This is a genomic window from Shewanella sp. SP2S2-4 (assembly GCF_031932025.1).
In the GTDB taxonomy this organism is placed as follows: domain Bacteria; phylum Pseudomonadota; class Gammaproteobacteria; order Enterobacterales; family Shewanellaceae; genus Shewanella; species Shewanella baltica.
On the sequence record NZ_JAUOER010000016.1, the window covers coordinates 1 to 57,671 of the forward strand.

Consider the following 57,671-nt stretch of genomic DNA (forward strand, 5'->3'; position numbering starts at 1 on the left):
TCACTCGAGATGTATTGCTGGATGTCGGCCCCAGTGAGTCTGCCGCCCTCATCTGATTGTGCTTTGAACTCAATGTATCTGGCGAGTCTCCTTTTTTGCTCATTTGACAATGACGGCTTCTTCCCTAGGCGTGGTTTATCTTCAAGTCCTGCCAGTCCTTGCCCAAGATAGCTGGAGACCCATAAGTTGACGCTAGATCTGGCCACCTTCAACTGGCTTGCCACCTGAGTGCGGTTATGGCATTGCAAAAATAGCGATACAGCGAGCAATCGCATGCGCTTATGCGGATTTTTTTCTCTTTTGGAGAGGCTAAGCAGACTTTCAGCAGTTTCAGGTTTCATAATCCAATTTTAAGCTGTTGGGTTGCTTGCTATTAGATCAGACTTCAATGCGGAATGGTATAAGCTGGCTTTTTTGCGTCTGAAATTTGTGAAATCAGCATTAATACAGAACATTGTTCTATTCGTTTTTGCGCTGGGCATTTAGCTAGTTCTTTACGTTTTTTCCTTCCTTCATTTCAGACTTTTATACTCTAAGTTGATTATTTACATCAAGATCTCGCTTAGTTTGATAAGTCCTTTTGCTTAGTGGTTAGTTTCCCGTTAGCATACAAAACTATTCACATTTTTGTTAAAGGCTGTCTGTTGCCTATGCTTCGTAAGCTTTCGCTCGCGGTACTGCTCCCTCTGTGTATGCTGACACTATATTTAGTGTTGGTCATAGGCGAGTACCTGTTTGAAAGCGATCAAGTGCGCGCTGAATTGGCGCAGCGACAATCAACACTGATAAAGCAGCAGTTGTTCCGGATGCAGAATGTGGTTCAATCGGCGCAGGCTTTACAGGATGTGGAGCGGATCGAGCAGGAGGTTTCCTTAGCTGCGCTGGATATGGGCACTATGGTTTATATCTTAGTTGATGCTGATAGCCGTATTCGTTTTGCAAACCATACTGTTTGGCGTGATAGCAATGCCATGCAAGTCATTGATGGTTATGATGCTACTCGTCATCGTGCTGTGGTTCAGGCTTTCCTGCCACAAATTCTCGTTAATCTCGAACGTTTAACCATTCAAGCATATTATCCCGTCTTGCCTCAGTATGGTGGTGCGGTTGATTTGATTTATCTTGAAGCCGATTTAGCGCCTTTAGTTGCCGAAGCTTCCGCTAAGTTACAACAACGTTTTATGCGGGTTTGGGGACTGGGTGGATTATTACTGATTGGTTTTACCTTCATTCTCTATTTCCTGTTGATCCGTCCATTCCAAATATTAAGTGAGGCCGCTAAACAGGTAGGGACTTCTTCCTTTTCGACATCGATCCCATGGAGCTCATCAGAAGTCTTATCATTGCAAGCCAGTTTGCAGCAGGTACATGAACGTTTGAGTCGTGCCGTGAAACAGTTGAATGACAGCGAACTGCGCTGGCTGTTTGCGGTGGAAGGTTCGCGGAACGGTATTTGGGATTGGGATATCAGCACGGGTGAGGTTTTTCTTTCTGATCGCTGGAAAGAGATGATCGGTTATGCGCCGGATGAATTAGCGGGCGTATTCCAGACTTGGGAAACGCGGTTACATCCCGATGATAGGGATATCGTACTTGATGCTTTGCAGGAGTACGTTAGCGGTAAAAGTAAGGAATTTGAAAGTGTCCATCGCCTGCGACATAGAGAGGGGCATTATGTGTGGGTGCTGGATCGCGGCATGCTGGTTGATTGGGACCCTCAAGGACGTCCTACTCGGATGATCGGCATTCATATGGATGTGTCAGAAAGTGCCAAGAACCATGCTGCGATTAATGAACTTGTGGATCAATCTGTTACGGGTCGTAAAATGTTGCCCGATGTCTTTATGGCGCGACTGTCGCAATTTTTAACCCAAGGTAATAGCTCGGGTCAATGGGGAGCATTGCTGCTTGTTGAGGTAGATAGATTAGGCTTGGTCGTGACTCTAAACTCCCACGAATTAGAGCGCTTACTCACGCAAGTGGCTGCACGTCTATCGAGTTATTTCACTGAGAATATTACCGTTGGTCGATTGGAGTCCGGTGATTTTGTTTTGCTGGCGAAAGACTTAGCGATTGATGCTTCAGTGGCTGCGCGTCGTGCTTTAGCGCTTGCGAGTGAGTTAAGGCAAGTGATTGCTCGACCATTCCATTACGGTCATCATCACTTTGAGCTCAGCGCGAATGTGGGGATTTGTTTGCTCGACAGCATAGAGACCTTAGATCCAGCTTTAGTCATGCGCCGCGCCGAGTTAGCAGCCTTGAGTGCTAAGCAACCTGGGCAAGCGGGATGCGCTTTCTATCATGCTGAGATGGATTTACGTCAGAGCCGTGATGAACAGTTACAACAGGAATTACAGACGGCATTACAGCAAGATAGCATGACGTTAATGTTCCAACCTGTGATGAATGTGCACAGTGAATTGGTCTCGGCTGAAGTGCTCACGCGTTGGTATCGTGCCGATGGCGAGTTTATCCCGCCTGCAGAGTTTGTAGCGTTAGCCGAACAGGGAGGAATGATTGCTGAACTCGATTTCTGGGTCGCTAAACGTGTGTGTCAGTTTATTGAGACATCCCATACCCAAGGCCGGAGTTTGCCGACTTTAACTCTTAATATCAGTGCATTCTCATTTGGTCAGGCAGATTTTGTTGATGCATTGATTGCGTTAGTCAAAGAGCATGGCATTACGGCTCATCAATTGGGTATTGAGCTCAATGAGGCTGCATTGTTAATGCAACCACAGTTTGTGGCTGAGCGCGTGTCTAAGTTAGTTGATGCTGGGATAGGCATCGTCCTCGATCATTTCGGTTCTGGCTCGAGTGCTTTGAGTTGTTTAGCCAACCAGCCATTAGTTGCGGTAAAATTGGATATGAGTTGTATTGATTCATTAGCCGTAATGCCACAAAGAGTGAAGGCGTTAATTGTCTCTGCGCAGCAGTTTAATTTGCACGTGGTGGCTAAAGGCGTTGAATCACTCCAACACTATCAAGCCTTTGTTGAATTTGGCTGTGATGGTTATCAGGGCTATTTATTCAGCCGAGCGCTAAACCAAGCGGACTTTATCCAGCTTGTTTGTCCTCGTCCTTTATTGCGAAGCGTTTAAAGAAGTCGAGGGCATAATTTAAGGCTTGGTTTCGATAGGCGTCTTTTTCCATAAAAATCTCATGGGCAGCCCCTGCTATCACCTTCAATTGACAATGAGTGCTCACCGCAAGATTCTGGGCCGCATTATCAACAATCTTATCTTCACTCGCTTGCAGTATCAGGATAGGCGTGCGAATTTGCGTCGTTGCCAGTACGCAAGTGTCTGCTGCATCTAAAGATTCTGTCAACCAACGGTTAGTTGGGGAACCGAGTTGTAACTTAGGGGCCGCGTCATACAAGTCTCGATAGGCTTGGTATCTACTTTGGCAATGGGTTAGCTCATTTCCTTTGAAGGGAACTGGTTTATAGTTCTGTCCTCCAAGCACATAGTTAGGTTCGCCGCCATTGAGAGTGGTATCGAGCTTACTAGCTAACCAGCGCACGAATGCTTTTGGCATAGGTAATTTGATGCCATACATGGGCGCTGAAAATGCCGCGGCGGTAAAAATATCGGGATGCTGTTTGAGATACAAAGTGCCAATCGCGCCACCCATTGAATGGCCAAGTAGCATGAGCTGTTTGTCGTTTTGTGGTAACACTTTCTTTTGCATAAACAGTGTAAAATCATCGATATAATCATTGAATCTTCGCACGTGCCCCATGTGCGGGTTGATTGTCATACGATCCGACAATCCTTGGCCACGGTGATCGATGGCATAAACTGAGTAACCCTGTTGGTACAAGTCGAAGACCAATTCTTGGTACTTTAAATAGGATTCAACTCGGCCACTACTGAGAACGATTGCGGTATGTGCTTGGGGATGTTTGACCATCATATAGGCCAGCGTGATGCCATCAGCTGTGATCAGCGTGTCTTGAACAACACTTTGCCAGAAGGCTTGCTGCTCTGAGGTATTTAAATCGTGTTCAGTCGAAAATGTCGCTTTGGCTTGGCTCATACTCAGTCGCAAATCATTTGGCTTGAATGGTTTGCTAGAGTGTAACAGACAACCATGGGAGTCTGAAAATACCGACTCCCATGGTTGTGATTAACTTAGCGTGTCGCCTTTTTAGCTTCAATAAAATCATTGATTTGCTGTTCGAGGATCGACATAGGTACTGAGCCATTTTCTAGCACAGCGTCGTGGAAGGCGCGAATATCAAACTTGTCGCCGAGTTCTTGTTCTGCTCTTGCACGTAACCGCTTGATCGTTAACTCGCCAATCTTGTAGGACAAGGCTTGTCCTGGCCACGAAATATAACGGTCAATTTCGGTCGTGACATTGTGCAGTGATAGCGCGGTATTGCTGGCCATAAAATCGATGGCTTGTTGACGACTCCATCCTTGGGCATGCATGCCTGTGTCTACGACTAAACGCGCCGCCCGCCACATTTCATAGGTTAAGCGGCCAAAGTTACTGTAGGGATCTTGGTAGAAGCCAGCCTCCAAACCTAAGTATTCGCAATACAGACCCCAGCCTTCACCGAAGGCAGAGATATAGCCATAACGACGGAAGTCAGGGAGTGACGTTAGCTCAGAGTTGAGTGAAATTTGCAGATGATGACCGGGTACGGCTTCGTGCAAAGTTAAAGCTTCTAACTCGTAGAGTGGGCGCTTGTCCAATGCATAAGTGTTGACCCAGTAGTAACCGGGTTCGTCATCGCTGTTCGATCCTGAATATCGTCCTGTGGTGTATTTCGGCGCAATTTCGGCGGGCACTGGCGCTATGCCGTAGGGTTTACGGGGAAGTTTGCCGAAGTACTTAGGCAGCATGGCATCGGCTTTTTTGGCAATAAATGCCGCTTCTTTGAGTAACTGATCGGCACTTGTGGTGTAGAACTGGGGATCGGTCCGCAGGAAATGTAAGAAGTCGGCAAAGCTGCCTTTAAAGCCAACGGACTTGATGATTTGCTCCATCTCTTGGCGGATACGCTTTACTTCTTTTAAGCCCAGTTCATGCACTTCTGCCGACGTCATATTCAAGGTCGTATAGTAACGTACCCGATTCTCATAAAACTCAGCACCGTTAGGTAAGCTGCTGGCCGCGATATTTTCCCGTGCATTGGGAATGTACTCTTTGGTCATAAAATCATAGAAGTTTTGATATAGCGGTAGGACTTTTTGCTCGACTAAGGCGCGACCTTCTTGGGTCAGCTGAGTTTTTTGTGCTTCAGTGAAATAGCTGGGGTATTGCGTAAAAGGTTTGAAATAACCGCTCTTTTCCATAGGGACGATATAAGCACTGATACTGTCTTCAAAGCCATTGAGTGTCACTTTAGGCGGCGTTATTCCCTCGGCTAATCCTTGTTTCAGCCAGTGAGTTTGCTGGGCGAAATAGGTCGGGAGTGCATTGAGTTTGGCAATATAGTTGCGGTAATCCTCAAGGGTGTTGAATCTTCCCTGTGCGATTGAGGTGATATAAGCGTGGAAGCCGCTTTCCGCGGTAATGGGCAAGTAATAATCTTTAAAGCGATATAGGTCGACATCGTTTTGGATCTGATCTTCCAGTATTTGAGCGTTAATCTTATCTTCTTTACTCAAACTGCTGCGGTCGAGTGCTTTGAGCTGCGCTAATACTGCGATTTGACCTTGATTGAGCTTAGCGAGCGCAGCTGGCGATAGATCCGATAGCTTTCCTGCGGCACTGGCATCGCCCATGCTGTAAGCCATTTCAGGACTCGCGCTGAGCTGTAATTGCCAGCTTTGGTCGATAATCGCCTGCAGCGCGGGAGCTATGGGCTCAACTTGCGATTGTGCTGCTGATATTGTCTGTGCCGATGGGGTTTGAATATTTTTTGTGGTTTGAGTGGCACTACAGGCGCCTAATGCGCATATCAATAAACTGGGGGTTAAGAGTTTATGCATAGTCGATCTCTGATATTTTCGTTGTTATTGAAGTCATTATGCCTGATGAATACGGCAGTTCCTTGTATGGATATTAAGCAGAATTGTGACTGAATGTGAATTTAAATGCGTTTGGCGCATAAATGCCCCTGAAAATGCGTGTTAAACTTAGTGTCCGCCCGCGACCAAATAACAAAAGCATTGGCAGGGTAGTTCAAATAGGGGTTAAATATGATTGATACATCCATTCCATTAGTGGATCTGCATCGTCACCTAGACGGTAATGTGCGAGTAAACACCATTTGGGAACTAGGACACCAACACGGCATTGCGCTACCTGCCGATTCTTTAGAGACTCTCGCACCTTTTGTGCAAATTCAGGGGAAAGAAACTAGCTTAGTCGCCTTCTTAAAGAAGCTCGATTGGATGGTTGGCGTACTCGCTGATTTAGATGCGGTTAAACGCGTTGCCTATGAAAACGTTGCCGATGCGGCGTTGTCTGGCTTAGATTACGCTGAGTTACGTTTTAGTCCTTACTATATGGCGATGAACCATAAGTTACCGATTGAAGGCGTAGTTGAGGCGGTAGTTGACGGCGTTAAAGCGGGCTTAAAAGACTATAACGTGAAGATCAATTTGATTGGCATTATGTCACGTTCATTTGGTCAAGCGGCTTGTACTCAAGAACTTGAAGGCTTACTCGCCCATAAACAACATCTCGTGGCTATGGACTTAGCTGGAGATGAAATGGGCTTCCCTGGCGAGTTATTTAACGATCACTTTAAACGTGTTCGTGATGCTGGTCTGGCGATTACCGCTCACGCCGGTGAAGCTGCTGGTTCACAAAGTATGTGGCAAGCGATTCAAGAACTTGGCGCGACGCGAATTGGTCACGGGGTGAACGCGATTCACGATCCTAAGCTGATGGAATATCTTGCTAAGCACAGTATTGGTATCGAATCTTGCCCAACCAGTAACTTGCATACTTCTACAGTCGCTTCTTACGCTGACCATCCTTTTAGAACTTTTATGGATGCAGGCGTATTGATCAACTTAAATACCGATGATCCCGGTGTGAGCGCTATCGATATTAATCATGAGTATCGTATCGCTAAAGCCGAACTCAAATTAACCGATGCTGAGCTAGCCCAGGTGCAACGTAACGGCGTTGAAATGGCATTTTTATCAGACAGTGAGCGCAAAGCACTGTATGCAACTAAGGCATAAGCTCTTAGTTATTACTAAAAATAGCTATAAATAAAAAATCCGACTTAGAGTCGGATTTTTTGTGAGCGTTCGCGAGTGCAGCGATAGGCGCTTTAGATCACGCGTGAGAATTGTTGCTGACGCGCTTTTTGACGATAGTAAAGGTCGAAGCACATACAGATATTGCGGATCAATAAACGGCCAGTAGGGCTGATAGTGATCTGTCTGTCGACGATTTCAACTAGCTTGTCATCGATAAATGTCTGCATTAACTTAAGATCTTCCGAGAAATAGGTTTCGAAGTTAATCCCCAGTTTCTCATCAATTTTCGCCATATCTAATTCGAAGTGGCAAATCAGCTGTTTAATCACTACGCGGCGGATTTCATCGTCACGGTTCAGGCTGCAACCTTTCCACAAAGCATGGCCTTCCTTATCTATGGCTTCATAGTAAGGGCGGATATCTTTCTGGTTTTGTGCATAGCAGTCGCCAATCTGACTGATGGACGACACGCCAAGACCTAACAAATCACATTCTTCTTGGGTGGTATAACCTTGGAAGTTGCGGTGCAGTCTGCCTTCACGCTGTAACTTGGCTAACTCGTCATCGGGTTTAGCAAAGTGGTCCATACCGATATATTGGTAGCCCGCGCCAGTTAAGGTCTCGATAGTTTGGTGCAGCATTTCGAGTTTTTGTTTTGGCGAAGGTAAATGCTCGTCTTTGATCTTACGTTGAGCGGCAAAGCGCGCAGGTAAGTGAGCATAGTTAAATACCGACAGACGGTCAGGCGATAAATCTAAAACGCGCTGCATAGTGACGGCAAAGGTTTCTGGCGTTTGGTGTGGCAAACCATAGATTAAATCTATGTTGGTCGACACAAAACCCATGGCTTTCGCTTTGGCCATCAAGTCGAAGATAAATTGCTCGTCTTGTTCGCGATTAACGGCAATTTGCACTTCTTTATTGAAATCTTGTACACCAATGGAGATCCGGTTGAAGCCCGCTTCTTTCAATGTGTCGAGCATTGACAGTTCTATCTCGCGAGGATCGACTTCAATCGAGAACTCACCTTCTTCTGCAAAGTTAAAGTTAGCTTTAATCAATGACGTCAGCTTAAGAATTTGCTCAGGATTTAAGAAAGTGGGTGTACCGCCGCCCCAATGCATTTGGGTTACGCTGTAATGTTTAAACAGGGGCGCACGTTTGATAATTTCTTGGCTTAAATATTCAATGTACTGATCGGCTTTGTGTTGGTGGCGGGTGATAACTTTATTACAGCCGCAGTAATAACAAAGCTTGGCGCAGAACGGGATATGAATATACAGTGACAGTTTATCGCTTTTACTATTTTCAATGGCCGTTAGCAGGTTTTGTTCGGTGAATGTGTCATCGAACTCCAATGCCGTTGGGTAAGAGGTATAACGGGGACCGCTGTAGTTATACTTTTCGATCATCGACTGATCCCAGCTAATCTGAGTGGGCTGCTTCAAGGCGTGTCCTCCGTGGGTAAATTAGCAACAAGCGAAGTATGCAAGGTTCTTAAGTAAATAACCTTGATCTAGGTTGTAAAAATGACGTCTGTCTTTTTAGAAGTTACGCAATATCTATCAAAAAAGTACGCTTGTCTGTCGATATATGGTGGTTTTGTGCGCAGGCTCACGGGAGACAGCAGAGTAAGATTGGAGTGGGTTTTATCGAGATGACCTCAAAACCACAACATAAGTGGTCTTGAGGTATAACAATGAGCGAGTTTAATGCATCGCTTTGGCTTGGTAATCCGCCAGTTTTTTCGCATCATCACTGATGCCTTGCTCTAATGCCGCTTCGGACTTCATTCTGATCAAGTCTAGCTTCATCCTTTCTTGCTTAGGCAAGGCTTGGCGAGCATCCATAATGGGATGATCTTTAATTAGCTCAAAGTGTTTGAATAATGAAGGGTAATCGGGAGCCACGCGCTCACTCAATGACAGGATTTCAAATAATCGCCCAATTCTGACCACACCTTCAGAGATCTCACAGCGGTCTTCAATCATGGCAGTGGCGATATAGCGGATATCATCTAAAACTTGGGCGCGTTTTGCATTCGCCGTGACTTCACGCTCGGCTTGTTCGGCCTGCTGACGCTTTTTTTGCTGCTTGAGTTTTAGGATTAAGAAGGTGGCGTAGCTACTAAGCGCTACTATGATGATAAAACCGAGAATAATGATAGCCGTAGACACAGAGGCTCCTTATATGAATGGCATAAGGAGCACAGCTAAAAAACTGAGTTCCCTATGCCTTAGCACTGAGAGGTTTAGAACTTGTCTTGATAATCTTTCAGTAAGTCGGCGCCTGATTCGAACTTGTCGAACAACTCATCGTCAGACAAAGACTTAGCTGGTGATGAAGGTGCATCATCATCCTCCATATCATCGCTAATGCCCAGTTTAACCATCAGGGCTTCAATCTTATTCAGCTGTTGATCTAACCATTTTTGGTCATCATCGTTGAGGTCGCGGCCTTCTTCCAGCATATCTAATAGCTGATTTAATTTTGGATCTTCTTCCAATTTCAGCAGTTTTTGCTCGTCAGTCAGCTTAGCTTGTTTCACTTTTGGCTGAGCGGCTTTGTCTGTTACTACTGCCGCAGGAATCGCTAAAGCAATAGGCTTTTTGCTGCCATGACGCGGGTCTTTTTTCTTAGCGGCCTGCTGTTGCGGCGCTTGCGCTAAAATTAAGCTTTCGTTATGACGACTGCCTGATTTATTGCCAGAATCTTTACGTTTGCCAGTCGCTACAGCGCGATCTTGCTTCTTCACTCTTGGCTGTAACTTAGGGCTGTTCTCGCCGCCCTTGCGTGTTTTCTTGCTACGAGACATGGTCTTCTCAATTGTTTACAACGTATGGCCCTGCAGACTAAGGTTGAGCTTGTCTACAAGGTGCGAAATTAGGCCGAGTGTTATACCAGATTATGATGTTTTTTGCATCAAAACGAGATCCTTTGCGGCAAATAATAGTTCAAAATCGCTATTGTTTGCTAGGTACTCGAAGGTTTGTCGCTGGTAAAAGCTCACATGGGTGAGGTTGTTCTTGTAATGCCACTTAGCAAAACCATCTAATTCAGTCAGTAACGGTGTGCTTATCGCTAGCCAACCACCAGGATGCAGTAGTCGAGAGAGTAAGGCCCACTCTTTTATTGGGTATTGAAAATGCTCAAAAACGCGATAACAGCAGATAAAATCATATTCTTGCTTTAACACATCATGATTCGGGGCAAAAAAGGGATCATATTGATTTAACTTGTGGCCCGCATTTTCTATGGTCGCCAAACTCTCATCATCGAGTATGCGACCAAAATTTAATCCTAATAAGCTGCCAGCTTGTTGCTGCTCTAATTGCGCTAACAGCGGCAAAATAAATTGCGATAGCTGCTTTTGCTTCAACGCTATGCGTGAACGACCGTATCTTTGTTTCTCTGCCGCGGGTGGTAAATGGCTATTGGCATCCGCAAAGGTTAACTCACATGTCTTGCAAACATAAAAACTCCGCTTTTTATCTTGATGAAGGAGTTGTGTCTGACTGTTATGACAAAGAGGGCATCTGGGCATTGAGTCTGCTGAAGTGGTTATTAAGGCTTTGATTGTACCAATTATATTGGTCGAGTGCACATTTTAGACACTAGGGTGTGTTACAAAAGAAAAAAGGCGGCAGTTAAACTGCCGCCTTACAAAGGGTGCTTTAGCACCTTATCCTGATTCCAAGTATCCATACTTGCTATGCGACTTTCCCGGTCGGTATCCTTCTTTTTTTACTGCTTTCCCTGCATTATTTTTGTTAACGGTCTTCCAGACACTTTATTTTTTTCTGTCGCCATCCTGACCACAGTTTCCGTAGATGGTCTCGCGACACATCATTGTATAGCATCGTCATCATTGACGTTTAGTTAACCATCCGTGTTACTTAAGTACCTTCCAGTGATAACAAGCATCCAGCCAGTGCATCCTAAGCTTATCGCTTCCTTTGCGACAGTTTACATCATGTAAACTGTGTCCTGATGGGGCAAGTTACCCTGAGTGTAAGGCGTTTTGCTAGAAGCAAATTGGCGTTATCGGCCATCCCTTACAAAATTGTGCTGACCTGGATTTCAAGTGGAAATCACGACTCTTGTTATTATTAGAGAGTGGTCTTAAGTATATTATTGTTATTGAGTGTCTTTATTCTTATATCTTGAATGTTAATTATACCGAAACCTGTAAGTTATTATTAATCTTTTTGTACAAACAGATGGGTTTATCTCGGTACGGGGCTTATTAAACCGAAATCTGTGATCTATGTCAAGCATGAATCTTATGCAGTTTACGTTCACGTCAACTTGGTGGTGTGAAAAAAGGGTGATAATACACCCCTTTCTTAACTGACTAAGATTACTTCAGGCTAGAAAGATACTTAGATAGTGCGTCGATATCGCTATCGCTTAGCTTTTTAGCCACATCTTGCATCATGCCGTTCAGGTCATTATGACGACCCGCTTCACGGAATTTTGTCAGTTGGATCTTGATGTAGTTGGCGTGTTGGCCTGCTAATGTTGGGAAGCCTGCAAGTTCAGCGCCTTTACCATCTGGACCATGACATGCCATACAAGCGGTAATACCACGTGAAACATCGCCACCTTTGTAAAGTTTGGCGCCTAACTCAGGGACATCTTTCGCTTCAGCCACTTGGATTGCTTGGCTAGAAAAATATGCAGTAATGTCGAGAATATCCTGATCGCTTAGAGGCATTGCCATGCCACTCATGATAGGATCCATACGACCGTCTTTACCGCCAGTTTGCGCAGCACTACGGAAATCATGTAGTTGCTTTTGGAGGTAAGTGGCGTGTTGGCCCGCAAGTTTAGGGTACATATCGATCATACTGTTACCGTCCATACCATGGCAGGCTGAACAGACAATGATTTTCGTTTTTCCCGCTTCAGCATTACCTTCAGCAATCGCAGGTGAAGATATGGCGGCAATTACAACAGACAGCGCAAGAGCTAGCTTTTTCATGGCGTTCCAACTTCTGGTTAAGATTATTATCCTGAGCTTACTAGGGTGACCCGCAAGCGTGGTAAAATATGATTAATGTGATCGGAGTAATATTTTACACGAAAACGTGGAAAAGTAAGTAATTCTTCATAAATTATGGTATTGCGTAGAAAAATTTCGGAGTAAATAGTGACTGAATCTCGTATAGATTTTCGTAGGGCAAAGTTTTTAATCAGTGCACCTGACATTGCACATTTGGATCAATATCTGCCCGGCGATGTTGGAGTTGAGATTGCATTTGCTGGCCGCTCTAATGCTGGAAAGTCTAGTGCACTCAATGCATTAACTGAGCAAAAAAGTTTAGCAAGAACCAGTAAAACCCCTGGCCGAACTCAATTAATTAACGTATTTGAGTTAGATGCTCAGCGTCGTTTAATTGACTTACCTGGCTATGGTTTTGCACAAGTCCCGCTTGCGTTGAAAAATAAATGGCAGCAGGCATTAGGTGAGTATTTGCAAAAACGCGCTTGTTTAAGTGGCGTGGTTGTCCTGATGGATATACGTCATCCACTAAAAGATCTCGATATGCAGATGATCGAGTGGGCGGTTGCCAGTGAAATCCCTGTGTTAGCTTTGCTGACGAAGTCAGACAAATTAGCTCAAAGCGCTAAGATGAAAACCGTAAATGAAGTGCGTCTGGCGTTGAGTGAGTTTGGTGACTGGGTACAAGTTGAGCCTTTCTCATCGCTTAAAGGAACCGGTAAGCCTAAAGTGTTGGCTATTTTAAATGAATGGTGTCATCCGCAATGGTTGACTGATGAGTTAGATGCGGCGAACAACGCCGAATAATATTGCCTGTTTTTGCATACATGGTCGAGTTTGACTGTGTATGCCGCCCCTCTGTTTTTCCTGTAATTTTTCCTTATCTTTCCCTCTTGTTAAGCTTTTATCCCTATTAACTTTTCGTCAATTTCAGGCAAAAAAATAGCCGATGACAGTGTCACCGGCCAAAAATATTAGCTCTTTTGGGGAGAAGCTAAATTCAACAAGACTCAAGCACCACCAAATTAGCTTCAATGGTTCTCAATGAAACTAGCATACAGCCAATTTACTTTTTATTAAAGTAAATACTCTAAAATTTACCTAAAGTCTGAAAAAAGAGCAAAAAAAAGCCTCAGCAAACAAGTTGCTGAGGCGCCAGAATTTGGCTCATCACTATAAGTGAAATAAAGGTCTGAAAGATAGAACATCTTAACCTCTGTACCCTACGCAGAGAATATTACTCCATTTATCTTTAAATGGAAAACAGTTTTTTCAAAAAAGAGGTAATTATGTGCGCTTGATCTCAGGTTGTGAGTGAAAAAGCATCTTAAATTGATCTTAAAATTTCATTAAAAATGCTTAGCCGGCTGATTTAGCTGGGTAATCCGAAATTTATATACAAAAGAGATCAATATTTGAGATTTAATGTTTTTACTCTAAATCTGACTTAATGTTTTAATGTACGCGTGAGAGAACAACCGTTATGACACTTTTTAGCATATATAGCTTGCTTTAACGCCGTTTCGATTCGTGTAATCACACCCTTGAGTCTCCATTTGCTGCGGCAGTGTATCGATGAGCTCTACTGCTAAATGTATCAGGTAAAGATTGTGTGGTAGTGAGTTATGCATATTGCTGCCGATGAAGTTGCATCGTACTTAATGCTCTAGTATTTGTGGGGTAAGGAATGTTTGGTTGCGAGTCATGGTTTGGGTCGTCTGTTAAGTTGCGCAGCGCTTAACGAACTAGCGTGTTCGGAATGCAGATTGTTTGGCTGTGAGTCATACATTATGTCGCCAGTTAAGTCGCGCCGAACTTGATGGTCTAATACGTGCGGAGTCGAGATTGCTTCGTTGAGAGTCATACATTGTGCTGCCGATGCAGTTTTTCTTAACTTAATGGTTTGATTTCTATTGTGAAAAGATAATTTGCGCACAGTGATGAAAGGGACTCAGTATTGGTGTGCTTAGAGATGATTAAGACGGGAGAGAGCTAACCTGAGTTCAAAATATTGAATTCAGGTTAGCTTTATTTACTTTAAATCATATTGATAGTGCTGGTTTTGATGTCACTAAGGTTAGTGAGCTTCATCCCAGTTATTACCAATGCCCGCTTCGGCAAGTAGTTCAACATCGAGATCGGCGGCTTGTGCCATTAAAGTGCAGATTGTCTTTTTAAGCGCTTCTGCTTTATCCGCATCGACTTCAAACACCAATTCATCGTGAACCTGCATGATCATAGTGATTTCGCCTTGGGTTTCTGTCTTTATCCACTGGGCGATATTGATCATGGCCTTTTTGATGATGTCGGCAGCCGTGCCTTGCATTGGGGCATTAATCGCAGCACGTTCGGCACCTTGGCGGCGCATCGCATTACGATCACGGATTTCAGGTAAATAGAGGCGACGACCAAACAGAGTCGATACATAACCTAAGTCGGCAGCTCCCGCACGCGTTTCTTCCATATAACGTAATACGCCAGGATAACGGGCAAAATAAGTGTCGATATAGGTTTGTGCTTCGTGGCGCGGGATATCGAGCTGGCGCGCTAAACCAAAGGCTGACATGCCGTAAATTAAGCCGAAGTTAACCGCTTTGGCGCGGCGACGCTGTTCTGTGGTCACGTCCTCAAAGTCAGTACCAAACACTTCGGCAGCCGTCGCTCTATGAATGTCTTTACCCTCGGCGAAAGCTTTGAGTAAGCCTGCATCTTGGGATAAGTGCGCCATGATCCGCAGTTCGATTTGCGAGTAGTCGGCGGCCAAAATTTTACGACCATCTGGTGCGATGAAGGCTTGGCGTATGCGACGGCCTTCCTCGGTGCGGATAGGAATATTTTGCAGGTTAGGCTCGCTCGATGATAAGCGACCTGTTGCAGCATTAGCTTGATGGTAGCTAGTGTGCACACGACCCGTTTTAGCGTTGACCATCAGTGGCAGTTTATCTGTATAAGTGCTCTTTAATTTAGATAGGCTACGATGTTCGAGGATCACCTTTGGTAGAGGGAAATCTAATGCCAATTCAACTAGCACTTCTTCCGCGGTTGATGGTGCGCCCTTAGGGGTCTTTTTGGTGATCGGGTAACCTAGCTTTTCAAAAAACAGTACTTGCAGTTGCTTAGGCGAACCAAGGTTAAATTTCTCACCGGCAATGTCGTAGGCTTTTTCTTCTAAGGTATCGATTTTACGCGCCAGCTCGTCGCTTTGCTGGCCGAGTAACATGCTGTCGATTAATACCCCTTGGCGTTCAATATCTGACAATACTTGGATCAGCGGCAATTCGACTTCGGTAAACATAGCGGCAAGTTCGGCTTCTTTCTCGAGTCTTGGCCACAAATGTTGGTGTAAACGCAGGGTGATGTCGGCATCTTCGGCCGCATAAGGCGCAGCCGTTTCCAGTGGAATTTGGTTGAAGGTCAGCTGTTTTGCACCTTTGCCAGCAATTTCTTCAAAACTGATATTTTTATGGCCTAAGTATTTGAGCGCTAAGCCATCCATATCATGGCGCGAAGCCACTGAGTTGAAGACATAGGATTCGAGCATAGTGTCGAAAGCGACGCCCTGCAGTTTGATCCCTGCATTGGCTAAGATACTGATGTCGTACTTAAGATTTTGACCGACTTTCTTCAGTTTCGGATCTTCAAGCAACGGGCGTAGTTTTTCTAGCGCGACGGATTTATTGATTTGAGTCGGCGCGCCAACGTAATCATGGGTCAAAGGCAGATAAGCGGCTTTTCCTGCCTCAACGGCGAAGGAGATCCCGACTAATTCCGCTACCATGTAATCTAAGCTGGTGGTCTCGGTATCTACCGCCATCAAGTCGGCTTGTTTAAGCTTAGTAATCCAAGCGTCTAATTCGGCTTCCGTGAGAATGCAGTCGTACTGTGTTTCTATCGCTTCGACTGGAGTCGAGTCTTCCTGTGTCTCGGCTGCCGCATCAATTGGGGTATTTGCAGTGATTTTATTATCTAAGACTTCGGCTAACCAACGCTTAAACTCCATCTCGCCGTAGCATTTGATCAGTTCATCTTTGTCCGCAGGCTTGATGGTGAGTTCGTGCCAGTCTTGCTCAAGTTCGACATCGGTTTTGATGGTGGCGAGTTCGTAAGAAAGCTTGAGCATGTCGGCATTTTCAATGATCTTCGCCGCCATGGTTTTAGAACCTCTAAAGCCGAGCTCGGCGACTTTTTCGGGTTCAGCTAATAAGTTACTCACGCTGCCGGCTCCAGTGAGCATAGCGAGCGCTGTTTTCTCACCAACGCCGGGTAAGCCGGGAATGTTGTCGGCCTTGTCGCCCATCAGCGCGAGCAAATCTATGATACGGTCTGGACCAACACCAAATTTAATCGCGACTTCTTCTGGGCCCATTATGGTGTCTGTCATGGTGTTGATGAGCGTGACGTTCTCATCGACTAACTGCGCCATGTCTTTATCGCCAGTGCTGATAAGCACTGCACGGTTTTCTAAACTGGCTTGGCGGGCAATAGTACCGATCACGTCATCGGCTTCGACGCCGGAAATTGAAATCAGTGGTAAACCCAGTGCGCGAATAATGCGATGCAAGGGTTCTATTTGCGAACGTAGATCATCAGGCATAGGTGGGCGCTGTGCTTTGTATTCGCTGTACATGTCATTGCGGAAGGTTTTTCCCTTGGCATCGAACACTACTGCGATATGGCTTGGCTGATAGCGAGTCAGCAAGCTGCGTAACATATTCACTACGCCATAAACGGCACCGGTTGCTTCGCCCTTTGAGTTTGTCAGGTGAGGAGGCGCATAATAAGCGCGATATAAATAGGAAGATCCATCCACAAGCACAAGTGGGTTTTTAGCGACGGTTGGCATAAGTATTTTTCGTTTATCGATGACTTAGATGGCGCTAAGCATGCCACATAAGCGCTATTTCAGCCACGGCAAAATGACTCCCAGCCTGTGGATAAGTCTGTGAGTGAAAAAGTCAACTGAGAATAATGGCGATGATTACGGCTTAGTGCGATATTTTTAAGTTGTTGTTTTTTATATTTATAAAAGATTTGTGTGAGTTCAATACTGTTTCTTAAAAAATCTTCCCAATTTGTGGATTTTTTATTGACTCCGTAAAATACATCTAAGGATTGGCTTAATTTTCGGCACCCGTCAGATTCGACGAATTAAGTTAGCACGATTTTTAATCAGATCAACTAGTTTGTTTGTAGTTTGTTAAAACTTAATGACATAAGAAGGATATTTTTAATGAAAAAAGTCGCAGTGTTACTGAGTGGATGCGGTGTTTTCGATGGAACAGAGATCCATGAATCGGTTTTAACGCTTTTATGCTTATCCAAAGCGGGGGCTCACTACCAATGTTTTGCACCTGATATCAAACAGATGCATGTGGTAGATCATCTCACTGGTGAGGTCGATGCGACAGCAAGTCGTAATGTGCTGGTGGAGTCGGCGCGCATTGCCCGTGGCGAAGTCAAATCGACCACAGAATTAGCTATCGCCGAATTTGATGCCTTGATCATTCCCGGTGGTTTTGGGGCGGCGAAAAATCTGTGTAATTTTGCGACGAACGGCAGCGAGTGTGAAGTCGATCCGCTGGTCACAGATTTTATCAATGAGTTCATTCTGGCGAAAAAGCCCGTTGGCTTTATCTGTATCGCACCTATGATGATCCCGCGTTTATATCCCCATGGCGTAAAAGGCACTATCGGTAATGATAGCGATACTGTTGCGGCGTTCAATTTGATGGGCGGAGAGCATCAAGTCGCCACTGTGCATGAGATCGTCGTAGATGAAGCGAATCGAATAGTCAGCACTCCCGCTTATATGTTGGCTGGAAGTATTGCTGAAGCGCATTCAGGTATCGAGAAGCTGGTTGCTAAGGTACTGGAGATGACTGACGCACGTTAGTTTGAGCGGTTTGTAGAAGTGTAAGAGCGCGTCATTGAACCAAGATAAATCCCTATGCGTTCTTCAGGATTTATCTTGGTATAACGGAATTAGATTGAGCTTGAGGACTTGCGGCTATCGAATAAACCTTGGGCTAACCCTATGAGTAAGCCACCAATATGGGCACCGTTCGCAACGGCAACCCCTAGAATATCCGTGAATCCCAATGCTAACCAAATCATCATAAAGGCCATATATGATGGTGGAAAGTCTATTCCAGCAGCAGGTTTACGTATCCCCATGACCCAAGTGTAACCCACCACGGCATACACAACGCCAGATAGCCCGCCGAAGTTAGGTCCACCGACATAATATTGGATGACGTTTGGCAGTGTTCCCGCCACAAACAGCAAGATTAGCAATGGTGCTGTGCCGATACGGGTTTCGATTTTTCCGCCTAAATACCACCACCAGAGTAAGTTAAAAATGACGTGCATGGCTGAAAAATGCAGCAGGCTCGGGGTAAAAACACGCCAGAACTGGCTGAACTCTGAATTTGGTACCGCGCCAAAATAGGACAGTGCTGCGTAGGTTTGGTTGGCGAACCCTAAGTTCATCGCCGCAAAAATGAGTACGCAAACCGCAAAAACGATCAACGTGACTGGGCCTGCGCCGGTAATGAATTGGGTAAACAACTGTAGCGAAGGGGCGCCGTAATCTATCTTAGTTTGGGTATCGCCGTGTTCCCACGAGGCTTGCAGATATTTACTGTCGTAGGGATGAGTCATGAAATGGGCAAACTCTTTGCGCGCTTGTTCCAGATCTTTGTCATGGATGACGAGAATGGCGACACCTTGCTCCAGCGGCTCAATTTGGCAGTCAATGTGCTCACCTTTGAGGTAATCGACAAATGCCTGCGCGGCTCTACTGTTGGGGAGTCGGCCAATTTCTATCATGCATTTGCCTCATGCCAGGCGCTATAGCCGCCGTCTAGACTGTAAACGTCATCAAATCCTTGCTCGCATAAATACTGCGCCGCATTTTGGCTGCTCATACCGTGGTAACAAACCACTACCAGTGGGCTGTCCATATCGGCTTGGCTAATAAATTGCGCGAGGTTTTCGTTATTCAGGTTAGTTGCACCTGCAATATGGCCGTTGGTGAAGCTATTGCCATCGCGGATATCGACGATTTGCACTGGCTGTGCTTCGGTCATTTGCAGCAATTGATTAACGCTTAAGTGTTTAAAGGAAGACATAATAAAACCTGACAAAGCTAAGAGATGGAAATCAAGATGGGATAAGTGTGCAACAAGGGGCTGCGAGTGTACAGCCCCTATCTAAGTAATGCTCGGCAGGATTAATCCCAGCTGAGGATCACTTTACCCGATTGGCCCGAGCCCATAGCGTCGAAACCTTGTTGGAAATCATCAATCTTGAAGTGGTGAGTGATGATAGGCGAAATATCTAAGCCCGATTGGATAAGGCTCGCCATCTTGTACCAAGTTTCGAACATTTCGCGGCCGTAGATGCCTTTAATGACCAAACCTTTGAAGATCACTTTGCTCCAATCAATCGCCATTTCGCCACCAGGAATACCCAGCATAGCGACTTTGCCGCCGTGGTTCATGGTATCTAACATGGCGTGGAAGGCTGATGGTACGCCAGACATTTCTAAACCGACGTCGAAACCTTCGGTCATGCCCAGTTCTTTCATCACGTCTTTCAGGCTTTCTTTAGATACGTTGACTGCGCGAGTGGCACCCATTTTACGGGCCAGCTCTAAGCGATATTCGTTAACGTCAGTGATCACTACATGGCGCGCACCTACGTGACGACATACTGCCGCAGCCATGATGCCGATTGGACCAGCACCTGTGATCAACACGTCTTCACCGACTAAATCGAAGGATAATGCTGTGTGCACAGCGTTACCAAACGGGTCGAAGATTGACGCTAAATCATCGCTGATGTCATCAGGGATTTTAAAGGCGTTAAAGGCGGGGATGACTAAGTATTCTGCAAATGAACCTTCACGGTTTACACCGACACCAGAGGTGTTGCGGCATAAATGGGTGCGGCCAGCGCGGCAGTTACGGCAGTGGCCACAGGTAATATGACCTTCGCCAGATACGCGGTCGCCAATCTTAAAACCACGAACTTCTTGCCCGATATCAACCACTTCACCTACATATTCATGGCCAACAACCATAGGAACGGGAATGGTTTTTTGCGACCATTCGTCCCAGTTGTAGATGTGCATGTCGGTGCCACAAATCGCCGTTTTTTTAATTTTGATCAGCAGATCGTTGTGGCCCATTACTGGCTTAGGCGCATCGACTAACCAAATACCTTTTTCGGCTTTTAACTTGCTTAGTGCTTTCATTGTCTTAAGTCCTAAATAATGCCCATTTCTTTGGCAATACGGGTAAAGGCGGTGATCGCTTTGTCGAGTTGCTCACGGGTATGTGCCGCTGACATTTGCGTACGGATACGAGCTTGTCCCTTAGGAACCACAGGGAACGAGAAGCCAATAACATAAATATGTTCTGCTAATAAGCGGTTAGCAAAGTCGCCCGCCAGTTTAGCATCACCAATCATCACAGGGATAATCGCGTGGTCGGCGCCGCCTAAGGTAAAGCCAGCTGCTGACATTTGCTCACGGAAATAACGGCTGTTTTCCCATACGGCTTCGCGCAGTGCTTGGCCTGATTTGAGCATTTCTAACACATGGATAGACGCAGTCACAATTGACGGCGCTAATGAGTTAGAGAACAGGTAAGGACGTGAACGCTGGCGTAACCAGTCGATGACTGCTTTTTTACCCGAAGTGAAACCGCCCGATGCGCCGCCTAAGGCTTTACCTAAGGTGCCTGTGATGATGTCGACTCTGTCCATCACATTGCAATATTCGTGGGTACCACGACCGTTCGCGCCAATAAAGCCTACCGCGTGAGAGTCATCGACCATCACCAGTGCGCCGTATTTATCGGCTAAATCACATACGCCTTTAAGGTTAGCAATCACGCCGTCCATCGAAAATACGCCGTCGGTGGCAATCAAGATGTTACGGGCGCCAGCTTCTTTAGCGGCGATCAGCTGAGTTTCTAAATCGGCCATGTCGTTGTTGGCATAACGGAAACGTTTGGCTTTACATAAACGTACACCGTCGATGATAGAAGCATGGTTTAACGCATCGGAAATAATCGCGTCTTCTGCATCTAATAGGGTTTCGAACAGACCGGCGTTTGCATCAAAACATGAAGAGTAAAGAATGGTGTCTTCGGTGCCGAGGAATTCGCTCAGGCTAGCTTCTAGCTTTTTATGTATGTCTTGGGTACCGCAAATAAAACGTACTGATGCCATACCAAAGCCGTGGCTGTCTAAACCCTGTTGGGCGGCTTTGATTAGCTCGGGGTGATTCGCTAGGCCTAGGTAATTATTCGCGCAAAAGTTAACAACTTCTTGGTGATTAACTTGAATGGCAGTCTGTTGTGGTGAGGCAATAACACGCTCGCTTTTATATAAGCCTTCGGCTTTGATGTCTGCAAGCTGTTGATTAATCTGTGCGTAGAATGAGGTAGAGGCCACCTGATATCTCCTTAGTTAACTTTATTCTGATTTTGGGAGTGGCGGCATTCTAACTCTAAACCTAATCGGCCTACAGCCTTTTTTTCATGCAGGTTCGCAAGATAAACTAGTTTAGGGCTAAAGTGGTTTTTACATTATAAAAACTAATGTGCAACATAAGTTTGCCACTGTTTGACTGAGTATTCTTTTAAGCGTTGTAGAGCGAAAACGGGTTCGCACTCAGTACTATAATTGCTTTGAGTTTAGTTCCGAATGCGAGTTCCCAACATAGGTGTTTGGGATGACGTTATAGAGATTCTTGACTCGCTAGCGCGTGGTAATGTTGCTCTAGGCGAGTAAAAGTTGCGACCGATGTCGGTGTTGCATAGGCTTTGAAAATCATCAGTACCCTCAACACACCTTCATAGAGCGTCGCTTTAGTGATGGTCGACGTGCTGGATTGCGTGAGTTGGTAACCAATCCAAAAGCTGACGATCATCTTAATGGTATCCGCCAGTGGTGTGATTTTGTCGCTCTCTAAGTTCAAAAAGCCATCTTGCTTAAGTTTATGCAGCACGTGGCTCGAACGCGTTAAGACTTGTTGCTGTGCATGCAAATAACGTTTTTTTAGCTCTTCATCGCGGGCGAGAATATCCGCAAGGTTGGCGTACATGAAGCGGAATTGCCACAGGGTATAGAACATCGCATCGAAGTAGCCGATTAACAGTTCCACATCCACTTGCTTATCTTCATAGGGTTGGAAACCCGATTCGAGATGATTCTCATATAAGCTGAAAATACAGCGGATAATGTCTTCTTTATTGCGAAAATGATAATAAAGATTCCCGGGACTCATATTTAAGTGAGCGGCAATGTGATTGGTGGTGATGTTTCTTTCGCCATGCTCGTTGAACAGTTCAAGACTGGCATAGATTATTTTGTCGCGGGTTTTCATAAGTTATCCAAATTGCTAGTGAACGCCACATCATAGATAGAGTTAACCAACGACCGCCATACTGCTGGTAAATTATCCCTAATTTGGTGCATATGCTAACATTGCCGCCATTCATCAGGCAAAACTCATAAGCACGTTTTTAATGAATCGTTTTCTCTATTCCACGATCTTATATTTATTATCCCCTTTGCTAATCGTCTATTTAGCATTTCGTGCTATCAAAAGTCCTGATTACCGTGGTCGTTGGGGGGAGCGTTTTGGATTAATCCGACTAAAATCGACGGATTTACTGATCCATTCTGTGTCTATGGGGGAAACGCTCGCGGCAATTCCCTTGATCCGTTTGATTATGCAATCACACCCTGAGCTAAGCATTACGGTTACCACAACCAGTCCAACTGGGTCTGCCGAAGTGCGCAAAGCCTTTGGTGACTCAGTGCAACATTGTTATTTGCCCTTTGACTTACCTTGGTGTGTGCGGCGTTTCTTGCGCCAAGTCTCGCCCAAGTGGTGCGTGATTATGGAAACTGAGCTGTGGCCTAACTTAGTTGCTGTTGCTGCCAAACGCGGTGTGCGTTTGATGTTAGCTAATGCACGCCTGTCGGCCAAGTCGGCGGCGCAATATGCTAAGCATCCAACACTCAATCGGCCTATGTTGCAACGACTCGATGTTATTGCGGTGCAAACTCAAGTGGAAGCGCAGCGTTTTATCGAGTTAGGTGTATCGCCGGATAGAGTGACAGTATGCGGTAGCTTGAAGTTTGATCTCAGTATTACGCCCGAGCGTTTAGCTAATGCCAAGCAGTTGCGTCAGGCTTGGGGGCGTGAAACATCGCCGATTTGGGTTGCTGGCAGCGTGCATCCTGGAGAATTTGACGCCATGCTCATCGCCCATAGGCAATTATTGGCTCAGTGGCCCGATGCCTTGCTGATTATTGCACCGCGTCATCCTGAGCAGTTTTCTGCCGTTGCTGAGGTTATTGCCAGCCAAGGTTTTGAATCTGTTCGTCGCAGCGGTAATTTTCCCGTGACGGCTACGACACAAGTGCTGGTGGGCGATACCATGGGTGAACTTTTGACCTTTTATGGCGCCGCGGATCAAGCTTTTGTCGGTGGTACGCTGATCGCTAACGGTGGTCACAATCCCTTGGAGCCAGTCGCTATGGGCGTACCTGTTATGGTGGGGCCGAACCATTGGGACTTTGCCCAAATTACGCAGATGTTGGCGGACGCTGGTGGGCTAAGGATTGTCGCTTCGGCGGATGAACTGGCGGCTAATTTGATTGCCTATTTTGCGAAACCTGAATTGCGCCAGCAGGCGGCAAACGCAGGATTGGCAGTGGTTGAGGCAAATCGCGGTGCCTTGCAACGACAATTTCTTCTCGCGCAATCATTAATCAATTAATTCAACAAGATAATTTATTTAGTGGTTCAGGCGCTTTGCATCGCCGCTTGGTAGCCCAGCAGCAGTGATGACCAGTTATCGGCGGTGAAGGCAAGGTTTGGCAGTTTGCCTTGTTCTTTATTGAAAGAGCGTAACAGTCTGTCTAGATTCGATTGCTGCCATTGCGGGCTCGGTGTTTTTAACTCACCGCGGTCGAAATCGATAAGATAAAAGCGCTCTGGCGTTATGGGTGCAGTTTGCGCTGGCTGGAATAGAATATTTTTGGCATTGAGATCGGCGTGGTATACACCGCGCAGGTGGAATTGGGCGATAGTTGCTCCCAACGCCTGCCATTGCTCAGTGCTTATTATCCCTTTGCTGAGTTTAGCGACTAAATCTTCGGCGCCTTCGACCCGTTCGATAATGATATCGGCGCGGTAAAATAATCCATCGCGTACTATGTTGGCGGCAATCGGCTTAGGTACAGCAAAATCCTCATGATACAAAATGTTTAATAAGCGTAACTCGCCCATAGCGCGGGTATTTTCGAGGCCAGTATAAACGTAAGCATCTTTGCTGAATTTCTCCATTAAGCCGCCACGCCAATAATGCCGCAATACCCAATGGCTGTGTTCAAATGCCACAAACCAAGTGGTGTAGCGGCCTTTGGATGAGCCGACGACAGCATCTTTAGCGCGCCAAAAATCCACCGCAAACCAAGCCGGAGCGATATCTGTTGGTGTATCTTGGCAAAGCGCCATGTGACCTTGGGCGGTTTTTATGATCTGTATCTGAGCATTCATGGGAGATTTGTTGACTTAAGCGTGGCACCTAGGGCCATTCTACATTAAGATCCTTAGCTTGCGCCAAATAACCTTAAGAGCTAATTAGCTTCAATCCCAATGAGTTTAAATCCCAATACCATGAATTCCCTTTGTTTGCTTCGCTTATCCGCAATCGGTGACGTCTGTCATGCCGTGGCTATGGTGCAGGCGATTCAGCGGCAATACCCCGAGCTCAAAATCACATGGGTGATCGGTAAACTCGAATATCAATTGTTGAAGCATTTACCCGGCATTGAGTTTGTTATTTTTGATAAATCTCAAGGATGGCGTAGCTATTTTAATTTACGTAAGGCATTAAAAGGCCGACGTTTTGACGTGCTGCTGCATATGCAAGTTGCGCTACGTGCAACTTTGGCTTCATTAGCCATCTCGGCAAAAGTGCGCATAGGTTTCGATCGTGCTCGTGCCAAAGAAGGTCAGTGGCTAGTGACGAATCGTAGGGTTGAGCCCTTGGCCAAGCCCCATGTGCTCGATGGTTTTATGGGCTTCGCTAAAGCGATTGGCGTCAAGGATCTCACTCCCCAGTGGCATATCCCTGTGCCACTTGCGGATACTGAGTTTGCCCAGACGCAGATTAAAGACAATGAAAAAGTATTTATCATTTGCGCCGCAGCCAGTAAGGCTGAACGTAATTGGTTGCCCGAGCGTTATGCCGCCGTCGCGAGTTATGCGATTGCGAAAGGATTTAGAGTCATGCTGTGCGGTGGCCCAACTCAACTTGAGAAGGATTTAGCAGAGCAAATTTTGCAAGCGTGCCCTTCTAAAATCGATAATTTAGTGGGCAAAACCAGTTTGACTCAACTCTTAGCACTGCTAAAACGCGCCAGTTTAGTGTTAGCGCCTGATACGGGCCCTGCGCATATGGCGGTGACCCAAGGCACGTCAGTCGTTGGTTTATATGCCCATTCAAATCCTGGGCGCACTGGTCCGTATTTATCGCAGCAATATGTGGCGAGCGTCTATGATGAGGCGATAGCATCCCAACATAGTGGCGAAGTTAAGTGGGGCACTCGCGCTAAAGGTGAACATTTGATGGCTTTGATCAGTGTTGAAGCCGTGATTGAGAAGTTTGAGCTGGTGGCGTATGACACTAAAACTTCAGAATAAATTTATTTGGATTAAAGGTTAATTATGGCTCCTCAAAAAGCCCCTAAGTTCTTGTTTATCCCAGTCTCATCGGCAGAGGGCATAGGTGAGTATATGCGCTCAATGATCATTGCCGATGAGGTGAAAAGAACTTGGCCGAATGCCGAGATCAAGTTTATTTTAAGTGAACAAGCACCCTATGCGGCTCAATGCCCTTATCCTGCTGAATTACTCAAAGATACGCCGACTAAACAAGTCAAAGCGGTGAATCAAATCATGTCTGATTACCTGCCCGATATAGTATTGTTCGATGCTTCTGGGCGTAAATCACAGTTAGTCCATGCCCATAAACTCGGCGCTAAGGTCATATTTCTCAGCCAGCACAAGCGTAAGCGTAGCCGTGGAATGAAAATTGGCCGCGCTTTAGTGACGGATTGTCATTGGGTCGTGCAACCAGAATTTGTGATCGGTCCTATCAGTTGGCTAGATCGCCTGAAGCTGAAACTCATTAAAAAACCCGCGCCTTTGAATATAGGTCCAGTCTTTACTCAACCCGATGCAAGCACTCAAGCGGCATTATTAGCGCAATATCAGCTAACACAAAATGAGTTTGTATTATTTAATGCGGGTTCTGGTGGGCATAAGGTAAATGGCGAATTAGCCGCAGATATTTTTGCTCAGGCCGCTCATGAAAGCTATAAAGCATCTGGCATAACAAGTGTCATGGTTTTCGGCCCGAATTATCCAAATCCTCTGCCTGAGCTTCAGGGGGTAGTTGTTATTCCTCAATTGAATAATCAGCAATTTATTAATATTTTGGCCGCGGCTAAGGCTGCCGTATTGAGCGGTGGAGATACTTTATTACAAGCGATAGCGCTGCACAAACCGACCTTGGCCGTTCCTGTATCGAAGGATCAGCCGCCAAGGATTGAAAAATGTATATCTGCAAATGTTGCTTTTGGCTGTGAGATTGAGCTTGATACGCTCAATGGTAATATTAAGCTGTTATTATCTTCCGATGGTATTATGCGATTGGCAACAAGTTTAAATAAAGATTCTAAATTGGATGGACTTGAGCTTGTGATAAAGCAGTTAGAACAGTGGATTAAGTTGTAAGGGAAAATCTTAAATTTATTCTTTTTAAAGAATTTAGAGGCTCTCAAGTTATGAGTGTTAATGAAAATGTGTGTGATTATTGTGACTTTATCGTCGATTTGACTAGTTTGGATAAACCAAGATTACCAGGTATAAGTGCCATTCTTCGTATAAAAAATGGTGCAGAATTTTTAAGGCTTAGTATTGAATCTCATTTACTTTATTATGATGAGATTGTTGCCTGTTATAATGATTGTACAGATAACACTGCTGAAATATTAAATGAATTAAAAGAGAAATACCCTGAAAAAATAAAGATTTTTGAATATTTACCTAAAGTACATCCTATTTTTTCAGATGAACATAATCGCTGTGTAACAGATAATGTTAATAGTTTGGCAAATTTTTATAATTATGCTCTTTCAAAAGCTAGCTATAAAATAGCAACAAAATTAGACGATGATCATGTTGCTATCGACAAAAATCTGACTCCAGTAATAACGGAAATTAGACGTGATATGTTATTGGGTGTTAATAAAATATATACATTCTCCGGTGTGAATTTAGCTTTAGATACGAATGCTAAATTAGGGGTTTATAAAAGAGAACCTCTAGTTGGTACTGGGGATCATATGTACTTTCCTGTTTCTTCAGATATCTACTTCTCACAAGAAAAAAATGTTGAGGCATTTAGATTTGTTGGTAGAAAAATTGAAAAAAAATATATGGGGATAATATATTTTCACCTAAAGCATTTGAAAAATGGTTATGGATTTTTAAATTTGGAGCCCCAAAAGCGTGATGAGATTATGCAGCAATATGCTTCAAATTCAGATGTTGTTAGTTTAGATGACTTTATTAGCGAGGATTCTATAAATAATCTACGCAAACATCATAACGTTATTGAGTATTGGTTACGAACACGAAAAACAGTCAATGCTATCATTTATGTATTATTTAAAAGAAATCCACCATTAAGAATTGCCCGCTTACACCAGCTTTTTCAGGATTTAAATGGTATTGATTTAGATGAATGCGTTATGAAACGGTTGGAGAGGTTTTGATTTATGATGGACCTATTGTAAGGAATAGTTATGAGTAATCGCACAGTTTCACTGGTTATCACGAGTTGTAATCGTTTTGACTTACTTGAAAAAACAATTGAAAGTTTTTTAAAGTATAATACTTATCCCATATCACAATATATTGTTATAGAAGATAGTCACAATCGTGAAAAACTTGAAAACACACTAAGTAAGTTTAAAGGAATAGAATTTACTCTGGTTCATAATGAACCTCAGTTAGGACAAATGAAAAGTATTGATAAAGCTTATTCATTAGTGACTTCTGAATATATTTTTCATTGTGAGGATGATTGGGAGTTTTATCGTATAGGGTTTGTTGAAAATTCGCTGAAAGTGTTACTTTCAGATGATAAAGTTGTAACCGTTTGGCTGCGTGAGACAAGTGATACTAATGGGCATTCGGTGTTGTCTGAGTTATATACTTGTCCTACCGATGAGTCGTTAAAGTATCAAATAATGCATACAAATGACTTACTTCATGGTGTCTATTGGCATGGTTTTACTTTAAATCCGGGTTTAAGGCGTTTAGCCGATTATCAGTTGATTGCTCCAATTGCACAATATTCGAGCGAAGGCGGTACAGGCAATAAATACTATGAATTAGGATTTAAAGCTGCAATTTTCCCTAAAGGCAGTGTTAGACATATAGGTTATCATCGAGGTATTCGTTACAAACCTAATATAGCTAAATGGCGAAAAGATCTTAATGTCGCATTTAGAAAATTTAAATCTAAGATACATAAAACACTAAAAAATTAATTTGATAACCAGAGTTGTTTTTTTCTAACTCTGGTTTTGATATGTGTTATTGTTTATTCATTAAATCTATCCAATCTTTTCCCCACTTTTCTTTGCTACATGGATAAGCGATCGAGTTTAAACCATTTTGTGCGAGTTTTTTGCAGAAATCAAAATCATCTAGTGCAGTAAAAAGTGCCTGTTCCATTTCTTGTGAATTAGGCATGACTAATAAACCATTGTATTCATTAATAATGAGATTAGATAGTCCGCCGATATTAGAACTGATTACCATACAACCTGCAGCCATAGCCTCAATCATTGAGAGAGATGTACCTTCAGAACCTAAAGTCGGAATGATAGCTATGTGATGCTCTTTATGTATTTTGAAACTTTCAGATGGACCATATTTAGTTATTTTAACGTTAGAATGACTAGAAAATAATGATTCTAAGTATGGTTTTAGAGGGCCATCACCTGCAAAATTGACTTCTATTCTATATTGATTTGATAGTTTACTTATAATTGGAGCAATTAATACAATCCCACGATAGTCAACAAAGCGACGAGCAATAATTATTTTAATTACACGGTCATCACTCCATTTTTTATCAAAATCAGATTGATTAACTCTTTCGGTATAGAAATTATATATTACTTTTACATTCTTGCTGCCAACATTAAACCAAGTACGATACCAATTTATAAAATTATGATCTACGCACACTAATGTTGAATTATTTTTTATGTACGATAGATATTTACATTGATTTAATAGCGAAGATAGAAATTGAATAACGGCATTTTTATTTTTCCTTGGTTTATCCCAAGAGATACCATGTTGAATAGCTATTTGTTTATAACCTTTCAAATTAACCGAATATGAGTCTGTTGCATAAATTATAATATCAGTCTTTTTATTTGCATTTTTTTTAACCCATTTTGCAAGAGCATACTTCTTTAGATTGCCACGAAAGCATCCTGTATTTATTCCATGAACATTCATATGTTCAGTTTTTATAGAAAATGAATCTTTTGCGGGTTGTACTAGATGACAATCCCACCCATTTTGAGATAAAACTTCAGCTAAACTAATAATGTAATTTTCTATACCGCCTATAGTTGTTAATGCCCTTTCCGAATTATACATAGAGCGATAAATTATATAAATATTTGACATTATTTTACCTGATAATGAAGTTTGATAATATTAAGTATTCTTTGGCACGTATGCCCATCACCATAAGGGTTAACTGTATCACCAAAAGCCTTTTGGTTTTTTATCAAAATATTAACCTCAGATACTATTTTATCAACATCAGTTCCTACAAGTCTAACCGTTCCTGCAGAAACAGCTTCAGGTCTTTCGGTTTTATCACGTAAAACAAGCACTGGTTTTTTTAAGGATGGAGCTTCTTCCTGTATTCCGCCTGAATCAGTGAGAATAATATCAGCTCGATCCATTAATGTTACAAAAGACTGATAATCCAAAGGATCAATAAGATGGAAATTATCTAACCCACCTAAGTGTTTGAAAACTGGTTCTTGTACTTTAGGGTTTAAATGTACAGGATAAACTAACTCCCAATCTTTGTTCTCTAATGCAATTGTTTTTAGTGCGGTACAAATATTTTCGAATCCAACACCAAAATTCTCCCTACGATGCCCAGTAATTAAAATAACTTTTTTTCCGTCGAATATATTTAGCAAGTCTTTTAATTCATCAGAGTGTGGGAAATCGCCTTTCTTCGTTATAGATAATGTTTGAAATAAAGCATCAATTACAGTATTTCCCGTAACATAGATACTTTCAGGAAGATAACCTTCATTTTTTAAATTTTCAGCTGAGGAAGGGGTTGGTGCAAAATGCAAGGACGATAATACAGCTGTTAATTTTCGATTAGCTTCTTCTGGCCAAGGTGAAGTTATATCACCTGTACGCAAACCAGCTTCAACATGACCGACATCAACTTTTTGATAAAATGCCGCCAAAGCCGCAGAAAATGAAGTGGTAGTATCCCCATGAACTAAAACCAGTTGAGGTTGAAATTCTTTAATGACCTCCCCGACACCCTCAACGATTGCGCCAGTCAACCATTCTAAGGTTTGATTTGGCTTCATCAGATTTAAATCGTAGTCAGGGGTCAATTCGAAAATACTTAGCACTTGGTCAAGCATATGGCGATGTTGTGCTGTGACACAAATTTTGACATCTAATTGAGGGTCATTGGCTAGCATTTTTGCCAAAGGACACATTTTTATTGCTTCAGGTCGAGTGCCAAATACGAGGAGAATTTTCACAATAAAACCTACCCAAGTTAAGGTCAGAAAGTAGTCATTGTTTCGGTGTGCTATTGATTCATTAATTAACAGCTGCCATATCACAATTTTCGAGTCAGTATTCTACCTTTTAGGCTGTCTTTTGGCTATGGCATACCGAGTAGGATTAAATGCCATCGGGACTATATCTAGTGCTCCGTTCAGTATATGAAAGATATTTTGCTTAGCGGTATAAGCGGGTGATAGACTTTTATATACCGTAGCTTAAACGTTTTTTGTAAATTATATGCACACAAGAGCGATTTATCCTGGAACTTTCGATCCTATCACCAATGGTCATGCCGACTTGATTGAGCGTGCGGCTAAACTGTTTAAACATGTGGTGATTGGCATTGCGGCTAATCCTTCCAAGCAGCCTAGATTCACCCTTGAAGAGCGGGTTGAACTGGTAAATCGTGTCACCGCTCATTTGGATAATGTTGAAGTGGTTGGATTTTCGGGTTTACTGGTGGATTTTGCCAAGGAGCAAAAGGCCAGTGTGCTAGTGCGTGGCTTACGTGCGGTATCTGACTTTGAATATGAATTCCAGCTAGCAAATATGAATCGTCGATTGAGCCCAGATCTGGAAAGCGTGTTTTTAACGCCTGCCGAGGAAAATTCCTTTATCTCCTCAACCTTAGTAAAGGAAGTCGCTTTGCATGGTGGCGATGTGAGCCAATTTGTTCACTCAGAAGTGGCGACAGCATTAGCAGCAAAGCTTAAGCTGGCTAAACCTTAGATTTTACCCGCGTACCTGATGGTTTTTACGTAGGCGTTTTGTGTTAACTTTGAGGCATTGTGGCCTCGCGATGATACTTAAAAGGATGTTATGAAGGCTTTTTTAACCCCCACGATCCTTGCTACTAGCATTGCCTCTGGCCTATTTTTTTCTTCAATGCTTGCCGCTGCCCCTTGGGTTGATGCCTCGGACATTTATCTTCGAGCCGATATTCAAGCGTTGGCCGATGCGGGGGTGATCACTGTTCCTGTGAATACTTATCCCTTGATGTGGTCAGGAATTGGCGGCGATTTAGCAAAAGTAGAGCCTGAATTGCTTTCTCCTAGTCTAGTGCAAGCCTTTGCTCGGGTTAACTTTTACTATCAAAATGCTGTCGATAATCGCGGCAATGCGAGGGTTAAAGTCTCGGGCGCGACCGATCCTGCTCGTTTTCAACACTATGGCTCCGACTATCGCGAGAAAGGTGAAGTGCTGGGCTCCTACGAGTATTTAGGATCGCGTGTTGCCTATAAGGCGACTGTGGCAGAAACCTATGATCCACAAGATAATAAAAATTTTCGCCTCGATGAGTCATATTTTGCCATCATTTTCGGTAATTGGATTGCGACCTTAGGTTCGGTTGAACAGTGGTGGGGGCCTGGATTTGACTCTGCATTGCACCGCTCTAATAACGCTCGCCCTATGCAGTCGCTAACACTGAGCCGCAATAATGCTGCAGCCTTTGAAACGCCATGGTTATCGTGGATTGGTCCTTGGACATTTAAAACTGGATTTAGCTTAACGGAAGTCGAGCGTGCTGTGCCTAAAACGGCTGAGTGGGATATGCGCTTAAGTGCAAGACCGATTAAGCAGCTAGAAGTGGGTCTGTCGTGGTCGACATTATTTTGTGGAGAGGGCCAAGATTGTAACTTCAACTCTTGGTGGGATTCGGTTGCCAGCAACTCAGTTTGCCTCGATGGTACAAGTGATTGCGCGCAAGAAGATCGCCATGATGCAGGCCATAGAACCCAAAGTATCGATATGCGTTATAGCAGTTCTTTGCAGGATATACCTGTGGGATTATATCTCGAACATAGTTGTGAGAATGGTAGCGACTGCGGCTCACTTTGGGGGATTGATACCCATTTTGGCACATCGGGTAAGCAGTTTAAGCTGTTTATGGAATATTCAGACACCTATGTAAAATGTGATGGTGATAGTGCCAATTGCTTCTATGAAGATCCTGTCTATCTAAGTGGTTCTCGTTATTATGGCCGTGCTTTAGGCTCAACCTATGATAGCGATGCTCAAACGTTTGTGGTGGGATTAGTCGGCCAGTTTAGTAACAGCCGAGGTTTTACCTCTTTATTGCGTTATGCTAAGTTGAATAAAGATGGCACTAATGTGGCGAGCACTTGGGCGCCACAACCACCGAAGGAAGATTTGTTGATGCTTGAGTTTTCCTATCGTATGCCCGTTTGGAAGGGAATGTGGAGCTTAGGTGGCACGGTATCGAGATCGGAATTTGATGTTCAAGAAAATGATACTAATGCCACGCTCTTTAGCAGTTTTGAGTATCGCTTCTAATCGTAGCTTACATCTAATGACAACAATAATGCCAAGCCAATACTTGGCATTTTGCTTATAAATAATGTGATAGTTAGCGTGTCTGGCAAATGCCACAGAATACTGTGGTGCGCTGGCCTAAACGGATTTCACTCAATAAGTTACCGCAGCTGGTGCAGGTTTCACCGCCGCGACCATAGACATGCAGCTTTTGGGCGAAGTAGCCCGGCTTGCCATCGGCATTGGTAAAGTCTTTCAACGTAGTGCCGCCTTGCTTAATGGCGTGGGCTAAGATTTGCTTCACTTCGGCAACTAAAACAGTCAAGCGCTCGATATCGATTTTACCTGCTTCGGCTTCTGGGTGAATGCCCGCCGCAAACAGGGCTTCATTGGCGTAAATATTACCCACTCCCACCACGATATGATTATCCATCAGGCAGAGCTTGATAGCTTTTTTCTTGCCCGCTAAAGCTGTCGCTAATTGTGCGACATTAAAGGCTTGGGTCAGCGGTTCTGGCCCCAGCTTGGCGAGTAATGGATGGGCTTCTTCTGGGAGTTCACACCACAGCCAAGCGCCGAATCGCCTTGGATCGTTAAAACGTAAAATGCGGCCGTTGGCGAGCACTAAGTCGATATGGTCATGCTTTTCTACTGGGGTATCGTGGGGCAAAATCCGTAAACTCCCCGACATGCCTAAATGCACTATGCTAGTGCCCGCGTCAGTGTCGATTAATAGATACTTAGCACGGCGTCGCACTTGGCGTATGACTTGGCCGATAATTTGTTTGGCGATGTCAGGCACTGGCCAGCGCAACGAACCATTGCGGATCACAAGATCAACCACGGTTTGTTCGACAAGGAAGGGGGCAATACCCTGACGGGTGACTTCAACTTCTGGTAATTCCGGCATGGATTCTTTCTTATCTTAAGTAAAATGGGGCGGCATTAAGCTGCGGGTTTCGCATCGAGGATCGGTTGTAGTTTAGCTCGTAAACTCGGAGGCACTAAATACCAATTGCCAGCGGGTGACTTTAACGCGCCTTCATTGGGGAAATAGATCCACAGCTGAGCATCGCGGATATCTGCAATCTGGATGACTAATTCTTGTGGATTATCTGTGGTTTCTGGTGCCGCCGTTAAGGGAGACACCCGTATGGTTTGCCACGCCTTTGCCCATTCATCACAGTTGAGAACTTTAGTGTCGCACTCCCATTGTGAGGCTTGCTTGTGCAGCCACATTCCATCGAGTTGCAGCTGTGAAAGCGGCGCAATATCGTCAAATAACAGCTGAGCATCACTCGGAACATTATTGGTCTTGTTATCCATATAAGTCAGCACGGCGACCATAAAGACGCAGGCGACAATAATGACGTTATTCCATTGCTTACGAGTTAAGGCCATAGAAATGTGTGACGCTAAATATGGGGTGATGCTTCGAGTTTATCACGGCCAAATTGAGATGCTAGCCCTTAAGCGATTGAGGGGATGCTTAACCACCAGTGGCGTTCATAAAGCGTAGGATTTGTACCTGATTATTGCCAAAGTCGTGTTGCTTAGGCTTGAGGTTAATGCCCGCGAGAATAGCGGCTTTAAGTCTCTCAATATCTGCGGGAAATTCCCTGACTATGCTTTTGAGATCAACGGCATGCTCATTTCCTAAACACAGCAATAATTGGCCTTCAACTGTGACGCGCACTCGATTACATTCGTGGCAGAAGTTGTGACTGTGGGGTGAGATAAAGCCGATATGGATTGGGCTGTCGGCCATAGTGTAATACCGCGCTGGACCGCCAGTACGTTTGTTAGATAGCTGCAGCGGATAGCGACTTTCTATGATGGCTTTGACTTCATCGCTGCTGCAATGACGGGCGCGTTTACGCTCATCTATTTCGCCAAGTGGCATCTCTTCGATAAAGGCGATGTCTAAACGGCGGTCACGGCAGAAATCAACTAAATCAATGACTTCATTATCGTTCTGTTGTTTTAAAATCACCGCATTAATCTTGATACGTTCAAAGCCCGCCGCAATAGCCGCATCGATACCATCGATGACTCTGTCTAACTTGCCGTTACGGGTTAACTGGGTAAACAATGTGGGGTTTAAGGTATCTAGGCTGATATTGAGGCGCTTTAATCCTGCAGCAAACATGGGTTTAGCGAATTTTGTCAGCCTTGAACCATTGGTGGTCATGGACAAATCTGTCAGCCCAGGCAGTTTGCCAAGCAAACTCACTAGCTGATCGCAATCGTTGCGAACTAAGGGCTCTCCGCCAGTCAGGCGAATTTTAGTCACACCAAGCTCGGTAAAAGCTTGGGCAATCCAAGCTAACTCTTCGAGGTGGAGTACGTGGTCCTTTGGCAGAAAACAGGGATCTTCCGTCATGCAATAGACACAGCGAAAGTCGCAGCGGTCGGTGACTGAGAGCCGTAAATATTCGACCTTACGGCCAAAGGAATCCACCATTAGACTCATAAAAACTCACTGGATCTTAAAGCAGATCCGCAAAGGGTTGAATAAACACAGTTTCACCTGCATTCACGGCTTCTGCATCATCGCCTATGATGATGAGGCAATTCCCTTTGACCATTGAACTTAACATTCCGGAACCTTGGTTGCCTGTGCTGCTCACGTGCAGGCGTCCATCTTTGCCAAGCTGATAAATCCCGCGAATAAATTCGGTGCGGCCTTGGCGACTTCGCAGAGTTTCATCACTTATTGCGGGGAATAGCTGTGCTTGCCAGTTCACTTCACCCGCCAATTTACGTAAAGCGGGCTGCACAAATTGCAGGAAAGTAACCATTACCGCCACTGGGTTGCCCGGCAGTCCGAAGAATAAGCTATCACCGATTTTACCAAAGGCGAGGGGTCGACCCGGACGCATGCTAATCCGCCAAAAATCGATTTTGCCTAAGCGGGCCAGTACGGTTTTAATGTAATCTGCATCACCGACCGATACACCGCCAGAGCTAATGACGACATCGGCAAGGGTGGCGGCTTTAGCCAGCGTCGCTTCGAGCGCGGTTTCAGAATCTTCGATAATGCCTAAATCGATAACATCACAACCAAGACGTTTCGCCATCGCTTTGATGGTAAAGCGGTTTGAGTCATAGATGCAGTTAGCTTTGAGTGTTTCGCCAGGTTGGCTTACTTCATCGCCGGTGGAGAAAACGGCAACGGTTGGGCGGCGATAGACACTCAAACGATTGAGCCCTAGTGAGGCCAGTAAACCTTGTTCGGCGGCGCTAAGGCGAGTGGCTTTGGCGAGGGCAACTTGGCCTTGGGCGATATCTTCCCCCGCGAGGCGAACGTGTTGACCGGCCAGAATACGGCCGTCGAAGCTAACATTGCCGTCGACTTCCTTGGCAAGCTCTCGGGGCTGCACAGTATCGGCACCCACGGGCACAGTCGCGCCCGTCATGATACGCACGGTTTCGCCGACGTTAAGCGTGCCCGAATATTGATGACCGGCAAGGACCTCACCCACCCGTTTTAAGGTCGCAGGCATGGGGTCTTGATAGACAAAGGCGTAGCCATCCATCGCCGAATTGGTTTGTTGCGGCACGTCGACGGGAGAAATACTGTCGCTGGCCAGTACGCGGTTATCTAAGGCGTCTAAGTCAATCTCTTCGACCTCTGCCACGGGGGATACATGGGATAGAATCTGCGCTAAACCTTGGCTGACGGTGAGGTTTTTGTTGTCGCCTATGGCGCAGGCATCCACGGCTGAAATCGGGTATTGGAGTGGCGCTTCCCAGTTTTGGGCGTACTCAATGACAAAGTCGGCAATCTGGCTGACATTGTTGAGATCGAGCCGGCGCAGCTCACTTGGAAGTGCGTCGCTTGGCAGCTGAGTGTCATCGCAACAGGCGATGGCGAGGATATTTTCATCTTGGGTGTAGATAAAAGGTTTACCGTGGGCGGCGCGGTGCAATTCAATTTTAGGTAAAGCGAGTTTTTTAAAGCCTTCGACAAGGACGATATCGATTTTGTCGGCTTCGATTTGCTTGAGCAAATGGACTAACTCAGGATCGCCATCGCGTGCATCTTCTGTCATCAGCGCCCAGCGCACGTGGGAGGCGACCAGCATTTGCCGCGCACCGGCTTTACGCATTTCGTAACTGTCTTTGCCGGGAATATCCACGTCGAAATTATGGTGCGCATGTTTGATCACGGCTAAGCGCAGGCCACGTTGATTTAATTCGGGGATCAATTGCTTGAGTAAGGTGGTTTTCCCCGTGCCACTGTAGGCACAAAATCCGAGAACGGGAATAGCGAGCGGATTGACGAAGGGGTTACTCATTTGCACCTCTAATTTGGGTTATTGGAGCCTTAGCTATTTGGTAATTTCCATGGCCAGTCGTTGTTTTTGTTCTGGCGTATTCACATTTACAAAGGCATTGGGCTGGTCGGAGAAAGACTCCACAACAAAGTGATGCTTGGCATACCAAAAGTCCACTTTACGCTCACCCGCCTCAAGAAACGCTTTCATCGAGTCACGTAAGCTGGGTTTTAACAGTAAGACGACGGGTTGTTCATATTCACCGTCACTGGCGACGGCGATCTCCGCATCTTCAGCCTTAATCGCTGCCAGCATACGCGGCACAAGGTCGGTTGGCAGCAGTGGGCAGTCGCAGGGCACCACCAATAAGTAATCTGCATCCGTTTGGCCCATTGCGGTGATCATTCCCGCCAAAGGGCCGAGGAAACCAGTATGTTCATCGCTTATCACCTTAAAACCGAACTCAGCATAACGTGTTTGGTTACGATTTGCGTTGATCAGGATCTCCTTAACCTGAGGTTTTATTCTGTCTATTGTGTGCTTAATCATGGCTTCGCCGTTTAATTCGACGAGACCTTTATCGTCGCCGCCCATGCGACGCGCCATGCCACCGGCGAGAATAACGGCATCAATTTGCGATGACATATAAAGACTCCTGTGCTGGCAAAGATTCTGGGTGTTGAAAAGAGGTCGTCACTCGTTTGCCTTCTATGTGCCACTGCTGTTCGCAGATAGAGGTTAACGCGCAATTCTGATGACTACTCAACAACATACCTGTGCCTTCGTGTTTGAGTTGTTGGATCATTTTTAATACTAGCTCTTGGGAATCCTTGTCCATATTGGAGGTCGGTTCGTCGAGCATTAACAGTTTAGGTTGTAGGATCCAAGCGCGCGCAATGGCGAGCCGTTGTCTTTCGCCGCCAGAGAGATTACTGGCTCTGGCGTGTAGCAGCGACCCTAGCTGCGCCATCTCAATCGCTTGAGTAATACGTTGTTTCGCCTTGGCTTTTGTCTCTGAACTGAAATTCAGCCCATAGGTGAGATTATATTCCACTGTGCCGTCGAACAAATAAGGATGTTGGTGCAGATAAACGGCTTTGCCTAATAAGGGATTGCGTCGCCACCAAGCATTTTTGGCAAAACTCACAGTCTCAATTTTACCCTTAGTTGGCGCCATCAAGCCCGCAAGAATTTTCATCAAGGTCGATTTACCTGTGCCGTTGTCGCCTTGCAGATAAATCACATCCCCTTGGCAGAGCGATAATGCGTCGGCCTTGAATAACAGGCGCGCGCCGAAGGACATTTCTAAGTCACGGGCGATCAGTTTGACCTTAGTCATTGCTTAATGGCTCCTTGGCATGGCTTTGCCGCGTAAACCACCGAGGGCAAAGTTGAGGATCAAGGCCAAGATTAGCAGCACTAGCCCGAGGGCGATAGCTTGGGCGAAGTCGCCTTTGCTGGTTTCGAGTGCGATAGCTGTGGGTATGTTACGGGTTACGTTTAAAATATTACCGCCGACCATCATAGAACAACCCACTTCGGTCAGAATACGACTAAACGCCGCGACAATCGCCAGCAGTAAGGGCATGCGTAGCTCGCGGCAGACTGTCCACACTGCGCGGCACCAAGAGGCACCTAAAGTGCGTGAGGTTTCCCATGCTCTACGGTCAACGCTAGTAAAGGCGGCTTGGCTCATCGCAATCAGTACCGGCGCGCAGATCAACATTTGCCCGAGGATCATGCCTTCTTGGGTGAATAACCATTTTAGATCGCCCAGAGGACCGTTGCGTGTTAGCAGTAAATACACGAGTAGACCGATAACCACAGTGGGGATAGATTGCAGAGTTTGAACTAAGTTAGTGACTATCCATTTGCCGCGAAATGGCGCAAACGCCAGCACAAAGCCGAGTACCATAGAAGGCACCAGCGTGATGAGCAGCGCCGCGAAAGATACCGAAAACGAGATCGAAATGATGGACCAAACGTCGGGGTCTAAAGAAAACAGCAGGCTTAACGCCTGCTGTAATAGTGCTAGCCAGCCGTCGCTCATTCGCTATAAGTTGCCTTGAACAATTGCTCGCCATCAACTTTGAAGTTATTGATCATGCTTTGACCTTCTTTGCTGATCAACCAGTCACTGAACGCTTTAGCGCCTTTGTGGTTTAGATCTGGGTACTTAGCAGAGTTGATCAGGATAACTTGGTATGGGTTGGCTAAGGTTTTGCCGCCATCGAAATCAACACCAAGATCTAGCTTAGTTTTGTAAGCTACAAAAGTACCACGGTCAGACAGAGTATAACCTTGCATTTCGTTTGCCATTAGCAGGGTTTTGCCCATGCCTTGACCTACTGAAGTGTAACCTTTGAAATCGGGTGTCACACTTGCCGCTTTCCATACTTCTAACTCTTTGATGTGAGTGCCTGAATTGTCACCACGGGAGATAAAAGGTACGCCTGATTTGGCAATTTTCGCGAAAGCTTCTTCGGCATTTTTGCTGTCACGGATTTTTGCTGGGTCATTTTTAGGGCCCAGTACCACGAAATCATTTTCCATGATGCCACGGGGCTCAACACCAAAACCGTCGGCGACGAATTTAGCTTCGGCACTTGGCGCATGAGTCATAACTAAATCCACGTCACCTTGCTCACCCAGTTTCAGGGCTTTGCCTGTACCAGTGGCGATAACTTGAACCTTGTAGCCAGATTCACTTTCAAACTTAGGTAACAGTTCTTTTAATAGGCCTGAGTTTTCAGTGCTGGTGGTCGTGGCTAACTTGATAACTTCAGTCGAGTGAGCGGGTAAAACGGTGAACATACTGGCTGCAACAACCAGGCCCAGTAGTGACTTAATATGAGATTTCATGTTTAGCATGGGTACTCCTTGGCGAAAAATAGGATTCCAACTCAAATGCCTACTGAGTGGAAGGTCTCGTAAATTGTAATACGTTCGGTTGAAAGCAAATTAGATGCCAAGCTGAGAATGCGATCATTTTCTTCACAGCTTAACCTAATTTGTGAGCTTGATCCCAAGCTTAACAAATACTCTACAGACAAATTGTCTCAGCACCTACTTCCTGTGGTTCATAGTGACCTATTCATCTATTTTCAGTGCTAGAATTGGTCGCAAATGAGTCAAAATGTCCAGAAGCAGACAATATGAGCCAGATAGATAATAACCTCAAGCATCTTCCATCGGCAGTATCGGTACTGATTGTTGATGATGAACCCGGAATGCGCAGTTTTTTAAATAAGGCACTCTCGAAGAAATTCGCCTTAGTCGAAACAGCAGGCAGTATTGAAGATGCGGAGCAGCTCCGTAGCCGCTGCCATTTCGATTTACTGATCGTCGACATTCGCCTGCCAGGCCGCTCAGGTATCGAATGGCATGAAGCGTTGGATGAGCAGGGTCGTCGTTCGGACATCATTTTTATGACTGGCTATGCTGACATGGAAGTGGCGATTACCGCGCTGCGCGCGGGTGCGTCTGACTTCATCATGAAACCTTTCCACCTTGAGCAGATGATGACAGCGGTCGATCGTTGTATCGAACGTCGCCTGCTTAAACGCGAGAATTTGATGTTGCGCCGTGAGGTTTCAATCGGTTACTCATCGACCATAATTGGCAGCAGTGAGGCCATGAAGTCGGTGAAACATATTATCGAACGTGTGGCGCCGACCAATGCGGTTGTGCTGATCCAAGGTGAGTCGGGTACGGGTAAGGAATTAGTTGCACGCCAACTACATTTACTCAGTGGACGTCAGGGACCTTTTGTCCCCGTTAACTGTGGCTCTATCGCCCCTGAATTACTCGAAAGTGAACTGTTTGGTCATACCGCAGGTGCATTTACGGGTGCCAAAGGTAATCGTGAAGGTTTATTCAGTTTTGCCTCGGGCGGGACGATTTTCCTCGATGAAATTGGCGAAATGCCACTGAAAATGCAAACGGCATTGCTCAGAGTATTAGAGCAAAAAGCGATTCGCCCTGTGGGCAGCGAGAAAGAAGTGAACATCGATGTGCGAGTGATCGCGGCCACCAACCGCACTCTGATTGATGAAGTGGATGCGGGGAATTTCCGCCGTGACTTATATTATCGACTGAATGTGCTCGATATTTTAATCCCGCCATTACGTGACAGGCCTGAAGATGTGGTTGAGTTAACCCATCACTTCACCCGTCAACTCGCCGCCGAATTAGGGGTTAGAGAAGTCGTGTGGAGCCATGAGGACATGGTGAAGTTGCAACAACACGAGTGGCCGGGCAATATTCGCGAGCTGCGCAATATGATTGAGCGCTGTATTTTGCTCGGCAAGCCGCCTGCGGAATATTGGAAACAACAGCTGAAGAGTGAGTCTTTATCGACATCGGGTTATCCATTGGATTGGCCATTAAAAGAAGTCGAAAAACACCATGTGACTAGCGTTGTGGACTTACATTCTGGCAATAAGTCTGCCGCGGCGAGGGATTTAGGCGTTTCGCGTAAGACCTTAGATCGTAAGTATAAAGAGTGGTTTGATTTCAGCGGCGATCAGGAGTCATAGGGTGTCATTCTTCACTCACTTTTTTGGTGTCAGTTGGCAGCAAATGCAGGCCAAGGTGCGCTATCGCATATTAATCCTGACATTACTGCCTATTCTGCTGACACTGGTGAGTTTAGTGTTTATCACTATTTACTGGAATATCAGTTATACAGGTAAGCAGCTGTTTATGAAGGTTAAAGCTGACTTATCTGTTGCCGAAAATACCTTGCAGCAAGTGCAAGTTCGCCAAGAAAAACAACTCGAACGTGTGGTAACATCTTGGACCTTTCAAAATGATTTTAGGCCACTTTTCAGTGGTAAAGAATTAACTGGTGAAGTCATCCACAGAGCCAGTCTCGACGCATTTCTCCTGGAACAGAAAAAACAACTTAACCTCGATTATCTGCGTCTCGTCACTGTCGCCGAAGCGGCCGCTGACCCTGATTTACGGCAGATCCTCCCAAAGATAAACGGTTTATTACCTTATTCCGGCTTGATGGTGTTGCCGCCCGAACGCTTATCTCGCATCGACCCAGAATTAGCGGTCACAGCGAGCATCCCGATAGTCGCGACTTTGCGAGCGCAGAGCCCGACGAAAACCGTTGAAGAACGCGGTTTATTGAGCCGTAGTCTGCTACCCGTGCCTGATATGCAAGGTAAAGTGGCTTGGTATCTGGATGGCGGCATTCTGTTCAATCGTGACATTCGGATTGTCGACCACATTCGTGATCTGGTGTACGACAAGGGCACCTTGCCCGAGCGCTCCATCGGCACTGTGACCATCTTCTTAGATAACATCCGTATCTCCACTAACGTGCCACTGCACTTTTATCCCACGGGCAACGAGACGCAAGGTCGCGCGCTGGGCAGTTTAGTGTCGGAGGAAGTTAAGGAAAAAGTGTTAACCCAAGGCGAGCAATGGGTCGACCGCGCTTTTGTGTTTAATGATTGGTTTATATCCGCTTATGCTCCCTTGGAAGATATTCGCGGCCAGCGTGTTGGCATGATCTATACGGGGTTTTCTGAGTCACCTTTTATCCACAATTATTTACTCAATATCATAGAGCTGGGCACGATTCTCATGTTAGTGCTGTTAGTGTCAGGCTTGCTGGTTTATCGCGGCGCCTACAGCTTGTTGCAGCCGATCGAGCGTATCCACCACGTAGTACAGGCGGTGCAGTCGGGACGTAATATTCGTATCGGCGCCTTAGGGTTAGATAGGGATAACGAGTTATCGAACTTGGCCGAGCAGTTCGACAGTATGCTCGATCTGCTGCAGCGCCGAAATGCCCAGATCCAAGCGGCGGCAGAGCAGCTTGAAATGAAGGTCGAAGAGCGTACCCGCAGCTTGCAGGACAAAACCTTAGAGTTGCAACGTAACGTGGCGTTACTGAATGAAACACGTCAACAGCTCGTCACCAACGAGAAGCTCACCGCACTCGGTGAATTAACCGCAGGTATTGCCCATGAAATCAATAATCCGACCGCCGTTATCCTCGGCAACATGGAGTTACTGCGCTACGAACTTGGCGATAATGCGGAAGTGGTAAAAGAAGAAATTGATCTTGTGATTCAACAGGTGGGACGGATCAGCACCATTATCCGCAGCCTGTTGCAGTACAGTCGTCCGGGCGAATTTAACGCCCCGCTAGAAATGCATCCGATGACCCCCATTATTGAAGAAATGTTGGTATTAGTGCGGCATTCTATTCAGAAACAAGAAGTGGTATTGATTACCGAGTTAAACGCCAGTTGTCCAGTGCAGGTTAATCGTCCGCAGTTGCTGCAAGTCTTGATTAATCTGGTGGTCAACGCGGCGCATGCGATGGATGGTAAAGGACGTATCTGGGTGCGAACCTATGACTGGGTGCAGCAAGATATGCCGATTGGCGTCAAAATCGAAGTGGAAGATGAAGGTTCTGGGATAGCACCAGAGCAGCTAGGGCGGATTTTCGACCCCTTTTACACCACGCGTAAGGATGGCACTGGTTTAGGGCTTTCGCTCAGTTACGGCATTATTAAGCGGATTGGTGGCACGATAGAAGTCAGCTCAACCTTAGGAAAAGGCACATTATTTACCATAGGCTTGTACCATGAGGCGAAGGAAGATCAGCAGAATAATCCCTACGAGGGCTTACATTTTGCGGGCAATTGCAGCGACACGGCTGCCGATTAGCTTATCGATGAATTTTGCCAAGTGAGATACTGAGATAGTGAGATAGTGAGATATGGCAGCTTGCTGTGTTCGATTGATTACCTGTCATTAAAATATGGCTGCAGTTGTTGGTTCTACTTTATGTGGCTTTGCATCACCGAATTTTAGGTAAAAAAAAGCCGGATGATGAATCCGGCCACAAAGAGTGTGTGTGAGCAATGTCGTGCTTGCAAACTCAGGAGCTCCATAACAACGTCGATTACCAGTCATCGTTGTTAAAGATGAGTTTTGGAACGCACGTTAACGATAATCATTCTCAATTGTGTTTGCAAGCTATTTATTAAAAAAAATGCACATCTTTACAAAAATCGTTTCGCTCTCATCCATTAACGGTTTAGATCGACTTACGTAGATGCAGTTTATGATCGACTAAGCTTTTTGGATCGGCGTTGAGCTCGGTGATTAAATATTGATTACTGATCAACAAATTAAGCATCGCAGGGAAACGGTTCATCGTTTTCACCTGAATATGGTTATAGCCTTGACGGCATGCCCAGGTTTCTTGATATTCGAGTAGACTCTGCGCTAAGCCTAAACGTCTAAAGTCGGAGGCAACGCCACCTAACCAGCTATAAAAGATGGCCTCTTCTTGCTCGTAACCCAGTTTAAACCCTGCCAATTCACCTTCCACATACGCAACTAAGATCAAACACTTTTTGCCCTGTATGCGCTGATTTAGCACTTCGCTGGTGAGGGGGCGATCGAGTTCAGGGATTTGTTGACTAAGTTGGATAAGCTGAGTGGTTAACTCGGGAGTCAAACCTGACTCTGCTTTTATTTCGATAGAATACATTGCTTGCTCTCATAAAAAATCAGCCCCACTCGCGCGTTAACAGGAGCAGGGCTGAGCTATTAACTGGTCAAATTATAACAGGTCTGGCCAGTTGAGTTAATCAGGAAATTGACTCTTGCGGATTAGTTCGCAATATCTTGTCTTGTAAGACTTTTAGCAAAACCCCGTAGGCAGGCAGGAAAAGACCTAAGCTCACGATCAGCTTAAAACCGTAATCGACAGTGGCGATTTCGGGCCAATTGGCCGCCATAAAACTATCGGAAGAGGCGTAAAAGGCGATGCTGAAAAACACTAAGGTATCGACCAAATTACCCACTAAGGTCGATGCTGCAGGCGCGACCCACCAAGAGCGGCTCATTCGCAGACGGGCAAAAACCTTAATATCCATTAACTGACCAATCAAATAAGCAGCAAAGCTGGCGAAGGCGATTCGGAACACAAAGGTATTCCACTCTGCAAGTGAGTCAGCGCCTTGGAAGCTACCTTGATGGAACACGACACCCATCACGTAGGAAATCATCAAAGCAGGAACCATAGCTTTGAGTATGATGCTACGTGCGGCTTGTTGGCCAAAAATACGGACAGTGAGATCTGTGGCTAAGTACACGAATGGAAAGCTAAATGCGCCCCAGGTTGTGTGGTAACCAAATAGCTGAAATGGCAATTGTACTAAGTAGTTGCTGACGCAAATAATCAGTATATGGAATCCTACTAATAGGAATAAGGCGCGGCGAAGCTGCGCTGTGGTTAACATTAACATATGTGGCCTTTTTAGTTGTGTAGGGCGGGGTGAGGGAACCCGCTAATTTTCAATTTATTATGTTTACGACAATATCACCGAACATTACCGATCGCAGCGAGGCGAAATCGGGTCGCCATTATAGTGGCCGAGTTTTAAGATGCAAGCCTGCTGTTTAAATGTACGCATAGAATGAAAACTCTTCTACACTTTGTGTACGTCGAAGGAGGATAGCCATGAGACGATTCTTTGCTATTTTTTGCTTACTTTTAGCCGTGTTACCTGTATCCATTTGCGCCGCCCAGCCGATTGTCGTCAATGTAGCGACGGCATCGTGGGATGATTTTGCCAATCGTGATGAAACGGGCTATTACTTCGAGTTACTTCAGCGGGTTTTCCCTGAGCCAGAATGGCAACTCAAAGTGCAGTTTATGCCCTTTGCTCGTAGCCTTTATCTGGTTGAACATAATCGTACCGATATCACCCTCAGCGTTTATAAGGGAGATACTAAAAAGGCGCTGTTAACTGAGAATACGGTTGAAGTGGATTCTATCGATGTAGCGGTGACCGCCGAGTTAGCGGCGACTTGGACAGGACTTGAGAGTCTATCCCATAAGAGGGTTCAGGCCATGTTGGCCTATCGATACAATATGTTGACTCCCGTGCCCATGTACTACGAAGAAAGCAGCGATATGCTGACTATGCTCAATAGCTTAAATGCAGGGCGCATAGATGCCGTGCTGGATTATAAATCTAATTTGCTTATGTATGTGCCTAAGCTGAAGGCGCCACAAAATTTTGTGATTATTCAAGGCGTACTCAAGGCTGAAACCTATTTCGCCTTCGCGAATACTGAAAAAGGTCAGATGCTGAAACACCATTTTGACCTTGCACATAAACGTTTAATTGATTCGGGTGAACAGGACAGGCTTTACCTTGAAACGCTTGAAAAACGCAGGGTTGATGGTGAAAAATAGGTCTTAGACTTATTACATTTCGAACAGAATCGACATGATAGTCGCGAGTTTATTTTCAAGCTCTTGCCACTCAGCTTCGGACTCAGAACCCGCAATAATTCCCGCCCCCGCAAATAGATTAATCCGACCCGGTTCGATCAACGCACTGCGGATAGCCACCGAAAACTCACTCTCATACTTATTGAAGTAACCGCAGGCACCAGCGTACCAACCGCGAGTATAACCTTCACGCTGACGAATAAAGTTCAATGCCGAATGCCGCGGTAAGCCACCCACAGCAGGGGTTGGATGCAGAGCTTGCAACAGTTGAAAATCATTTACGCCCGGCTTTAATTCGGCTCGAATCGCGCGGTGCAAATGTTGAATATGATTCAGTTTAAAGATGGTCGCTAATTCATCGGCGCCGACATAATTGCTCAGCGGCGTGAGCATATTTACTATGTGGCTACGAACGAGTTGGTTCTCAACGCTATTCTTGTTGTCTTCTAACAAGGCATTCGCCAGCGCAATATCTTCTTCTTGGCTCAGACCGCGTACCGTTGTGCCTGCTAGCGCCTCAGTGAATAATTCTTGCTGACGGCGGCGGAATAAACGCTCCGGTGAGCAAGAGATAAAAGTGCGTTCTGGGCTGAATTGAAAGCCAAATTGGAAGCTGTTGGGATTACGTCCCTGCCAGCACGCCAGTACCATCCAAGGATCGATAGGTTCGTTCACTTCAAGCTGAGTTAAGCGGGATAACACCACTTTTGGGGTGTCTTGATTGAACTTTGGCTCGACCACTTGCTCGACTAATGTCTTCCAGCGTTCAAAATCAGGCTTGTCACTACGGCCAAGTGGAACGATTTTCTTCGGCGGCGAGAGTGGTTTCGCGGGCATCACAGCTTCGATAGCGGCGATGGCCTTGTCGATTTCGCTATGGTGATCATTCTCGGCAAAATTAAGATTCACTAACAGGCTAAACTTGCTTCCGCTGCGTCTAAATTCAATGCGCGGCAGGATAAAGCGACTATTACCGAACTCTGGCCAAGATTCTATGGTGCGATCGAAGGCAACGCCGCCGTAGTAGCGAATATTTTGATTCGTCGATAAGGCTCGCTGCTCTTGGTAGGCCATGGCCAGTTGTTGATCGTTAATGCCGGTTTCAAATCTGAAGTCTTTACATGCCCCAATCGCCGCTACTTCTTCGATTCTGTCGCGCCCATGCCAGTAAATACGCGGAAATTGCGTTTGCGATGCCAGCCATGAAATTAAAGGCATAGCGACAGTATTAAGCGACAACTGCACTATCGGCTCCGTCGGCGGAACTTGCTTTAATTGAATGAGTTTGTCGATGAGAGACTTAAGGTCTTCAGACAGGGCATGAACGGGCAAATAGAACTCCAAAGTAAAGATAAGGGATAAAGGCGAAAGCTGAAGGTCACTCTGTCAGCGTCAATGAATTCGACTCAGGTTAATGTACTCTTTTTCCAGTCATTTACCTTTAGTTGATTCAGCCTGTAAATAAGAATCTTTCGCTCAAATTAAAGGCCAAGGTCTAGAGTGTCAAGATGTAAGCCCCCAGCGTGTGACTTTCGCCATAGTCTCATTTTACGCTGCTAAAAAATGTGACATGAGTGGGTCTTTTTGTCGGATAAGTCACCCTCGGTGGACATTTTGTCTCTTAGTCGTTAAATGTACTTTCCCTTTGTCGTAATTAGTCGATCTAGGTTGGTTTTTAAACGTTTTTCGGTTGAGACAGAATAATCGCGGTCCACAATAGCTGGTACATCTTAAATTTTCTACGTGACAAGTTAGATGCCTATTAACCTATGACTCGCCGTGGGAATGAAAAGACTACTAGGGTGAAGCTTTGTCATCGGCTGTTCGTTAGATCTTTATAGGCAGATATAGCATGAAACTCTTAGATCTCGAAGGCGTTAGCTTCAACTATGGCAGCCAGTTACCGACGGTATTGCAGGAAGTTAACTTGGCTATTGGCACTGGCCAATGTCATTGCGTGAGCGGTCCTACGGGCTCAGGAAAATCGAGTCTGCTAAACCTACTGGCGGGCGTGTTAAATCGCCCGCATGAAGGTGACATCTGGCGTTATCCTCAATTGGTTACGGGTCTGGTAATGCAAGACCCACAAACTCAGCTACTAAGGCAAACTGTTGGTGCCGAGGTGGCTTTCGCCTTAGAAAACCTCGGTATTCCCGCCGAGCAAATACTACCTAAAGTGCAATTAGCACTGCGGCGCGTGGGCTTGTATTTGCGCCTCGATACCCAAGTCAGCACGCTTTCCCTCGGTCAAAAATATCGTTTAATGATTGCCGCCCAACTGGTGTGCGAGCCGCATTTACTACTGCTCGATGAACCTTGGGCGCAACTCGATGATCACGGTGTGAGTGAGCTGCTGGTCGTGCTCCGCAATCTTATCCAAGATGGCATGGCGCTAGTGTTGGTTGAACATAACGCCTCGGCCTTCGCTGAGATTATTCAGCATTACTGGCAGTTAGAGGCCGGCAAGCTATCCGAAGGCGTCTATACCGTGACCGATGCGCCGCAAGTTGAGGCACCTGCGTGGCGAAATCAACCTAAGTTTGAGCACTTAGGTAAAGTCTTGGTCAGCGCCGAAGCCTTTGATTTTGGGTTCGATGCTTGTCCTACATTATTTGCGTGTCCGCAGGGATTTCAACTGCAGGCGGGTGAGATAGTGACCTTAGTGGGAGATAACGGCTCAGGTAAAACGAGTCTGCTGAAAACCATAGCTGGCGTACTTAATTTTAGGCAGCGTATTCCGCTTAAAGTGCTCGGGAGAAGACCTAAGTTGGGGATTTATGGCGCTGAGTTGGGACTGCTGATGCAAAGGCCGAGTAGGCAATTATTCGAGACCAGCGTGCTCGCCGAAATGCAGTTTAGCCTTAGGCGTTTTGATCTCCCCAAAGAACGCGCAGCGCAGATGTTGGATGAATTGGATTTATTTAGCTTAGCTCAGCTGTCGCCCCACAAATTATCCTACGGCCAACAGCACTTGATTGCCTTAGTGTCACTCGCTTGTTTACGCCCTAAAGTATTGCTTTTAGACGATCCATTGGCGGGAATGGATAAGCATTACTACGGCAAAGTGTGGTACTTGCTGAAGCGGTTAAGCTCTCAAGGTTGCGCTATTTTGCTCAGTAGTCACAGAAGTATTGAACACAGCGCTGTATCACGGCAACTGAGTTTACGTAATGGTTTATTGGTGGAAGAGTCAACTGAAATGGCTGAGCGTTATGTGGGGTAGTTGTGAGCTTTTCGCGCGTGATGGTCGCCGGTTTCGAATGCCTAGCCCTTAGGCATTTATTGAAAAAGTGAGAGTGTGAATGAGTCTTGCCTAAGCTTTGGCCCTTATTCCATCGCATTCTGTTTAGGGCATTTTGTTTACCAAGAAAGTCTATGGTGATTTTCTAATGCGCGGCTTAGAATGCCCCTCACGTCTGTTCTATAATAATCAAGAATAACAACAGAACATTTGAGCGTAGGTCGCTTTTATGTCGTATGGTTAAGTTGATATTTTTTCGGGCACATCATCCTTGGGGTTGTAGATATGAGTGAGTCGGCAGAATCAGTTGAGCTTATCAAATTACCTGTGTCGCAATTGACATTAGGTATGTTTGTCAGTGCCATAGACAAAAATGATAAAGGTCAACTTGCTATTGCAAATGCTGGACAAATTAAGCACAAGGATGCGATTTTAAAACTGGCCAAAAGCGGTATTAAATTTGTTTGGGTAGACGCCGAGCGTTCGGCAGAACATTGCGGTTTAAAGAAAAAAGCTACCAACGATAGTCAAACCGACAATCGAAAAGCGCCAGTGAGTCGCGATAAGCAACAAGCTCAAGCTAAGGTTATGCTGACCGAAGCGAAAGACCTTATTCGTAAAGTGTTATCCGAAACCTTCGAAGGCAAAGCCATCGAAGTTGCGCCCTTCGAAGCGTTAGCCGATACCATGATTGAGTCTGTCATGTTAGATGCTGATGCGCTTAAATGTATGTCTGCACTCCGTTCAAAAGATGCCTATCTACTCGAACATTCAGTGAATGTCGCCTTTCTGCTGGTAACCTTTGGTAAATATCTACAGCTGGATCGCGATATGCTGCGGCAAATGGCGGTCGGTGGGATTTTGCACGATATTGGCAAGATTAAAGTCGATAATAAAGTGCTGCACAAGCCGGGTAAACTGACACCAGAAGAGTTCGAACATATGAAGCTGCATCAAGTGTATGCGCTTGAAATTATGAACGAAACTACTGGTCTGTCGCAGATCAGTAAAGATATCTGCTTGATGCACCACGAAAAGTTAGATGGTCGTGGTTATCCAAGGGGCTTGAAAGACGATGAAATCCCTCGTCACGGTCGTATGAGCTGTATCGTCGATATCTTCGATGCGTTAACCGCGACGCGCTGTTACAAAGAGGCCATGAGCCCAGCCGCAGCTTTTAAAATTTTACTCAGTCTGACGCCATTTCACTTAGATCAACAATTGGTCTACGAGTTTATTCGTTGTATCGGTATTTATCCTGTGGGCTCCTTAGTTGAATTATCGGACGGCCGAATTGGTATTGTCTGGGCCTCGAAGGACAGAGATGCACTGCATCCAATCGTAAAGTGCTTTTATTCTTTAAAAGTAAAACGTTACACAGATGTCGCTATGGTGGATTTATTAAAATCTGAGCTGTATATCGAGCGCGGCGTGTCTCCGAGTTCATTGGATATCGATCCAACGCCTTTCTATTAATCCTCAAATCTTGTCTCTAATGCCGGTCATCTAAGTCGATGGCTGGTGCGAACGATTGCAGAGCCTGCGCTAAAAACCGTAAACTGAATGTCTTCTCCTGTCTGGCAATGCGATGAACAGTGCTATGAAATCATTATTTCCTATTTTTATCATTCTCTTATCTCTGGCTTTATTAATCCCTGGGGTGACTCAACCTATTTTGAGTATTAGCGGCACTATCGATAAGGCCAAGCTGACCGAGCAGGGCATAGAGCAAGTTGCTCAACGTTTCGATGAAGACTCAGGGCGCGACAGCGCTCGCGGTATGCTGAGTATGGTCAGTGGTTTGCTGGGGCTCAATAGCCTTAAGGGCGAAGTCGAAGTGTTGCAGAAAACCCGCAGTATTTGGGGAACGGTAACCGAACTTTATCACTCAGGAAATGGACTCGTCGCAGGATTAGTGATGTTATTCAGCGTGGTGGTGCCTGCCTTGAAGTTGAGTTTAATGCTGGCACAGCAATGTGTGAGTTCGATTGGTCTGAAACTGAGGATTAATGCCGTCGTCAATGCACTCGCTAAGTGGTCGATGGCCGATGTGTTTGTGGTGGCGCTGATCATCACCTTTATGGCGGGGAACGCCTCTGGTGGTATGGGGGAAATGCTAAAAACACAGGCGCAATTTGAAAATGGATTTTACTTCTTTACCGCGTACTGCATTTTATCGATATTGAGTGGTTTTTTAGTGCGGCGTCCAACGCCAATTTTGTAGCGAGTTTATAAGGCATGCCGACCTTAGCGATAAGGTCGGATGCCTAGATTTAACCGCGCAGTGAGTTAGGACAAAGTGCCATTTTGATAAATGGGCATAATCCAATAGCGGCAGGGATTATGTTTGCAGACCAAAGCCAGTGCAGCGAGCAGCGCCGCTTGTTGCGCAGCGGGGTGCATGATTTCGAATTTACAAAACTCCCGATAACCTTCCACTTGTTCCTTGATATTAAAATGGCTGTGTTCACGGCTAAAACCACAAATATTCCCTAGGCTAAAACCCGACAGAAACTCCAACTCTATCAAGGTATCGACTATGTCGTCCTTAATATCATTTTGGGCGATCAGTACTAACAGTTGTTCTGTGCTCATTTACGTTTCTCCAGCCAAAAATACAGAATTGGCAGTAAATACAGTGTGGTAATGGTTGAAGTGAGCAGGCCGCCAATCACCACAATCGCTAAAGGTTTTTGAATTTCAGCCCCAGGGCCCGAGGCAAACACCAGTGGCATAAGACCAAACATCGCCGTAGTCGCCGTCATCAAAATGGGGCGTAAACGCCGCGCCGCACCTTGTTCTACCCGTTCGCGCAGGTTGCTGAACATGTGCTTGGTTTGTTCGTAATAGCTGACCATTACCACGCCATTGAGCACAGCGACGCCGAGTAGGGCGATAAAGCCAACCGAGGCGGGCACTGATAAATATTCTCCTGACAAATACAGGCTAACTATGCCGCCCATCATAGCGAAGGGAACGTTAGCGAGGATTAAGCCCGCTTTGGCAAGCGAGCCAAATGTCGTGAATAAAATCAAAGTGATCAGTGCGATAGCAATGGGTATCACTAGTAGTAAATTGCTGGTGGCCCGCTGTTGGTTTTCAAACTCGCCACCAAAACTCACGCTATAACCGCTCGGGAGTTTGATTTCCTGCGCGATTTTAGCGTTGAGCTCTTCTACAAAACTCACTATATCGCGACCTTGCACGTTGGTGGTTATCACTGAAAAGCGATTCCCTTGCTCACGCTCGATAAGGATGGGGCCTTGCTTATAGCTTAAGGTGGCGACATCACTCAGGCGTTTTAAGGAGTGATCTGGCATCACCAGTAACTGATTTTTAAGCTCATTAATGCTACTTAAGTGGCTCTGATTGTTAGCAATCAGCACGGGGGTGCGCTTTTTACCTTGTAGCACTTCGGTCACTATTACGCCTTCGAGCTGGCTTTTCAGGTAGCGGGCAAACTCCATGGTGCTCATGCCAAAGCCTCGGGCGAGCTCGTTATCTAAGGTGAGGTTGATAAAAGGACTGCCTTCGATCATCGCCATTTTCACATCGACGCTGCCGCTGGTGGCATTAACCAGCTGTTGGATTTGGCTCGTGAGCTGACCTAAGGTGTCGATATCGTTACCAAAGACCTTGATCGCCACGTCGCCAATGCTGCCGGTGAGCATTTCGGATACGCGCATTTGTATCGGTTGAGTGAAGTTAAAATTAACGCCGGGATAGTCCAATAACACAGTGCGGATCGCATCGATAAGCGCTTCTTTATTTGCAAAGCGCCATTCGCTGCGGGGCAGAAGTTCTAAGAACACATCGGTTTCATTGAGTCCCATGGGATCTAAGCCGATTTCATCCGCGCCAGTACGCGCCACCATCTGTTTGATTTCAGGAACTTTAGCCAGCAAAGTTTGCTGAATCTGCTTGTCGATCGCAATCGAAGCCTCGAGTGAAATCGACGGAGACTTCTCCAGCTGCAGAATAATGTCGCCCTCATCTAAGGTCGGCATAAAGGTTTTTCCCACTAACCCGAACAGCCCTAGGCTGACAATAAGCAAGCTAAAGGCGATCACTATAAAGCGTTTTTGATGGCTAAACGTGCCCTTGAGACTGCCCAGATAAAGCTGTTTAAGCTTTTCAATCGCCTTAGGTTCCTTGGCGGCTTTTTCGTTGACGAGATAAGAAGCAATAACCGGAATAACAGTTAACGACAACACCAGCGCCGACAGCATGGCAAACACGATAGTGACCGCAACTGGGGTGAAGAGTTTGCCTTCGAGTCCGCTCAAGGTTAGCAAGGGCGAGAACACTATCATGACGATCACTGTGCCCGACACCACGGGAATGGCAACGTCCTTGGTCGCGCGAAAAATCAAATGCAGCCGGGGTAATCTCTGCTTAGTGGCGATGAGATTCACCATGTTTTCGACTACGACCACAGATGAATCCACTAACATGCCGATGGCGATAACCAGCCCGCCTAGGCTCATTAAGTTCGCAGAAAGATTGAAGTAATCCATCATCAAAAACGTCATCAGCGCGGCGAGTGGCAGCGAGAGTGACACGACCAATGCGGCGCGCACGTTACCTAAAAACAACGCCAGCAAGATGATCACTAGCACTACGGCTTCGAACAAGGCATTGGAGATAGTATCTATCGCGGTATTGATCAGATTTGCGCGGTCGTAAAAGGTGTTTATCTGACTCCCTTCTGGCAAGGTTAGGCTGATTTGATCGAGCTTTTCCTTAATGTTTTTGACCACTTGTGCGGTATTGGCGTCTTTCAGGGCGATGATTAACGCTTCGGCGGTTTCGTTACCGTCTTTCGTGACTGCGCCATAGCGGGCTAAGTGGCCAATTTGAATATCGGCCAAATCCTGCAGTCGATACACTCTGGCATCATCGGCCTTGATCACTAATTGTTTGAGCTCGTCGATGTCATCGATGCGGCCTTCGGCGCGCACTATTATAGTGTCTGTGCCAATGGTGAGCTTGCCCGCACCTTCGTTGTGATTATTCTCAACGATCGCCTGTTGCAGCGCTGCAAAGCTCACGCCCGCAGCCGCCATGGCCGCAGGTTTAGGGGTCACACTAAAGCTTTTGGCATAGCCACCTAGGATATTTACATCGGCGACACCCGCAACGGTGCGTAACAGTGGGCGGATTTCCCATTCGAGCAACTGCCGTCTTTCCATTAGCGAAAGATTGGGATTTTCGAGTGAAAACATAAAGATTTCGCTGAGCGGCGTACTCATTGGCGCGACGCCGCCTGTCACGCCTTCAGGAAAACTGTCCCACACGGCGGCGATGCGCTCGCTCACCTGTTGGCGCGCCCAATAGATATCTGTACCTTCGTCAAAATCGAGGGTGATATCGCTTATGGCGTATTTAGTTGTCGAGCGCAGAATCGATTGATGGGGAATACCTAACAGTTCAGTTTCAATCGGCACGGTAATTTGCGCTTCAATTTCCTCCGGCGTCATGCCGGGCGCCTTGAGGATAATCTTTACTTGGGTGGGCGAAATATCGGGAAAGGCATCCAAGGGAATGGAAAACCAGGCTCGCGCTCCCGCTAACATAATAATCAGTGCCACAATCAGTACAAATAGGCGCTGCGTGAGCGAAAAGCGGATGACTGAGGTCAACATCTTATTCGCCTCCTAGGCCAAGCATTATGCCTTTAACTGCGGCAACTGACTGGGATAACACTTGGATTTGGCTCAGATCTTGATCGCTTTCAACGATATATTGCTCAGGGGTTGAACCGAGAATATCGATCGTAATCGAGGTGAGCGTGTCGGCGGTTTTAGTGAAGACTTGGCTGTCTTGCTCCCAACTGAATACGCTATTTTTAGGCAATAAATACACCGCCTTTTGATACTTGGGTATCACAGTGATCTGTTGTCCTAACAGTAAGTTACACTCCTGCGGCACGGGTGATGACCAAGCGGTCACGAAGGCACCTTCGGCGATGGCCGACATGGACTCAATGGCGATATGGCACTGATTGATGTTCACCGCCGAGAGCGAATGTGACTGGCTCATAGGCACGCTGACTTTGACGCGAATACTGTCGCTAGGCACCAGTGAAAATAGCTGTGAACCCGCCATATAAGGTCCATTTACTTGGTTGAGTTTAACGATTCCCGCCACTGGTGTGCCCACCACTAGCGAGTCTGTGGTGGCATCTGTGCTTTTGACTATCTCCATAAAATGCTGCATGTGCTCGTATTCGAGGTGAGTGCTGAAGTAGTCTTGGCTGATCTCGCGCCATTTTTCGGCGCTGATACTGCCATTGTTTAATAAGGGTTTATTACGCTCATAACGGCTTTTTGCCAGTTGATATAAGCTGCCAGCGGCTTCGACTTGGGCAAGGTAGTGGAACACTTCTGGCCCTGTCAGTTTGACTATCGCCTGGCCCTTAGTAACGAGCTGGCCTTGGCCGACGAGGAAGCTGATCTGCTGGATATTCTCCGGCGTGCTGATCCAGTAATCATTACCGGGGAGGATTTCAACCTGCGCGGGCAATGGGCTGCCCTCATAGCTGGCGACTTTCTGTGGTTGCACATAACTCAGGTCTAAATTACCGAGGGAACTAATTGTTAGGGATTCAGCCTGCGCTAACGTGGCTACACTGGCGGATAAACAGAAAAGGCATGCGCCGTACTTGGCCATCATAATGAAATTCCTAAGGCTTGCAGTTGTTGGGAGTGCAGTTGTTGCTGGGCAACTTGGTTCAGTGCCAAGCGGGATTCGGTATCGAGTGCATCCATATAGCGGCGCAGCCAGACTTCGTAGCTAACTTGATTTTGGTCTTTGACCTTGGCCAGCTCTTCAGTAATGGTGCGGCTAAGGTGTAAGGCTTGGGTTAGCAATGTCTGTTGGTCGTGTAAGTTTTGTTGCTGTTGCTCTAGCTTTTTAAGCTGAGTTTTTAGCTCGATATAAGTACGGTCGAGGTTGAGCGTGTGCTCTGTATTGGCTTGTTGCCATTGGGATAATTCGGTTTGCGATAGGGCAGAACCTAAAGTCAGTGGCACAGAAACGGCGATGCCAAGCTGTTGATCATCGACTTGGTTATCGGCGGTATTTTTGGCCGTGAGTGAGATTGTCCAAGGGTCTTTATCCCCCGCTTGCTGGCTCTGGATGATCAGTAGCTGTTGCTGCTTCTGTAGGCTCAATAATTGCCATAATGGATGCTGCGCGAGAATGTCATTGGGTTGGCTGCTGGCTGAAAGCGGCCGTGCCGTTTCGGCTATGTCCTGCGGTATTTGCTCTTGTCCCGTCAGCTGTTGATAGAGGGCAAGCGCCTCGGCCTGTTGCTGATTAAGATCGACCCGCTCCAGTGCAATATCCACCAGTTCGCGTTCTAACAAGAGTATGTGGGCAATCGGTAATTCGCCCGCATCTGTGAGTTGCTTCTGCTGACTATGGAGTTTGTCGAGCAATTGGCTCTTACGATCT

The 57,671-nt window shown here is 45.8% G+C and carries 49 protein-coding genes (1 of these 49 running past the window's edge); 17 read left to right on the forward strand and 32 right to left on the reverse strand.

What is annotated here, in order from left to right; translation table 11 throughout:
• The coding region (locus tag Q4Q54_RS21665; protein WP_371830299.1) for a transposase at positions 1 to 341 on the reverse strand (341 nt) is incomplete at its 3' end.
• 309 nt (positions 342 to 650) lie between these two features.
• On the opposite strand from Q4Q54_RS21665, the gene Q4Q54_RS13575 reads away from it, so the two are divergent.
• Positions 651 to 3,101, forward strand: a complete 2,451-nt coding sequence (locus Q4Q54_RS13575; RefSeq protein ID WP_311988701.1) for an EAL domain-containing protein — start codon at positions 651 to 653, stop codon at positions 3,099 to 3,101.
• Here the strand turns inward: Q4Q54_RS13575 and Q4Q54_RS13580 are convergent.
• Together Q4Q54_RS13580 and Q4Q54_RS13585 are read right to left on the reverse strand one after the other, a co-directional pair.
• Positions 3,058 to 4,041, reverse strand: a complete 984-nt coding sequence (locus Q4Q54_RS13580) for an alpha/beta fold hydrolase (protein WP_311891597.1) — start codon at positions 4,039 to 4,041, stop codon at positions 3,058 to 3,060. The two genes, Q4Q54_RS13575 and Q4Q54_RS13580, sit on opposite strands and share 44 nt — an antisense overlap.
• 95 nt (positions 4,042 to 4,136) lie before the next feature.
• Positions 4,137 to 5,948, reverse strand: coding sequence for a DUF885 domain-containing protein (locus tag Q4Q54_RS13585; RefSeq protein WP_311988702.1), 1,812 nt, complete (start codon positions 5,946 to 5,948; stop codon positions 4,137 to 4,139).
• 210 nt (positions 5,949 to 6,158) lie between these two features.
• Here Q4Q54_RS13585 and add point away from each other — a divergent pair, with 210 nt between their 5' ends.
• Complete coding sequence (gene add / locus Q4Q54_RS13590; RefSeq protein ID WP_311988703.1) at positions 6,159 to 7,154, forward strand: adenosine deaminase; 996 nt, start codon at positions 6,159 to 6,161, stop codon at positions 7,152 to 7,154.
• 92 nt (positions 7,155 to 7,246) lie between these two features.
• On the opposite strand, the gene hemN is transcribed toward add, so the two are convergent.
• The 5 genes from hemN to Q4Q54_RS13615 form a co-directional block, all read right to left on the reverse strand.
• Entirely contained in the window at positions 7,247 to 8,623 is a 1,377-nt protein-coding gene (gene hemN / locus Q4Q54_RS13595; protein WP_311988704.1) for an oxygen-independent coproporphyrinogen III oxidase, read from the reverse strand.
• 261 nt (positions 8,624 to 8,884) lie between these two features.
• The gene (locus Q4Q54_RS13600) at positions 8,885 to 9,352 is read right to left on the reverse strand and encodes a DUF2489 domain-containing protein (protein WP_006079358.1); all 468 of its coding nucleotides are present in this window, start codon (positions 9,350 to 9,352) and stop codon (positions 8,885 to 8,887) included.
• Between the two features lie 74 nt (positions 9,353 to 9,426).
• Positions 9,427 to 9,990: a Der GTPase-activating protein YihI gene (gene yihI, locus Q4Q54_RS13605; protein WP_311988705.1), complete on the reverse strand. Its 564-nt coding sequence runs from the start codon at positions 9,988 to 9,990 to the stop codon at positions 9,427 to 9,429.
• Positions 9,991 to 10,080: 90 nt separating this feature from the next.
• Entirely contained in the window at positions 10,081 to 10,719 is a 639-nt protein-coding gene (locus Q4Q54_RS13610; RefSeq protein WP_063884457.1) for a class I SAM-dependent methyltransferase, read from the reverse strand.
• An 816-nt stretch (positions 10,720 to 11,535) separates the two neighbouring features.
• Complete coding sequence (locus Q4Q54_RS13615) at positions 11,536 to 12,159, reverse strand: c-type cytochrome (RefSeq protein ID WP_006084749.1); 624 nt, start codon at positions 12,157 to 12,159, stop codon at positions 11,536 to 11,538.
• A gap of 168 nt (positions 12,160 to 12,327) precedes the next feature.
• On the opposite strand from Q4Q54_RS13615, the gene yihA reads away from it, so the two are divergent.
• Complete coding sequence (gene yihA / locus Q4Q54_RS13620) at positions 12,328 to 12,987, forward strand: ribosome biogenesis GTP-binding protein YihA/YsxC (RefSeq protein ID WP_311988706.1); 660 nt, start codon at positions 12,328 to 12,330, stop codon at positions 12,985 to 12,987.
• Between the two features lie 1,270 nt (positions 12,988 to 14,257).
• Here the strand turns inward: yihA and polA are convergent.
• Positions 14,258 to 17,023 carry a DNA polymerase I gene (gene polA / locus Q4Q54_RS13625; protein WP_311988707.1) on the reverse strand — a complete coding sequence of 922 codons (2,766 nt, stop codon included), beginning with the start codon at positions 17,021 to 17,023 and terminating at the stop codon, positions 14,258 to 14,260.
• Between the two features lie 387 nt (positions 17,024 to 17,410).
• Here polA and elbB point away from each other — a divergent pair, with 387 nt between their 5' ends.
• On the forward strand, positions 17,411 to 18,073 hold the full coding sequence (gene elbB / locus Q4Q54_RS13630; RefSeq protein WP_012588959.1) for an isoprenoid biosynthesis glyoxalase ElbB: 663 nt from the start codon (positions 17,411 to 17,413) through the stop codon (positions 18,071 to 18,073).
• A gap of 89 nt (positions 18,074 to 18,162) precedes the next feature.
• On the opposite strand, the gene glpG is transcribed toward elbB, so the two are convergent.
• The 5 genes from glpG to Q4Q54_RS13655 form a co-directional block, all read right to left on the reverse strand.
• Positions 18,163 to 19,008 carry a rhomboid family intramembrane serine protease GlpG gene (gene glpG / locus Q4Q54_RS13635; RefSeq protein WP_311988708.1) on the reverse strand — a complete coding sequence of 282 codons (846 nt, stop codon included), beginning with the start codon at positions 19,006 to 19,008 and terminating at the stop codon, positions 18,163 to 18,165.
• A complete protein-coding gene (gene glpE / locus Q4Q54_RS13640; protein WP_006084745.1) occupies positions 19,005 to 19,310 on the reverse strand; it encodes a thiosulfate sulfurtransferase GlpE in 306 nt (101 codons plus the stop codon). The genes glpG and glpE overlap by 4 nt, the downstream gene beginning before the upstream one ends.
• A 101-nt stretch (positions 19,311 to 19,411) precedes the next feature.
• Positions 19,412 to 20,437, reverse strand: a complete 1,026-nt coding sequence (gene tdh / locus Q4Q54_RS13645; RefSeq protein WP_006079369.1) for an L-threonine 3-dehydrogenase — start codon at positions 20,435 to 20,437, stop codon at positions 19,412 to 19,414.
• A gap of 11 nt (positions 20,438 to 20,448) precedes the next feature.
• Positions 20,449 to 21,642, reverse strand: a complete 1,194-nt coding sequence (locus Q4Q54_RS13650) for a glycine C-acetyltransferase (protein ID WP_311988709.1) — start codon at positions 21,640 to 21,642, stop codon at positions 20,449 to 20,451.
• A 286-nt stretch (positions 21,643 to 21,928) separates the two neighbouring features.
• Positions 21,929 to 22,576, reverse strand: a complete 648-nt coding sequence (locus tag Q4Q54_RS13655; protein WP_006084743.1) for a TetR/AcrR family transcriptional regulator — start codon at positions 22,574 to 22,576, stop codon at positions 21,929 to 21,931.
• A 142-nt stretch (positions 22,577 to 22,718) separates the two neighbouring features.
• Here Q4Q54_RS13655 and waaA point away from each other — a divergent pair, with 142 nt between their 5' ends.
• On the forward strand, positions 22,719 to 23,981 hold the full coding sequence (gene waaA, locus Q4Q54_RS13660) for a lipid IV(A) 3-deoxy-D-manno-octulosonic acid transferase (RefSeq protein ID WP_311988710.1): 1,263 nt from the start codon (positions 22,719 to 22,721) through the stop codon (positions 23,979 to 23,981).
• A gap of 26 nt (positions 23,982 to 24,007) precedes the next feature.
• On the opposite strand, the gene Q4Q54_RS13665 is transcribed toward waaA, so the two are convergent.
• Entirely contained in the window at positions 24,008 to 24,763 is a 756-nt protein-coding gene (locus tag Q4Q54_RS13665) for a 3-deoxy-D-manno-octulosonic acid kinase (RefSeq protein ID WP_311988711.1), read from the reverse strand.
• A gap of 99 nt (positions 24,764 to 24,862) precedes the next feature.
• Here Q4Q54_RS13665 and Q4Q54_RS13670 point away from each other — a divergent pair, with 99 nt between their 5' ends.
• Genes Q4Q54_RS13670 through Q4Q54_RS13685 form a run of 4 tightly spaced genes read left to right on the forward strand, consistent with a single transcriptional unit; the run spans position 24,863 to position 28,830 of the window.
• A complete protein-coding gene (locus Q4Q54_RS13670; protein ID WP_311988712.1) occupies positions 24,863 to 25,912 on the forward strand; it encodes a glycosyltransferase family 9 protein in 1,050 nt (349 codons plus the stop codon).
• A gap of 24 nt (positions 25,913 to 25,936) precedes the next feature.
• Positions 25,937 to 27,007 (forward strand): hypothetical protein, encoded by a 1,071-nt coding sequence (locus Q4Q54_RS13675; RefSeq protein WP_311988713.1) that lies wholly within the window; start codon positions 25,937 to 25,939, stop codon positions 27,005 to 27,007.
• Positions 27,008 to 27,057: 50 nt separating this feature from the next.
• Positions 27,058 to 28,050: a hypothetical protein gene (locus tag Q4Q54_RS13680; RefSeq protein ID WP_311988714.1), complete on the forward strand. Its 993-nt coding sequence runs from the start codon at positions 27,058 to 27,060 to the stop codon at positions 28,048 to 28,050.
• 30 nt (positions 28,051 to 28,080) lie between these two features.
• Positions 28,081 to 28,830, forward strand: a complete 750-nt coding sequence (locus tag Q4Q54_RS13685; RefSeq protein WP_311988715.1) for a glycosyltransferase family A protein — start codon at positions 28,081 to 28,083, stop codon at positions 28,828 to 28,830.
• A 46-nt stretch (positions 28,831 to 28,876) separates the two neighbouring features.
• On the opposite strand, the gene Q4Q54_RS13690 is transcribed toward Q4Q54_RS13685, so the two are convergent.
• Both Q4Q54_RS13690 and wecB read right to left on the reverse strand, forming a co-directional pair.
• Positions 28,877 to 29,989, reverse strand: a complete 1,113-nt coding sequence (locus Q4Q54_RS13690; protein ID WP_311988716.1) for a glycosyltransferase family 4 protein — start codon at positions 29,987 to 29,989, stop codon at positions 28,877 to 28,879.
• Positions 29,989 to 31,110, reverse strand: coding sequence for a non-hydrolyzing UDP-N-acetylglucosamine 2-epimerase (gene wecB, locus Q4Q54_RS13695; RefSeq protein ID WP_311988717.1), 1,122 nt, complete (start codon positions 31,108 to 31,110; stop codon positions 29,989 to 29,991). Before wecB ends, Q4Q54_RS13690 begins: the two co-directional genes overlap by 1 nt.
• A 265-nt stretch (positions 31,111 to 31,375) precedes the next feature.
• Between wecB and coaD the strand changes: the two genes are divergently transcribed.
• Together coaD and Q4Q54_RS13705 are read left to right on the forward strand one after the other, a co-directional pair.
• Entirely contained in the window at positions 31,376 to 31,867 is a 492-nt protein-coding gene (coaD, locus tag Q4Q54_RS13700) for a pantetheine-phosphate adenylyltransferase (protein ID WP_259214355.1), read from the forward strand.
• 90 nt (positions 31,868 to 31,957) lie between these two features.
• A complete protein-coding gene (locus Q4Q54_RS13705; protein ID WP_311988718.1) occupies positions 31,958 to 33,433 on the forward strand; it encodes a capsule assembly Wzi family protein in 1,476 nt (491 codons plus the stop codon).
• 73 nt (positions 33,434 to 33,506) lie between these two features.
• Here the strand turns inward: Q4Q54_RS13705 and mutM are convergent, their stop codons facing one another.
• From mutM to Q4Q54_RS13745, 8 genes are all read right to left on the reverse strand, one after another.
• Complete coding sequence (gene mutM / locus Q4Q54_RS13710) at positions 33,507 to 34,322, reverse strand: bifunctional DNA-formamidopyrimidine glycosylase/DNA-(apurinic or apyrimidinic site) lyase (RefSeq protein ID WP_311988719.1); 816 nt, start codon at positions 34,320 to 34,322, stop codon at positions 33,507 to 33,509.
• A 35-nt stretch (positions 34,323 to 34,357) separates the two neighbouring features.
• Complete coding sequence (locus tag Q4Q54_RS13715; RefSeq protein WP_311988720.1) at positions 34,358 to 34,813, reverse strand: hypothetical protein; 456 nt, start codon at positions 34,811 to 34,813, stop codon at positions 34,358 to 34,360.
• 88 nt (positions 34,814 to 34,901) lie between these two features.
• Positions 34,902 to 35,885: a GTP 3',8-cyclase MoaA gene (moaA, locus tag Q4Q54_RS13720; RefSeq protein WP_126493321.1), complete on the reverse strand. Its 984-nt coding sequence runs from the start codon at positions 35,883 to 35,885 to the stop codon at positions 34,902 to 34,904.
• Positions 35,886 to 35,901: 16 nt separating this feature from the next.
• The gene (locus Q4Q54_RS13725) at positions 35,902 to 37,713 is read right to left on the reverse strand and encodes a bifunctional molybdopterin-guanine dinucleotide biosynthesis adaptor protein MobB/molybdopterin molybdotransferase MoeA (RefSeq protein WP_259562745.1); all 1,812 of its coding nucleotides are present in this window, start codon (positions 37,711 to 37,713) and stop codon (positions 35,902 to 35,904) included.
• 33 nt (positions 37,714 to 37,746) lie between these two features.
• Positions 37,747 to 38,337 carry a molybdenum cofactor guanylyltransferase MobA gene (gene mobA, locus Q4Q54_RS13730; protein WP_006084724.1) on the reverse strand — a complete coding sequence of 197 codons (591 nt, stop codon included), beginning with the start codon at positions 38,335 to 38,337 and terminating at the stop codon, positions 37,747 to 37,749.
• Entirely contained in the window at positions 38,321 to 39,031 is a 711-nt protein-coding gene (locus Q4Q54_RS13735) for an energy-coupling factor ABC transporter ATP-binding protein (RefSeq protein ID WP_311988721.1), read from the reverse strand. The genes mobA and Q4Q54_RS13735 overlap by 17 nt, the downstream gene beginning before the upstream one ends.
• 3 nt (positions 39,032 to 39,034) lie before the next feature.
• The gene (locus Q4Q54_RS13740) at positions 39,035 to 39,742 is read right to left on the reverse strand and encodes an ABC transporter permease (protein WP_006079398.1); all 708 of its coding nucleotides are present in this window, start codon (positions 39,740 to 39,742) and stop codon (positions 39,035 to 39,037) included.
• The gene (locus Q4Q54_RS13745; protein ID WP_006079399.1) at positions 39,739 to 40,563 is read right to left on the reverse strand and encodes a substrate-binding domain-containing protein; all 825 of its coding nucleotides are present in this window, start codon (positions 40,561 to 40,563) and stop codon (positions 39,739 to 39,741) included. Before Q4Q54_RS13745 ends, Q4Q54_RS13740 begins: the two co-directional genes overlap by 4 nt.
• A gap of 284 nt (positions 40,564 to 40,847) precedes the next feature.
• Here Q4Q54_RS13745 and Q4Q54_RS13750 point away from each other — a divergent pair, with 284 nt between their 5' ends.
• Positions 40,848 to 42,230 carry a sigma-54 dependent transcriptional regulator gene (locus Q4Q54_RS13750; RefSeq protein WP_311988722.1) on the forward strand — a complete coding sequence of 461 codons (1,383 nt, stop codon included), beginning with the start codon at positions 40,848 to 40,850 and terminating at the stop codon, positions 42,228 to 42,230.
• Position 42,231: 1 nt separating this feature from the next.
• Positions 42,232 to 44,385: a cache domain-containing protein gene (locus tag Q4Q54_RS13755; protein WP_311988723.1), complete on the forward strand. Its 2,154-nt coding sequence runs from the start codon at positions 42,232 to 42,234 to the stop codon at positions 44,383 to 44,385.
• Positions 44,386 to 44,758: 373 nt separating this feature from the next.
• Here the strand turns inward: Q4Q54_RS13755 and Q4Q54_RS13760 are convergent, their stop codons facing one another.
• Complete coding sequence (locus Q4Q54_RS13760; RefSeq protein WP_311988724.1) at positions 44,759 to 45,217, reverse strand: GNAT family N-acetyltransferase; 459 nt, start codon at positions 45,215 to 45,217, stop codon at positions 44,759 to 44,761.
• A 100-nt stretch (positions 45,218 to 45,317) separates the two neighbouring features.
• Positions 45,318 to 45,977 carry a 7-cyano-7-deazaguanine/7-aminomethyl-7-deazaguanine transporter gene (locus tag Q4Q54_RS13765; RefSeq protein ID WP_006079405.1) on the reverse strand — a complete coding sequence of 220 codons (660 nt, stop codon included), beginning with the start codon at positions 45,975 to 45,977 and terminating at the stop codon, positions 45,318 to 45,320.
• A gap of 215 nt (positions 45,978 to 46,192) precedes the next feature.
• Here Q4Q54_RS13765 and Q4Q54_RS13770 point away from each other — a divergent pair, with 215 nt between their 5' ends.
• Positions 46,193 to 46,933 carry a substrate-binding periplasmic protein gene (locus tag Q4Q54_RS13770; RefSeq protein WP_006079406.1) on the forward strand — a complete coding sequence of 247 codons (741 nt, stop codon included), beginning with the start codon at positions 46,193 to 46,195 and terminating at the stop codon, positions 46,931 to 46,933.
• 12 nt (positions 46,934 to 46,945) lie between these two features.
• On the opposite strand, the gene Q4Q54_RS13775 is transcribed toward Q4Q54_RS13770, so the two are convergent.
• A complete protein-coding gene (locus Q4Q54_RS13775; RefSeq protein ID WP_311988726.1) occupies positions 46,946 to 48,304 on the reverse strand; it encodes an isochorismate synthase in 1,359 nt (452 codons plus the stop codon).
• A 520-nt stretch (positions 48,305 to 48,824) separates the two neighbouring features.
• Between Q4Q54_RS13775 and Q4Q54_RS13780 the strand changes: the two genes are divergently transcribed.
• The 3 genes from Q4Q54_RS13780 to Q4Q54_RS13790 all read left to right on the forward strand — a co-directional run bounded on the left by Q4Q54_RS13780 (position 48,825) and on the right by Q4Q54_RS13790 (position 52,437).
• Positions 48,825 to 50,195, forward strand: coding sequence for an ABC transporter ATP-binding protein (locus Q4Q54_RS13780; protein ID WP_311988727.1), 1,371 nt, complete (start codon positions 48,825 to 48,827; stop codon positions 50,193 to 50,195).
• 303 nt (positions 50,196 to 50,498) lie between these two features.
• Positions 50,499 to 51,689, forward strand: a complete 1,191-nt coding sequence (locus tag Q4Q54_RS13785; protein ID WP_226060140.1) for an HD-GYP domain-containing protein — start codon at positions 50,499 to 50,501, stop codon at positions 51,687 to 51,689.
• Positions 51,690 to 51,801: 112 nt separating this feature from the next.
• Positions 51,802 to 52,437, forward strand: a complete 636-nt coding sequence (locus tag Q4Q54_RS13790; protein ID WP_011845398.1) for a paraquat-inducible protein A — start codon at positions 51,802 to 51,804, stop codon at positions 52,435 to 52,437.
• A 65-nt stretch (positions 52,438 to 52,502) separates the two neighbouring features.
• Here Q4Q54_RS13790 and Q4Q54_RS13795 read toward each other — a convergent pair whose 3' ends face one another.
• The 4 genes in view from Q4Q54_RS13795 to Q4Q54_RS13810 are tightly spaced (at most 1 nt apart) and all read right to left on the reverse strand, a layout consistent with a single transcriptional unit that may run on beyond the window.
• The gene (locus tag Q4Q54_RS13795; RefSeq protein WP_006079422.1) at positions 52,503 to 52,808 is read right to left on the reverse strand and encodes a DUF3240 family protein; all 306 of its coding nucleotides are present in this window, start codon (positions 52,806 to 52,808) and stop codon (positions 52,503 to 52,505) included.
• Complete coding sequence (locus tag Q4Q54_RS13800; RefSeq protein WP_012197874.1) at positions 52,805 to 55,858, reverse strand: efflux RND transporter permease subunit; 3,054 nt, start codon at positions 55,856 to 55,858, stop codon at positions 52,805 to 52,807. Before Q4Q54_RS13800 ends, Q4Q54_RS13795 begins: the two co-directional genes overlap by 4 nt.
• 1 nt (position 55,859) lies before the next feature.
• Entirely contained in the window at positions 55,860 to 56,888 is a 1,029-nt protein-coding gene (locus tag Q4Q54_RS13805) for a membrane fusion-like protein (RefSeq protein ID WP_311988728.1), read from the reverse strand.
• On the reverse strand, positions 56,885 to 57,671 hold the 3' portion of the coding sequence (locus Q4Q54_RS13810; RefSeq protein ID WP_311988729.1) for a metal transporter. The gene runs 437 nt beyond the window's last position; 787 of the gene's 1,224 nt are visible here — the last part of the coding sequence; its start codon lies off the right edge, out of view; its stop codon occupies positions 56,885 to 56,887. Before Q4Q54_RS13810 ends, Q4Q54_RS13805 begins: the two co-directional genes overlap by 4 nt.

What these genes read in the sequence shown, in the direction of transcription:
- Q4Q54_RS13575 (WP_311988701.1), top strand. Translation starts at nt 651, where the DNA reads ATGCTTCGTAAGCTTTCGCTCGCGGTACTGCTCCCTCTGTGTATGCTG.
- Q4Q54_RS13580 (WP_311891597.1), bottom strand. Translation starts at nt 4,041, where the DNA reads ATGAGCCAAGCCAAAGCGACATTTTCGACTGAACACGATTTAAATACC.
- Q4Q54_RS13585 (WP_311988702.1), bottom strand. Translation starts at nt 5,948, where the DNA reads ATGCATAAACTCTTAACCCCCAGTTTATTGATATGCGCATTAGGCGCC.
- add (WP_311988703.1), top strand. Translation starts at nt 6,159, where the DNA reads ATGATTGATACATCCATTCCATTAGTGGATCTGCATCGTCACCTAGAC.
- yihI (WP_311988705.1), bottom strand. Translation starts at nt 9,990, where the DNA reads ATGTCTCGTAGCAAGAAAACACGCAAGGGCGGCGAGAACAGCCCTAAG.
- Q4Q54_RS13610 (WP_063884457.1), bottom strand. Translation starts at nt 10,719, where the DNA reads ATGCCCAGATGCCCTCTTTGTCATAACAGTCAGACACAACTCCTTCAT.
- Q4Q54_RS13615 (WP_006084749.1), bottom strand. Translation starts at nt 12,159, where the DNA reads ATGAAAAAGCTAGCTCTTGCGCTGTCTGTTGTAATTGCCGCCATATCT.
- polA (WP_311988707.1), bottom strand. Translation starts at nt 17,023, where the DNA reads ATGCCAACCGTCGCTAAAAACCCACTTGTGCTTGTGGATGGATCTTCC.
- elbB (WP_012588959.1), top strand. Translation starts at nt 17,411, where the DNA reads ATGAAAAAAGTCGCAGTGTTACTGAGTGGATGCGGTGTTTTCGATGGA.
- glpG (WP_311988708.1), bottom strand. Translation starts at nt 19,008, where the DNA reads ATGATAGAAATTGGCCGACTCCCCAACAGTAGAGCCGCGCAGGCATTT.
- glpE (WP_006084745.1), bottom strand. Translation starts at nt 19,310, where the DNA reads ATGTCTTCCTTTAAACACTTAAGCGTTAATCAATTGCTGCAAATGACC.
- tdh (WP_006079369.1), bottom strand. Translation starts at nt 20,437, where the DNA reads ATGAAAGCACTAAGCAAGTTAAAAGCCGAAAAAGGTATTTGGTTAGTC.
- Q4Q54_RS13655 (WP_006084743.1), bottom strand. Translation starts at nt 22,576, where the DNA reads ATGAAAACCCGCGACAAAATAATCTATGCCAGTCTTGAACTGTTCAAC.
- waaA (WP_311988710.1), top strand. Translation starts at nt 22,719, where the DNA reads ATGAATCGTTTTCTCTATTCCACGATCTTATATTTATTATCCCCTTTG.
- Q4Q54_RS13665 (WP_311988711.1), bottom strand. Translation starts at nt 24,763, where the DNA reads ATGAATGCTCAGATACAGATCATAAAAACCGCCCAAGGTCACATGGCG.
- Q4Q54_RS13670 (WP_311988712.1), top strand. Translation starts at nt 24,863, where the DNA reads ATGAGTTTAAATCCCAATACCATGAATTCCCTTTGTTTGCTTCGCTTA.
- Q4Q54_RS13675 (WP_311988713.1), top strand. Translation starts at nt 25,937, where the DNA reads ATGGCTCCTCAAAAAGCCCCTAAGTTCTTGTTTATCCCAGTCTCATCG.
- Q4Q54_RS13680 (WP_311988714.1), top strand. Translation starts at nt 27,058, where the DNA reads ATGAGTGTTAATGAAAATGTGTGTGATTATTGTGACTTTATCGTCGAT.
- Q4Q54_RS13685 (WP_311988715.1), top strand. Translation starts at nt 28,081, where the DNA reads ATGAGTAATCGCACAGTTTCACTGGTTATCACGAGTTGTAATCGTTTT.
- Q4Q54_RS13690 (WP_311988716.1), bottom strand. Translation starts at nt 29,989, where the DNA reads ATGTCAAATATTTATATAATTTATCGCTCTATGTATAATTCGGAAAGG.
- coaD (WP_259214355.1), top strand. Translation starts at nt 31,376, where the DNA reads ATGCACACAAGAGCGATTTATCCTGGAACTTTCGATCCTATCACCAAT.
- Q4Q54_RS13705 (WP_311988718.1), top strand. Translation starts at nt 31,958, where the DNA reads ATGAAGGCTTTTTTAACCCCCACGATCCTTGCTACTAGCATTGCCTCT.
- mutM (WP_311988719.1), bottom strand. Translation starts at nt 34,322, where the DNA reads ATGCCGGAATTACCAGAAGTTGAAGTCACCCGTCAGGGTATTGCCCCC.
- Q4Q54_RS13715 (WP_311988720.1), bottom strand. Translation starts at nt 34,813, where the DNA reads ATGGCCTTAACTCGTAAGCAATGGAATAACGTCATTATTGTCGCCTGC.
- moaA (WP_126493321.1), bottom strand. Translation starts at nt 35,885, where the DNA reads ATGAGTCTAATGGTGGATTCCTTTGGCCGTAAGGTCGAATATTTACGG.
- Q4Q54_RS13725 (WP_259562745.1), bottom strand. Translation starts at nt 37,713, where the DNA reads ATGAGTAACCCCTTCGTCAATCCGCTCGCTATTCCCGTTCTCGGATTT.
- mobA (WP_006084724.1), bottom strand. Translation starts at nt 38,337, where the DNA reads ATGTCATCGCAAATTGATGCCGTTATTCTCGCCGGTGGCATGGCGCGT.
- Q4Q54_RS13735 (WP_311988721.1), bottom strand. Translation starts at nt 39,031, where the DNA reads ATGACTAAGGTCAAACTGATCGCCCGTGACTTAGAAATGTCCTTCGGC.
- Q4Q54_RS13740 (WP_006079398.1), bottom strand. Translation starts at nt 39,742, where the DNA reads ATGAGCGACGGCTGGCTAGCACTATTACAGCAGGCGTTAAGCCTGCTG.
- Q4Q54_RS13745 (WP_006079399.1), bottom strand. Translation starts at nt 40,563, where the DNA reads ATGCTAAACATGAAATCTCATATTAAGTCACTACTGGGCCTGGTTGTT.
- Q4Q54_RS13750 (WP_311988722.1), top strand. Translation starts at nt 40,848, where the DNA reads ATGAGCCAGATAGATAATAACCTCAAGCATCTTCCATCGGCAGTATCG.
- Q4Q54_RS13760 (WP_311988724.1), bottom strand. Translation starts at nt 45,217, where the DNA reads ATGTATTCTATCGAAATAAAAGCAGAGTCAGGTTTGACTCCCGAGTTA.
- Q4Q54_RS13765 (WP_006079405.1), bottom strand. Translation starts at nt 45,977, where the DNA reads ATGTTAATGTTAACCACAGCGCAGCTTCGCCGCGCCTTATTCCTATTA.
- Q4Q54_RS13770 (WP_006079406.1), top strand. Translation starts at nt 46,193, where the DNA reads ATGAGACGATTCTTTGCTATTTTTTGCTTACTTTTAGCCGTGTTACCT.
- Q4Q54_RS13780 (WP_311988727.1), top strand. Translation starts at nt 48,825, where the DNA reads ATGAAACTCTTAGATCTCGAAGGCGTTAGCTTCAACTATGGCAGCCAG.
- Q4Q54_RS13785 (WP_226060140.1), top strand. Translation starts at nt 50,499, where the DNA reads ATGAGTGAGTCGGCAGAATCAGTTGAGCTTATCAAATTACCTGTGTCG.
- Q4Q54_RS13790 (WP_011845398.1), top strand. Translation starts at nt 51,802, where the DNA reads ATGAACAGTGCTATGAAATCATTATTTCCTATTTTTATCATTCTCTTA.
- Q4Q54_RS13795 (WP_006079422.1), bottom strand. Translation starts at nt 52,808, where the DNA reads ATGAGCACAGAACAACTGTTAGTACTGATCGCCCAAAATGATATTAAG.
- Q4Q54_RS13800 (WP_012197874.1), bottom strand. Translation starts at nt 55,858, where the DNA reads ATGTTGACCTCAGTCATCCGCTTTTCGCTCACGCAGCGCCTATTTGTA.
- Q4Q54_RS13805 (WP_311988728.1), bottom strand. Translation starts at nt 56,888, where the DNA reads ATGATGGCCAAGTACGGCGCATGCCTTTTCTGTTTATCCGCCAGTGTA.